Annotated in this window: 52 protein-coding genes (1 of these 52 running past the window's edge); 20 read left to right on the forward strand and 32 right to left on the reverse strand. The window is 64.0% G+C overall.

Going from position 1 to position 43,897, the window contains the following annotated elements; genetic code table 11:
- Positions 1 to 1,174, forward strand: partial view of a DNA helicase RecQ gene (gene recQ, locus B2527_RS16625; RefSeq protein WP_293716257.1) — the 3' portion only. 629 nt of this gene lie to the left of the window's left edge; 1,174 of the gene's 1,803 nt are visible here — the last part of the coding sequence; its start codon lies beyond the left edge, outside the window; it ends in the stop codon at positions 1,172 to 1,174.
- A 6-nt stretch (positions 1,175 to 1,180) separates the two neighbouring features.
- Here the strand turns inward: recQ and B2527_RS16630 are convergent, their stop codons facing one another.
- Both B2527_RS16630 and B2527_RS16635 read right to left on the reverse strand, forming a co-directional pair.
- Entirely contained in the window at positions 1,181 to 3,940 is a 2,760-nt protein-coding gene (locus tag B2527_RS16630) for a serine/threonine-protein kinase (RefSeq protein ID WP_293716260.1), read from the reverse strand.
- Positions 3,941 to 3,956: 16 nt separating this feature from the next.
- Positions 3,957 to 4,511 carry an ECF-type sigma factor gene (locus B2527_RS16635; RefSeq protein WP_293716262.1) on the reverse strand — a complete coding sequence of 185 codons (555 nt, stop codon included), beginning with the start codon at positions 4,509 to 4,511 and terminating at the stop codon, positions 3,957 to 3,959.
- 1,209 nt (positions 4,512 to 5,720) lie between these two features.
- On the opposite strand from B2527_RS16635, the gene B2527_RS16640 reads away from it, so the two are divergent.
- Positions 5,721 to 6,104: a hypothetical protein gene (locus tag B2527_RS16640; protein ID WP_293716265.1), complete on the forward strand. Its 384-nt coding sequence runs from the start codon at positions 5,721 to 5,723 to the stop codon at positions 6,102 to 6,104.
- A 9-nt stretch (positions 6,105 to 6,113) separates the two neighbouring features.
- Positions 6,114 to 7,085 carry an RES family NAD+ phosphorylase gene (locus tag B2527_RS16645; RefSeq protein WP_293716405.1) on the forward strand — a complete coding sequence of 324 codons (972 nt, stop codon included), beginning with the start codon at positions 6,114 to 6,116 and terminating at the stop codon, positions 7,083 to 7,085.
- Positions 7,086 to 7,134: 49 nt separating this feature from the next.
- Here the strand turns inward: B2527_RS16645 and B2527_RS16650 are convergent, their stop codons facing one another.
- Positions 7,135 to 8,064, reverse strand: coding sequence for an SOS response-associated peptidase family protein (locus B2527_RS16650; RefSeq protein ID WP_293716267.1), 930 nt, complete (start codon positions 8,062 to 8,064; stop codon positions 7,135 to 7,137).
- A gap of 53 nt (positions 8,065 to 8,117) precedes the next feature.
- Between B2527_RS16650 and B2527_RS16655 the strand changes: the two genes are divergently transcribed.
- Both B2527_RS16655 and B2527_RS16660 read left to right on the forward strand, forming a co-directional pair.
- Complete coding sequence (locus tag B2527_RS16655) at positions 8,118 to 8,351, forward strand: hypothetical protein (protein WP_293716270.1); 234 nt, start codon at positions 8,118 to 8,120, stop codon at positions 8,349 to 8,351.
- Positions 8,344 to 8,568 carry a hypothetical protein gene (locus tag B2527_RS16660; RefSeq protein ID WP_293716273.1) on the forward strand — a complete coding sequence of 75 codons (225 nt, stop codon included), beginning with the start codon at positions 8,344 to 8,346 and terminating at the stop codon, positions 8,566 to 8,568. The genes B2527_RS16655 and B2527_RS16660 overlap by 8 nt, the downstream gene beginning before the upstream one ends.
- 2 nt (positions 8,569 to 8,570) lie before the next feature.
- Here B2527_RS16660 and B2527_RS16665 read toward each other — a convergent pair whose 3' ends face one another.
- From B2527_RS16665 to B2527_RS19620, 28 genes are all read right to left on the reverse strand, one after another.
- Positions 8,571 to 8,963 carry a hypothetical protein gene (locus tag B2527_RS16665; RefSeq protein WP_293716276.1) on the reverse strand — a complete coding sequence of 131 codons (393 nt, stop codon included), beginning with the start codon at positions 8,961 to 8,963 and terminating at the stop codon, positions 8,571 to 8,573.
- The gene (locus B2527_RS16670; protein ID WP_293716278.1) at positions 8,960 to 9,598 is read right to left on the reverse strand and encodes a hypothetical protein; all 639 of its coding nucleotides are present in this window, start codon (positions 9,596 to 9,598) and stop codon (positions 8,960 to 8,962) included. Before B2527_RS16670 ends, B2527_RS16665 begins: the two co-directional genes overlap by 4 nt.
- Positions 9,595 to 12,084 (reverse strand): TipJ family phage tail tip protein, encoded by a 2,490-nt coding sequence (gene gpJ, locus B2527_RS16675; RefSeq protein WP_293716281.1) that lies wholly within the window; start codon positions 12,082 to 12,084, stop codon positions 9,595 to 9,597. The genes B2527_RS16670 and gpJ overlap by 4 nt, the downstream gene beginning before the upstream one ends.
- Positions 12,081 to 12,410, reverse strand: coding sequence for an NlpC/P60 family protein (locus B2527_RS16680; RefSeq protein WP_293716284.1), 330 nt, complete (start codon positions 12,408 to 12,410; stop codon positions 12,081 to 12,083). The genes gpJ and B2527_RS16680 overlap by 4 nt, the downstream gene beginning before the upstream one ends.
- Positions 12,407 to 12,877 (reverse strand): DUF1833 family protein, encoded by a 471-nt coding sequence (locus B2527_RS16685; RefSeq protein ID WP_293716286.1) that lies wholly within the window; start codon positions 12,875 to 12,877, stop codon positions 12,407 to 12,409. The genes B2527_RS16680 and B2527_RS16685 overlap by 4 nt, the downstream gene beginning before the upstream one ends.
- Complete coding sequence (locus B2527_RS16690; protein WP_293716289.1) at positions 12,877 to 14,655, reverse strand: SGNH/GDSL hydrolase family protein; 1,779 nt, start codon at positions 14,653 to 14,655, stop codon at positions 12,877 to 12,879. Before B2527_RS16690 ends, B2527_RS16685 begins: the two co-directional genes overlap by 1 nt.
- The gene (locus B2527_RS16695) at positions 14,652 to 15,092 is read right to left on the reverse strand and encodes a hypothetical protein (RefSeq protein WP_293716292.1); all 441 of its coding nucleotides are present in this window, start codon (positions 15,090 to 15,092) and stop codon (positions 14,652 to 14,654) included. Before B2527_RS16695 ends, B2527_RS16690 begins: the two co-directional genes overlap by 4 nt.
- Positions 15,085 to 17,874: a tape measure protein gene (locus B2527_RS16700; RefSeq protein ID WP_293716295.1), complete on the reverse strand. Its 2,790-nt coding sequence runs from the start codon at positions 17,872 to 17,874 to the stop codon at positions 15,085 to 15,087. Before B2527_RS16700 ends, B2527_RS16695 begins: the two co-directional genes overlap by 8 nt.
- Positions 17,875 to 18,052: 178 nt before the next feature.
- Positions 18,053 to 18,487: a hypothetical protein gene (locus B2527_RS16705; protein ID WP_293716298.1), complete on the reverse strand. Its 435-nt coding sequence runs from the start codon at positions 18,485 to 18,487 to the stop codon at positions 18,053 to 18,055.
- Complete coding sequence (locus B2527_RS16710; protein WP_293716301.1) at positions 18,484 to 19,233, reverse strand: hypothetical protein; 750 nt, start codon at positions 19,231 to 19,233, stop codon at positions 18,484 to 18,486. The genes B2527_RS16705 and B2527_RS16710 overlap by 4 nt, the downstream gene beginning before the upstream one ends.
- A 33-nt stretch (positions 19,234 to 19,266) precedes the next feature.
- Positions 19,267 to 19,713 (reverse strand): hypothetical protein, encoded by a 447-nt coding sequence (locus B2527_RS16715; RefSeq protein ID WP_293716304.1) that lies wholly within the window; start codon positions 19,711 to 19,713, stop codon positions 19,267 to 19,269.
- Positions 19,706 to 20,029 (reverse strand): head-tail joining protein, encoded by a 324-nt coding sequence (locus B2527_RS16720; RefSeq protein WP_293716307.1) that lies wholly within the window; start codon positions 20,027 to 20,029, stop codon positions 19,706 to 19,708. The genes B2527_RS16715 and B2527_RS16720 overlap by 8 nt, the downstream gene beginning before the upstream one ends.
- Entirely contained in the window at positions 20,026 to 20,793 is a 768-nt protein-coding gene (locus B2527_RS16725; protein ID WP_293716310.1) for a hypothetical protein, read from the reverse strand. The genes B2527_RS16720 and B2527_RS16725 overlap by 4 nt, the downstream gene beginning before the upstream one ends.
- Positions 20,790 to 21,284 (reverse strand): lysis system i-spanin subunit Rz, encoded by a 495-nt coding sequence (locus B2527_RS16730; protein ID WP_293716313.1) that lies wholly within the window; start codon positions 21,282 to 21,284, stop codon positions 20,790 to 20,792. The genes B2527_RS16725 and B2527_RS16730 overlap by 4 nt, the downstream gene beginning before the upstream one ends.
- Positions 21,281 to 21,889 carry a glycoside hydrolase family protein gene (locus B2527_RS16735; protein WP_293716316.1) on the reverse strand — a complete coding sequence of 203 codons (609 nt, stop codon included), beginning with the start codon at positions 21,887 to 21,889 and terminating at the stop codon, positions 21,281 to 21,283. The genes B2527_RS16730 and B2527_RS16735 overlap by 4 nt, the downstream gene beginning before the upstream one ends.
- Positions 21,882 to 22,124, reverse strand: coding sequence for a holin (locus B2527_RS16740; protein WP_293716319.1), 243 nt, complete (start codon positions 22,122 to 22,124; stop codon positions 21,882 to 21,884). Before B2527_RS16740 ends, B2527_RS16735 begins: the two co-directional genes overlap by 8 nt.
- A gap of 104 nt (positions 22,125 to 22,228) precedes the next feature.
- Positions 22,229 to 22,582, reverse strand: a complete 354-nt coding sequence (locus tag B2527_RS16745; RefSeq protein WP_293716322.1) for a DUF2190 family protein — start codon at positions 22,580 to 22,582, stop codon at positions 22,229 to 22,231.
- A gap of 71 nt (positions 22,583 to 22,653) precedes the next feature.
- Positions 22,654 to 24,888 (reverse strand): ClpP-like prohead protease/major capsid protein fusion protein, encoded by a 2,235-nt coding sequence (locus tag B2527_RS16750; protein WP_293716325.1) that lies wholly within the window; start codon positions 24,886 to 24,888, stop codon positions 22,654 to 22,656.
- Positions 24,885 to 26,477, reverse strand: coding sequence for a phage portal protein (locus B2527_RS16755; RefSeq protein WP_293716328.1), 1,593 nt, complete (start codon positions 26,475 to 26,477; stop codon positions 24,885 to 24,887). Before B2527_RS16755 ends, B2527_RS16750 begins: the two co-directional genes overlap by 4 nt.
- The gene (locus B2527_RS16760) at positions 26,470 to 26,691 is read right to left on the reverse strand and encodes a hypothetical protein (RefSeq protein ID WP_293716331.1); all 222 of its coding nucleotides are present in this window, start codon (positions 26,689 to 26,691) and stop codon (positions 26,470 to 26,472) included. The genes B2527_RS16755 and B2527_RS16760 overlap by 8 nt, the downstream gene beginning before the upstream one ends.
- 56 nt (positions 26,692 to 26,747) lie before the next feature.
- The gene (locus tag B2527_RS16765) at positions 26,748 to 27,059 is read right to left on the reverse strand and encodes a hypothetical protein (RefSeq protein WP_293716334.1); all 312 of its coding nucleotides are present in this window, start codon (positions 27,057 to 27,059) and stop codon (positions 26,748 to 26,750) included.
- A gap of 8 nt (positions 27,060 to 27,067) precedes the next feature.
- Positions 27,068 to 28,999: a phage terminase large subunit family protein gene (locus tag B2527_RS16770; protein ID WP_293716337.1), complete on the reverse strand. Its 1,932-nt coding sequence runs from the start codon at positions 28,997 to 28,999 to the stop codon at positions 27,068 to 27,070.
- On the reverse strand, positions 28,996 to 29,595 hold the full coding sequence (locus B2527_RS16775; protein WP_293716340.1) for a hypothetical protein: 600 nt from the start codon (positions 29,593 to 29,595) through the stop codon (positions 28,996 to 28,998). The genes B2527_RS16770 and B2527_RS16775 overlap by 4 nt, the downstream gene beginning before the upstream one ends.
- A 334-nt stretch (positions 29,596 to 29,929) precedes the next feature.
- Positions 29,930 to 32,350, reverse strand: a complete 2,421-nt coding sequence (locus tag B2527_RS16780) for a DUF5906 domain-containing protein (protein ID WP_293716343.1) — start codon at positions 32,348 to 32,350, stop codon at positions 29,930 to 29,932.
- A 391-nt stretch (positions 32,351 to 32,741) separates the two neighbouring features.
- Positions 32,742 to 33,191 (reverse strand): phage regulatory CII family protein, encoded by a 450-nt coding sequence (locus tag B2527_RS16785; RefSeq protein WP_293716346.1) that lies wholly within the window; start codon positions 33,189 to 33,191, stop codon positions 32,742 to 32,744.
- Positions 33,188 to 33,436: a hypothetical protein gene (locus tag B2527_RS16790; protein ID WP_293716349.1), complete on the reverse strand. Its 249-nt coding sequence runs from the start codon at positions 33,434 to 33,436 to the stop codon at positions 33,188 to 33,190. Before B2527_RS16790 ends, B2527_RS16785 begins: the two co-directional genes overlap by 4 nt.
- A 1-nt stretch (position 33,437) precedes the next feature.
- Complete coding sequence (locus B2527_RS16795) at positions 33,438 to 33,614, reverse strand: hypothetical protein (RefSeq protein WP_293716352.1); 177 nt, start codon at positions 33,612 to 33,614, stop codon at positions 33,438 to 33,440.
- The gene (locus B2527_RS19620; RefSeq protein WP_414717122.1) at positions 33,615 to 33,830 is read right to left on the reverse strand and encodes a helix-turn-helix domain-containing protein; all 216 of its coding nucleotides are present in this window, start codon (positions 33,828 to 33,830) and stop codon (positions 33,615 to 33,617) included.
- A 92-nt stretch (positions 33,831 to 33,922) separates the two neighbouring features.
- Here B2527_RS19620 and B2527_RS16800 point away from each other — a divergent pair, with 92 nt between their 5' ends.
- On the forward strand, positions 33,923 to 34,594 hold the full coding sequence (locus tag B2527_RS16800) for a LexA family protein (protein ID WP_293716354.1): 672 nt from the start codon (positions 33,923 to 33,925) through the stop codon (positions 34,592 to 34,594).
- A gap of 32 nt (positions 34,595 to 34,626) precedes the next feature.
- Here B2527_RS16800 and B2527_RS16805 read toward each other — a convergent pair whose 3' ends face one another.
- Positions 34,627 to 35,346 (reverse strand): hypothetical protein, encoded by a 720-nt coding sequence (locus B2527_RS16805; protein WP_293716357.1) that lies wholly within the window; start codon positions 35,344 to 35,346, stop codon positions 34,627 to 34,629.
- A 286-nt stretch (positions 35,347 to 35,632) separates the two neighbouring features.
- Here B2527_RS16805 and B2527_RS16810 point away from each other — a divergent pair, with 286 nt between their 5' ends.
- The 14 genes from B2527_RS16810 to B2527_RS16875 all read left to right on the forward strand — a co-directional run.
- Entirely contained in the window at positions 35,633 to 36,043 is a 411-nt protein-coding gene (locus B2527_RS16810) for a DUF1566 domain-containing protein (protein WP_293716360.1), read from the forward strand.
- Between the two features lie 32 nt (positions 36,044 to 36,075).
- A complete protein-coding gene (locus tag B2527_RS16815) occupies positions 36,076 to 36,309 on the forward strand; it encodes a hypothetical protein (RefSeq protein WP_293716363.1) in 234 nt (77 codons plus the stop codon).
- Complete coding sequence (locus B2527_RS16820) at positions 36,306 to 36,617, forward strand: hypothetical protein (RefSeq protein ID WP_293716366.1); 312 nt, start codon at positions 36,306 to 36,308, stop codon at positions 36,615 to 36,617. The genes B2527_RS16815 and B2527_RS16820 overlap by 4 nt, the downstream gene beginning before the upstream one ends.
- 920 nt (positions 36,618 to 37,537) lie before the next feature.
- Entirely contained in the window at positions 37,538 to 37,837 is a 300-nt protein-coding gene (locus B2527_RS16825) for a hypothetical protein (protein ID WP_293716369.1), read from the forward strand.
- Entirely contained in the window at positions 37,834 to 38,406 is a 573-nt protein-coding gene (locus tag B2527_RS16830; RefSeq protein ID WP_293716372.1) for a hypothetical protein, read from the forward strand. The genes B2527_RS16825 and B2527_RS16830 overlap by 4 nt, the downstream gene beginning before the upstream one ends.
- A 167-nt stretch (positions 38,407 to 38,573) precedes the next feature.
- A complete protein-coding gene (locus B2527_RS16835; RefSeq protein ID WP_293716375.1) occupies positions 38,574 to 39,413 on the forward strand; it encodes a hypothetical protein in 840 nt (279 codons plus the stop codon).
- Complete coding sequence (locus B2527_RS16840; protein ID WP_293716378.1) at positions 39,410 to 39,970, forward strand: DUF1566 domain-containing protein; 561 nt, start codon at positions 39,410 to 39,412, stop codon at positions 39,968 to 39,970. The genes B2527_RS16835 and B2527_RS16840 overlap by 4 nt, the downstream gene beginning before the upstream one ends.
- Before the next feature lie 35 nt (positions 39,971 to 40,005).
- On the forward strand, positions 40,006 to 40,431 hold the full coding sequence (locus B2527_RS16845; protein WP_293716381.1) for a DUF1566 domain-containing protein: 426 nt from the start codon (positions 40,006 to 40,008) through the stop codon (positions 40,429 to 40,431).
- 24 nt (positions 40,432 to 40,455) lie between these two features.
- Complete coding sequence (locus B2527_RS16850) at positions 40,456 to 40,896, forward strand: four helix bundle protein (RefSeq protein ID WP_293716384.1); 441 nt, start codon at positions 40,456 to 40,458, stop codon at positions 40,894 to 40,896.
- Positions 40,785 to 42,242 carry a reverse transcriptase/maturase family protein gene (locus tag B2527_RS16855; RefSeq protein ID WP_293716387.1) on the forward strand — a complete coding sequence of 486 codons (1,458 nt, stop codon included), beginning with the start codon at positions 40,785 to 40,787 and terminating at the stop codon, positions 42,240 to 42,242. Before B2527_RS16850 ends, B2527_RS16855 begins: the two co-directional genes overlap by 112 nt.
- Positions 42,239 to 43,123: a hypothetical protein gene (locus tag B2527_RS16860; protein ID WP_293716390.1), complete on the forward strand. Its 885-nt coding sequence runs from the start codon at positions 42,239 to 42,241 to the stop codon at positions 43,121 to 43,123. Before B2527_RS16855 ends, B2527_RS16860 begins: the two co-directional genes overlap by 4 nt.
- Entirely contained in the window at positions 43,120 to 43,344 is a 225-nt protein-coding gene (locus tag B2527_RS16865; RefSeq protein WP_293716393.1) for a hypothetical protein, read from the forward strand. Before B2527_RS16860 ends, B2527_RS16865 begins: the two co-directional genes overlap by 4 nt.
- A 64-nt stretch (positions 43,345 to 43,408) precedes the next feature.
- On the forward strand, positions 43,409 to 43,534 hold the full coding sequence (locus B2527_RS16870) for a hypothetical protein (RefSeq protein WP_293716396.1): 126 nt from the start codon (positions 43,409 to 43,411) through the stop codon (positions 43,532 to 43,534).
- The coding region (locus tag B2527_RS16875) for a Lar family restriction alleviation protein (protein WP_293716399.1) at positions 43,531 to 43,897 on the forward strand (367 nt) is incomplete at its 3' end. The genes B2527_RS16870 and B2527_RS16875, both read left to right, overlap by 4 nt.

Below are 43,897 nucleotides of genomic sequence, written 5' to 3' on the forward strand. Positions count from 1 at the left end.
GGTGCAGAAGGACAACGCCAAGCGCCAGCTGCTGGCCTTCCTGGGCAACCACCGCGACGAAGCCGGCATCGTCTATTGCATGTCGCGCCGCAAGGTGGAAGAGACCGCGCAGTACCTGTGCGAACAAGGCATGCGCGCCCTGCCTTACCACGCCGGCATGCCGGCCGAGGTACGTGCCGCCAACCAGCGTCGTTTCCTGCACGAAGACGGCATCGTGATGTGCGCCACCATCGCCTTCGGCATGGGCATCGACAAGCCGGACGTACGCTTCGTGGCGCATACCGACCTGCCCAAGTCGATGGAAGGCTATTACCAGGAAACCGGGCGCGCTGGCCGTGACGGCGAACCGGCCGAAGCCTGGCTGTGCTACGGCCTGGGCGACGTGGTGCTGCTCAAGCAGATGATCGAGCAATCCGAGGCCGGCGAGGAACGCAAGCAGCTGGAGCGCTCCAAGCTGGACCACCTGCTCGGCTACTGCGAATCCATGCAGTGCCGCCGCCAGGTGCTGTTGGCCGGTTTTGGCGAAACCTACCCCCAGCCCTGCGGCAACTGCGACAACTGCCTTACCCCGCCCGCCGCCTGGGATGCCACCGTGCCGGCCCAGAAAGCATTGAGCTGCGTATACCGCAGCGGCCAGCGCTTCGGCGTGGGCCACCTGATCGACATCCTGCGCGGCAGCGACAGCGAACGCATGCGCCAGCTTGGTCACGACCAGCTGAGCACCTATGGCATCGGCAAGGACCTGGATGCGCGCAGCTGGCGCGGCGTGTTCCGGCAACTGGTGGCGGCCAGCCTGCTGGAGGTCGACCCCGAAGCCCATGGCGGCCTGAAGCTGACCGATGCCAGCCGCGACGTGCTCAAGGGCCGGCGGCAGATGATGATGCGCCGCGAGAGCCCTGCCAGCCGCGAACGCGAGCGTGGCGGGCCACGCACCGGCTTGCCGGTGCAGGCCGAGGATCTGGCCCTGTTCAATGCCCTGCGCGGACTGCGCGCGGAACTGGCGCGCGAGCAGAACGTGCCGGCCTTCGTCATCTTCCATGACAGCACCCTGCGCAACATCGCCGAGCAGCGCCCGACCAGCATCGATGCATTGGGCCGCGTGGGTGGCATCGGCGGCAGCAAGCTGGCCCGCTACGGCGAACGGCTGGTGGAGATCGTGCGCGAGCAGGGTTGAAACATGCTATTTCCGCTGGGCCTGCGACCTGCGAGCCAGCAGTTCCAGGCCTTCGGCCTTGCGCAGATCCGGTGAACCGGCGACCTGTACGCGCCGCATTACCGGCAGCGCGGCCGCCAATGCCTGCAACGCGGCCGTTGGCTGATCCAGCTGCAACAAGGTTTCGGCCAAGCCCACCTGGGCCCTGGCCGTTTCCAGATGGTCATCGCCATGCAGGGCCTTCGACTGCGCCAGCACCTGCTGACGCAACGGCAGTGCTTTGTCCGGCGTGCCCCTGCGTTCCTCCAGCGCCGCTCTTGCCATCAACCACGCCGGCCGCAGCGTAGGTACCACCTGGTCGTGCAACTGGTCCAGCAATGCCTGCGCCTGCACCAGCTGGTTCTGCCGCGTGTGCCAACCAATACGGAACAGGCGCGCCTCCTGCCGGCCCGGGGCATCGGCAGGCAGTGCTGCATTCAAGCCCTGGTCGGCATGCAGCAACAACGTGCCAGCCTCTTCCATGCGTCCGGCACGCATCAACAACCACCCCAGCCCCGCCTCAGCGCGCAGCGCAGCCGGCGCTTCGTCGCCCAGCTGGCTTCGCCGTATGTCCCAGGCCCGGCGGTACATGTGCGCGGCCACATCCATCTGCCCGCGCAGTTCATGCAATGCGCCATGGTTGAACAAGCCCATCGAGTAACCGACCGAAGCCGGGCCTTCGATCGCTTCACTCAAGGCCAGACGCGCCCTGAACTCCGCCTCCGCGGCAGGGTAGTCACCCATGTCGACGTACAGATCGGCCAAGGCATCGTGCTGCACCAGAATGAAGCTGTTGTTGACACCGTACAGGTTGCGCACGTGCGTCATGCCGGCCTGCAGCAGCGGCAGCGCCTGCGCATACTTGCCCTGCTCACGCAGCAACTGCGCCAGGCGCATCTCCACTGCCAATGCCAGGCTGGTGCGGCGCCCATGCAGGCCTTCCAGTACCTTGCGGAACGCCTGTTCGGCTGCCGCATGGCGGCCCCAGCGCAGGTACAGCAGACCTTGGTTGTAGGTGATTTCATGCAGCACCGCACCGCCATCAACCGTCGGCAGCCCGGCCAGCTTTGCCTGCGCAGCCAGGTAAGCATTTTCCGCCGCCTCGAAGTGCTGCTGGTTGGTCAGCGCCAGCGCCTTGGCAGCCAGCAGCGCCACCTCGACCTCCGCTGAAGGCTGCCTGCCCAGCAGCCCGAGCCCACGTTCGGCCAACGCCTCACCCAGGGCACCATTGCCCTCACTGGTTTTCAGACGCGACAAGCTCGCCAATGCCGCCGCTGCATCCATGGGCCGGTCGACATCGGGCTGGATGAAACCTTCATAGGCACGCTGCAGCAGCTGTTCGGCCTGTTGGGCCACCCCGGAATTCTGGTAGGCCGTACCCAATACCATCTGCATGCGTGCACGCTCAACCGGCGCATCGCGCAGGTCCCGTTCCACTTGCAATGCCGCCTTGTCCAGCATCTGCCGCGAACTCAGGTCTTCCTGACCACGCTCGGTGTGCAGGAAGGGATCGGCGGTTTCGAACATGCCTACCATGAACTTGCTGATCTGCTGCGCTATCGCCGCCTCTTCCTGGGCCTGGCGACGGTTCTGCAGCAGCCCGGTCACGAACACCGCCAGCAGCGCCACCACCCCCACTACCGCAGCCACCCCCTGCCAATGCCGCTGCAGACCCTTGCCAAGCACATACAGGCGCCCGCCCTCGCGCGCCCGCACAGGCTCGTGCTGCAGATACCGTCGCAGATCGCCGATCAAGGCTTCCACCGACCGGTAGCGCTCGTTCGCATCCAGCGCACAGGCGCGTTGCGCTATCGCGTCCAGGTCCCCCGTCAGCTGCCGACGCCAGGGCAAGGCAGCCGACGCGTGTACGCTGGGCAGGGGCACTGGCGTTTCCAGGTCGTCCGTCCCGCGATCACAGCTGCATGCCGACAACAGCTCAACCAACATCACCCCCAGGCTGTAGACATCGCTTGCCGCGACTACCGGCTGGCCGCGGATGAGTTCGGGGCTGGCATAGGTTGGCGTGCAATAACCTGCTTCCTGCTTCTCGCGGCTTTCGTTGAGCAGGCGTGCCAGACCAAAATCCAGCAATACCGGCTGCTCATTGGGCAGCACCAGGACATTGCGCGGCTTCAGGTCGCAATGCAGCACCAGTTGCTCGTGCGCGGACTGCACGATGTCACAGATGGCCAGAAACAACTGCAGCCGCTGCTCCAGCCCCGGCTCGTGGTCAGCGCACCAGCTGTCCAGCGGCATGCCGTCGATGTATTCCATGACCAGGTAGGGGTGCCCATCCGGTGTGGTGCCACCGTCATACAGGCGCGCCACGTTCGGCAACTGCAGGCCAGCCAGCACCTGCCGTTCCACTCCCAGCCGCTCCACTTCGCTGGCGCCGGGCATGCCATGCAGCAACTTGATGGCCACCGTGCGCTGGTAGACACCATCAGCACGTTCGGCCTTGAATACCGTGCCCATCCCACCCTGGGCAACGCGCTCGGTCAGGCGCCACGGCCCCAGCCGCTCGCCCACGCCGAACTCGGGAGCCAGCGCACGTGCCAAGGCCGTATCAAGACGGTTGCTGACCCGGCTCAATCCCACCGTCTGCGAACGCAGCAACTGCAGGACCTCCTCGCGCACGGCCGCATCGTCGGGGCAGTGTTCGAGCAAGGCCTGCTGCCACTGCTCGCGCGGCAACTCGCATACCGCATCAAACAGATCGCGAACCTGTCGCCACGCTTCAGTCCCCATGGCCCGGCGTTCCGCCTCAGCGCAATTGGCGGTTCAACCACGCCCGCGCAAAACGCAGGTCACGGTCGACGGTAGGCGCGGACACACCCAGCACCAATGCGATCTCATCGCGATTCATGCCACCAAAATAGGTCAACTCGATGGTGCTGGCTGCGCGTGGCTCCATTTCGGCCAGCTGGTTCAATGCCTGGTGCAGGGCCAGCACGTCGTAGCCGATGTCTGCACCATCCTGCACCTGGTCGGCATGCGACAGGGTCAGTTGTTCAGCGCCCGCACCACGCTTGTCAGCCGAGCGCGCACGCAGGTGGTCCACCAGCACCGACCGCATCTTCAGCGCGGCGATGGCCACGAAATGGGTGCGATCCTTGTACTCGGCGTCACTGCCCAGCAGGCGCATCAGGGACTCGTTGACCAGGGCTGCGGGCTGCAGGGTGCCGTTGGTCTGCTGGGACAGACGGTTGCGGGCAAGCTGCATCAGGTCCGAATACATGGCTTCGAACAAGTGCTCTCGCGCCTGCATGTCGCCTTGCTGCCAGCGATGCAGGAGTTGGGTGATCTGCTGCCTGCTCAATGCTGCTCCCGCGTAACGGCCTGCGCCCGTCCAGCCAACCGCGCCGGAACCCATCACGTCAATGGTAGGACCCTGACCTCTTGCTGCCAACTGTACCTGCTGGCATGCGCCGCGTGCGTGGCGCTGGTCCCCCAGGGCGGCAACAAAAAAGGCCCCGGATCGCTCCGGAGCCTTTGCAGTATTGGTGGGCCGTGAAGGATTCGAACCTTCGACCAAAAGATTAAAAGTCAGATGGAAAACCCTTGTGGCACAAGGGCTGGCGCCGGAAATCCGCTCCGCAACCTACTCTCCACCCGACCATCTAAGCCTTTGATCCGAAAGGTTCCGTTTTTCTTTGCGGAGCGGAATCAGGCCGCGTCATCCGGCTCCCACCGGCTGGCCATGGCCAAGAACCTGGCAGCCTCCCGCCGCAGCCTGTCGGCGCCGGCACTGCTCCGGTGCCTCGATCGCCAATCGCCGGACGCTGCTGCGTCCACCTGCCGGGCTTGGTTCCACAGTGATTCCGCCCGCTTTCGTGCCCATTGGGCCTTCCTGCTTGTCGTCGTCATGGGGCCAGTACTGGGGCCGGTCAATCGCAAGGGTCGCGACGCCGGCAACGCTGGCTGAAGGGAGTGCCGAGCTAAGCTCTGCAGCGCCTGACGGCATTCGGACCGGTGCGCCTGCCCAGAGACAACAACGCCAGCTTGTCCCGTTTCCGCTGCCGCGGCCTAGTCAGCCGGGTGGCCAGCTCATCGCCGCGGGCAGCCACCCAGCGCTCGACCCAGTTCTTACCCTGGTCAAAAGACCCGGCCTTGAACCAGAACGTCCGGCCCTGCCAATGCAGGCGTCCATCGATTTTGCCGCCCTCCATCAGCCCCAGCACCGCCACAGTCTGGTAGTTGAAGCACAGAAAGCAGGTGTCGGGGCTGTCTAGCCAGCGGTATGGGTTTGGGAGCATGGCCCAGCTTGAAGCCCGGGCGTCTCAGGGGCTGGGATCGGCCCCCGTCTCCCAGCGCGCTGCAACCACTTTTTCAGCCGCGCAACGAGCGATTGCTATCCGTGCTGGAATGGTCCACGATTGATGTTAATGCCACGAAAATTTCACATGTGATTGTTTTTATTGCAAATTCACGTGGTTGACTATTGGTTGACCGCTGGTGGAGGAATGGTGCGCTAGAGCAATTGCTATGTAATACTCCGCTCACCCGCCCACCCCAAATGGTTGCTCTGATGCACACCGCCTCGCTCTTTCTTAGTGTCCCGAATCGGGACACTTTGCATTTCGGCAACGGCCCCGAGTTCGAACCGAGAAAAGTTGCCGAGTTCATGCAATTGGACCGCAACGCTGTCTCGAAGATCGCATCGGTATCCGCCGCGTCAGTTCGCTGGGACCAGAACGCACCCAAAGCCGTAGTAGAGCGCTTGGAAGAAATCGGTGCTGTAGCGAACATGGTGGCAGACATCTTTGACGGAGATGTCGCAAAGACAGCGTTGTGGTTCCGAACGAAGAATCCCATGCTCGGTGACATCGCTCCGCGTGACATGGTGAGGCTGGGCAGGTACGACCGGCTGAGAAGGTTCATTGTTTCCGCGATCCAAGAGGATAGGGTGTAAACCTTGTCTATGACCCCTCGGGCAAAGCAGCCGGTCCCTATTCACGGGATGCACAATGACTTTACTGCTGACATCAACCTATTGGAGCGCTTCACGGAGTCGGATTTAGAGACTTGGAAGCGTCGTTCGCGTGAGCTGGATCAAGTCCACGACTCGCTCTATCACGGACTGGAGCCGGAGCGAACCAGGCGACGCGAGCAACTTAGTGCGGCCCTGAATTCCAAACCAGCGGCCCCGTTTGACTTCCAGTCATGGGGCAGGATGGTGGAGTTTCGTTATAGCAATCAACCGTTGTCTGCTGCTGGCAGTGTCAGGTCGATAGGCGGCAGGTTTAATATTGGAAACGATTGCGATGAATCAGGCGCGGCGGTTGTCTTTCCGGCGCTCTACATAGGGGATTCATATGAAACAGCACATCGGGAATGCTATCAGATTTCCCCTGAGAAAATCCGCGAAACCGGACTCTCAGCCTCAGATCTGTGCCTACGGAAGAGCGACAGCTACATCAGGCTACGTGGACATATCGAGCGTGTGTTTGATATGCGGGACCTTCGGAACCTAGCGCCTGTAGCAAAGGTCCTATCAAAGTTCGCCGTGCCGCCAGAACTGGTAAAGCTTGCTCGCTCGCTCAAACTTGGGAAGCCAGAAACGCTACTTATTCGTACTCCGAGCCGCCTGCAAAAAAACCTTCAAGACACCAACTGGCGCGGGTGGCCGACACAATTTGGACTTCCTTCCCCAAGTCAACGCTTCGGCCTGATGCTTAGGTGGGCCGGCTACGAAGGCGTTCTCTATCGATCAACTAAGCAACCGGGCGCGAACTGTCTTGCTGTGTTTCCCAGTAATTTCTCAAGCGATCGAACCTACGTTGAGATGCAGGACCCAGGGCCCGATACGGTGACACACCCCAGATTAGATATCGCAACTGCGGACAGCCTATGCGGTTGGGAGTTCGTCCGAGAAAAAGACCGCGCCCCGTAAACCATAATCCGCCCACGGGCAACGCTGCCCATCCGAAGGACACACTGCGTCAGGCTGCAATCTTGTGCTCGTAGAACGGGTGCCGCTTGTCATCGAAGATGGCGTACATGTCCTGCAGGTTGTGCGGGTCCGGATTGAGCCACGCCTCGATGTGCTCGGGCTTGATGTTGATGATCGTCCGGTCGTGGCCAGCGGCTGCCACCTCCGGTTCGGGTTCATCGGTCACCGCGGCGAAGCTCAGTAGATCCGGCTCCACCCCCTTCGGGTCCTTCCAGTGCGACCACAGGCACGCGATGAGCATGTCCTCGCCGGTGCGCGGAACGAACTCCAGAATCTGGTTCTCGCCGTCGACCTCGACGTGCTCATAGAACCGGCTGGCCACGATCAGCCCATGCGTGTGCCCGAACTGCCCCTTCCAGAACCCCTCCAGGTTGTCGCGGCGGGCGTTGTAGGTGCCTGGGTACTTTGCATCGTAGGCGGCCGGCTTCCCAGCCGGCCGGCACTGGTAGCGCATCGGCTTCACGACCAGCTTGCCGTTCTCACTGACGAGAACCGGGCAGTAGTAGCCGGGGAAGATGCGTCTGTCCCGTGCCAGGAGGTTCGCCCGCTTCAGGTCCGCCACCTTCCGGTTGATCTGTTCGATCTTGTTGCCGGCGATACGCTGCTCGTTTGCCGCGGTCTTCGTTGGTTTGGTGGCCAGCTTCTGCTCGGCGGCAGCCAGACGCTCGGTCTGCTTGGTCAGCTCCGTCTCAAGCTGTGCGACTTCCTCGTTGTCCCATTCCCGAATCTCAGCGGCAATGGCGGCAACGCTGGAATCACCAGGCCGGAGGAAAGACAGGTCCAACGCCCTGGGCGTCTTGGGGCGCGGATTGTCCCCTTCCCGCAGCCAAAGCTTGGCGAAGGTCTGAAGGTCGATCACCGCACCGTAGTGCAGGACGAACTTCTTGTAGTCGGCTTCGATCTGAGCTGAATAGCACACGTATCACCTCCGTTTGACCGGAGCATAACGCCCGCCGGGCATAGGATTTGTCCATGAACGCAAAACTGACCCGCTCAGAACTGGACGACCGCTTGGACGACCTGAAGGCCCGGGCGGCGATCATCGCCAAGTCCAGCCCGGAAGGTGAACAGGCCGAGGAAGTCGCCGGAGAGGCCGAGGTGATAGAGCAATACGTGGCACCCGAGGACTGGGCTTACTTTCACGGTTGCGTGGAGAGGATCATCCGCGAGGCTGGGATGGTCGAGCCGGATAGCGACGATGAGTAACCAGCAGAAAGCCGACTATGAGCTGGCGTTCAACGAAATCGGCCATGCTCTGCTGCAGCATGGCGAGTCAGAGGCCTTCTGGGTGGCCTGTGATGAGGTCGAGGAACGCTTGATCGACGCCTACCCGGAAGACGAAACGGCCATCATCGAGCTTGTCGCCACCTGGCTGGTGAAACTCGGCGTCTCGCCAGAAGGCAGCCTGCCGGGGTTTGTTTAGGCCTACAGAACCGCCCCAGCATCCACCGGTCCGCTGATAGGCGCCGCAGCCAGCGATACCCTGATGCTGACACTGGACAGCAGCACGTCTGCCCACGGTCGGGTGACTGGCTCGCCCAGAACTGCCAGCAGGCAATCACGCGATATGACGGCAGCCGTTTCAGTGTCCACCACTGCCACCGGCGCCACATGGGAGAACTCGGTCACCACCGGGCGGCCCTCTGCGTCCAGGACCGACGCTCCCGAACTGTCGATCGCTCTGGCCTTTGCGCGGAATGCAACGCCCGTAGCCACACGCTCGCAGCTGCAGCTGCTGGCAACAAGGGCGCCGGTGTCCAGCTCCACCACCTGCTCGCCGGCGAGGCACGGCACGTCATTTCTCTTCTCGTAGGTCATACCGCTTGCTGCTCCGCTGATGGGTTCTTGGCACCGCCGCCACCGCCACCGCCACCGATACCACCGCCGCCAGTACTGGGCGGCGCGCCTACGGCGGGAAAGGTGATCTTCAGAGTGGTGATCGCAATGCGTCCATTGCCGGCCGTTGAAGTGATGTAGTCCTCGGTGACCCCGAGATCCACAGAGCCACCCTCAAGCCGGGGGTCGTCATAGAACAGGTAGATGGTCTTTTCGGTTTCAGGCGCGCCGGCGACCGACGCGCTGCTCGCACCGTAGTTGATCGTGGTTCCTCCGATCACGAGCGTGCCGGCGCTGACGCTCACGGTGGCCACGCTGTCCGTGGCGCTGTAAGTGACCGAGGTGTCCACATCCCAAACGCTGCTGATGTTGGCCACCGAGTTCACCGGAAGGGCCAGCGCCCCCTCGCGGATCGTTGAGCCTACCGTGTGTTGCAGCGTGGCTGGAGCAGACATGCGACCGGTGTGGTCCACGTTGCGTATCTCCACGTCGTAGGTGACACCGCGGCGCACCGACCGCAACTCGATGTTCTGACCTGCCGGAATGCGGTCGACGATCCATTCCGTCCCGTCAACACCGGCAACCCGGTAGCGCAGTTCCTGCGCGATGATCGTCATGCTGCAGCCCTCAATTCCGTATGCAGCTCCGACTGGCGGCCGATGCCGATGCGAACCACAGGAGCCACGATCCCGGCATCGTCCGGGTCATCCGCAATGGAGTCACTGATGACGCCCAGGATCACCGGCACCGGAACTTCAGCATAGGTCGTGCCAGTGATCTCACTGACGATCTCCGCCGGCGGGTCACTCCAGAATGGCGCCACTCGTGGGTCGTAGCGAACGGCGGTGAATTCTGTCACCTGGCCGCCATCGCTGTACCGCACCCCCGTAACCAGCAGCTTCTCCGTGATGCTCTCCGCCTCACCGATCACACAGCCGTCGCCCGGCCACACCCTTGGCTGCGGCGACGGTCCGGAGGTCATGGGGATGGATTCAAGCCAGAACGTATCCGTCTCGCCGCCGGCGCCAACGATGCCAGCGATCACCGCACTGCCATCGGCGCACCGGAACTGCGCGCTGTAGCGCTTGCCGGCCTGCGTAGTGACCATCTGGTCAAGGACCAGAGTGGGCCTGCCCGCAACGCTGCCAATGCTGACCACCCTGCCCCAGCCAGAACCCCACTCCACCAGGTCATGGGCCACGTCGATCACGTCGCCCCGGGTGGTTCCAAGGCCGGCCACGTCGCTGGTGAAACCGTAGCTTTCCGGGCGGAACTTGCCCTGGGCCAAATGGAACCGGCCCACGCGCCAGGCGTGGATTGCATCCTGCGCGAACCGCAGCTGCATGGTCTCGAACTCTGCCGGCTCGGGCAGTGATGACGGGTTACCCCGAGCATCCACGCCACGATAGCTGTACCCGTCGTCCAACACGATTATCTCGTCGTCCTGATAATCCGCTGCCGGGTTCTTGAACTGGACCCGTAATGCCTGCGGCAGCCGAATGAACGGACGCGACATCGTGAAATTGTCGATCTCCAGCGGGGTAAAGGTCATGCTCGGCAGCGTCTCGCCTGAGTCGTAAACGATGCTGTACTTTCCATCGCGCCGGCCCAGCGAACCGAGCGAGCACGACAGCAAGTCCTCGATCAGCTCGGCCGCAGTGGTTGCCGCGTCCACGACGCCCCGGGCCTCAAAGCTGTTGGTCTCGCAGAATTCGGCGTAGTCGGCGAAGGTGTCGAGATGGATGCGGCCTGCAGGCACATGCTTGCTGAAAGCGGGGCACTCGGTTAACAGCCAATACGCCACCCATGCCGGATTAAGGTTGACCGCTGGAGCGGCCCAGGTGTCTGCGTCACGGTCATAGACGCGGACATTCTGCCGGACCACCAGCGACAAGCTCTGCAGCGTGCCGTTGAGCTGGTCCGTAGCCTTGATGCGCATGGCCAACTTGTTGGTGCCGGTGGTGCTCGGCAGCCCCGGCTTGATCGAGCGCAGCGAGCTCCATGTGAAATCGGTGATGTAGGTATTTTTGGAGCTGCCCTTAGGTGTATCCGTGCGGGTCACTCGGACTTCGTACTGCGCTGCTGGCACATCCCAAGCGATGCCGGCGGCGAAAGCCTCTGCCTTCTCCATACGGACAGCGAAACGCCCGTCCCCCATGGGCGTCATGTACGACAGCCGCGGCGTCGCCGGAGTGACCCACGCATCGCTGCTGCCTGCGAGGCGGTACTCAATGCGCCAGTGCACGCCCATGCTGAACTTCTTGCCGCTGGTGCCTACGCCGTAAAGCCCGCCAGGGGCTACCAGATCCAAGGCGATGCGAGTAATCCCTGGAGCAGTCGTGCGTGTCACGACATCGGTGTCGTCCATTGATGCACCAACCGCAACCTCGGCCACGTCATTGGTGTAGATGGTTGGCGTGCGGGTGATCTCGTAGATTACCTCGTCAAACTGGCTGATCGGAGATTCGCCGATCTTGATGTCAGCCACCTCGATGTCGCCATGGCCAAGGTCAAACAGGCAGTACTGGTAACTGCTCTCGCCCACCGCTTCGCTGTACGGGATAGCAGCATGGGGCGGATAGAAGCGCGATTCGCCAATCACGAAGGGAATCACCCCGCCAGGGCTGATCTGGTTGGACGTGCCGGTGAGTGCGTTCCACTTCGCCGTCGCGTCGTTGCTACCACCTGGCGTCGGCGGCTTGGTCAGTGCACTGATCGCAAGCGAGCCGAGCATGTACACGCCAACCGCAGCCCATGTGCCATACGTGCTGGCGATGATCCCCGACGCGGCACCTGTGCCGATACCGAAAGTGAAATACGTCAGCGCGGCCATGGCCACCACTGCGAGTACTTGGCGCCCTGTGTTGCCGTGCAGGGAGCGGCGGGTAATGTGGATGGCAACTCCCGCTTTGGGTCGAAGCTGCCTCCAGTAGGCACTCGGCACCTCATGCCCTCCGACGCGAACCTGCAGCTCATCGTCGGCAAGGTTTCCGCCGCCGCATGCCTGCATGAGCATGGCACGTAGTGTCTGCCCCCCATCAACGAGCACCACGCCCACGTCCTGGGAGAACTCGTGCGGACGAAGCATCAAACTGTGCGTCATTTCTCACCCTTGTAGCGGTAGTAGCCCTCGATCCGGCTGGACCATAGGGGCGATGAAAGGAACTCGATACGGCTGCGGGAGCCTTCCTCGACGTGAAGGAACCGACCGCGCCCAATGCACACCCCGACGTGGTCGGGCGCAGCGCCGGTGTGGAAGACCACCACGGCCAGCGCCTCAGGCCTTGGCACCCGTTCCCAGTCCGTTGCCCGTTCGGGTTTGATCACCGCCGGCAGCGGCACGCCATGCGCCGCCAGGACGCGTGCGGCGAACACACGGCAGAAGTGCCGGCCCTCATAGGGGATGCCAACTAACGGTTCAAGGTTCACTGGTACAGCCCCTGCGAATTGGTCGGGCCGTAGGTTTGGGCCGGCACGCGTTGGTTGAGGAAGTCTTCCTCGTGTCCCAACTGCAGCGTGACCTGCATGATGTCCGCCTCAGCACTGAGCACTGAGAACTCGCACGGCCCGAGAATGGGCTTGTCGGGCTCACTTGCCGTCACCAGCTCCAGCGTGGCCATCGGGATTCCGGTTGCATCGCGCAGCAGCCTGGTGACGTCGCGCTCCACGTTGTCGATGCGCACTGAAACGTTGCTTCCCTTCTCGTCGCTGTCCTCGGGGAACTGAGGTTCAAACGGATATGGCTGATACACCCCGTCCGCCTTTGCCAACGGCTCGGTGTTGTTGACGATGCGGAAAGTGTCGCCGGCCACGATCTTCAGGCACGGCAGGAAAACCTCCGCCGTGTCCTGGGCGAGGATTGCTCTGGCCTGTGCCGTGGTCAGTGTACGGGGCATCAGAAGATAGCCCCGAGAAACGCGCCGACGCGATCGGCAAGACGCTGGAACCCAACGCCGGCAGCGGGATGCAGCCCGTCCGCCAGGTAAGTCGCCGCGTTGTACTGATTAATGCCAGCCGTGCGGTACAGATCCAATGCGGGCAGGTGCCGCAACGCTGCAACCTCTCTCACTGCATCAGCGAACTCAATGAGATACGTCCCGTTGGTGTTTGGGTTCGCATCCGACTCAAGGCCGTCCCCAGCACTACGCCGCGAGCGCCACATAGGGGACACGAACGCAATCTTCAAATGCGGGTATGCCGTCATTAACTTGTTGATCGTGTAGTTGATTGCACCCTTGAAGGTATCTGCAGTCGTGTCGGTATTCGCTCCCAGTACGTTGTCACCGCCCCAATCATTAGTGCCGAAGGCGATCACCACGTATTCGACAGTTGCCCAGTCCGTGGCCGCAAGTGCTGCAGCCTGGGGACGATTGTCATCACCCTCGAGCGCGTAGAGGTCTTGAGCTGCCGCGGTCAGTTCCGAGTAGTCGCCGGTCGAAACGTAGTCGGCCAGCTTCCACATGCTCATCTTCCCGTAGAGAATTCCAGCCGCTGTGCTGTTGTGGAGCCCCATCCTGCAGCCGCCAAAACCAAACTTCAGCGCCACGCAGCCAAGCCTGGTTGCCACGCGCTCCGGGTAATCGCCGTTCTCGGTGATTGAGTCACCAAAGAACGCAACCTTCTTTCCTTGGATCGGCGAAATACCTGCGGACTTTGTTGGCCCCCAAAGATAGAACACGTTCGTGTCAGTTCGTATCGTGCGCCTCCAGGCCACATCAGGACTCTGCAGGCTTGAGTACTCTTGTATCACCCACGATCCATGAACGCTGACCTCCAGAAAGCCGGAAGCGGGCGCCCCAACTGGCAGATCAGAAAGCGCTGCGGTGACTAGATATCGGCCATCGGCGAGGATCGAGTTGGCACTGCCACTGGAAAGAGAAGAGCGGTAAGCGGTTTGAACGACCCAGGGGTTGTACGTGGGCCCGTTGTTGGGACGTATCGATCGACGCCACACGGTCGTCTGACCGGTGAGCCCGAAGTATTCCTGCAGGACGTAGGTGTCGCTATTGAGCGACGTGACGACCAGCATTCCACTGGCAGGCGCTCCAGAAGGCAGATCCGAGACAGATCCCGAAACGAGGTATCGGCCCGCCGCGACCACTGCGTTCACGCTACCGCTGCTCAGGCTGCCTTTGTAGTTGTATCCACCTGCCAACTTGGACGCCGTTACCGAGGACACAGCGAGCTTCGGCCCAGTGACTGCCGCTGTGGCGAGCTTGTTTTCTGTGACAGCACCGTCTGTGAGCGGGGCCGTAACCGCCTTTAACCAGGAACCGGCGCCACTTGCGCCAAGCTTGCGGTAGGTTCCGTTGTTCGATGAACTTGCGTCATTGGTCACGACCGCCAACGATCCCGCTGGATGGGCGAGATCAGCATTCAAACTCGCAAGCGAGTCGAAACCCATCATTCCGCTGGACCGGATGGCCTCGACGTCATCAATCTTCTGACTCAGCGCCAAGTCAGCAGCAGCTGATACTGCAGAGGCTTCTGCGATCTTGCCCTGCAAAAACTCTTGACTATCTTCGACCAGCGAGGGGACGCCTGCAGGAATAGGAAGATCAACAGCTGCCGCGAGGAATGACTTGCCGCCCTTCACCACACGCACAAAGTCAGTCGCGCCAGGCGCGGTTACCGGCAGATCACGCTCTGGAATTTTCTCGTCGGTAGTGCTCACGTCGTCAAACCCTCGTCGGTATCGGTTTCAAGCTGGGCGCCCAGCTCGTCGGTAAGTGGGAACGTGCCGGTGAAGTTGCGATGGAGCACGAGCTTCAGGTCGGCGCGGTAGATGTCTGCCCACGTGCCGTGGGTTGGCCTGCCTTGGAACTGGTACTCGGCCAGGCGCGTGGTGTCGTTGGGCTTGCGGAAGTCCCACCAGTTGAAGCGAAGCACGCCGCCGGCGCAGGTGTAATCGTGGAAATCGAGCAGCACCTGCAGTTGCGCGGCGGTCGGGTAGATCGCGCAGGAGAAGATCTCCGGAACTGCTGTTACCAGGCGCCGCGTTTTCATACCGGCCGGGAACTGGCTGCGCACAACGCCATCGAAGGCAGGCGACCAGTTCAGTGAATCCCATTCCGGGCAGGGAATGCTTGATGGCATGACGAGATCAAACACGGGATACCCCCTGACGGCGCCAGCCGTAAGCCTGCTGTCCAGCCTTTGCCACCTGTCCGCCACCCGAGATATCGGCAGCTACCGTTTTCAGCACGAAGTCGGCAATCAGCCGCCCGCCGTCCTGACGCTGCCCGGTCTGCTCCAGAGTTGCTCCACCGCTTGTCTGGTTGTTGATGTTGATCTGCACATCCAGGCCGCGCGCACTGTCGTATGCCACAGTCTGCTTGCGCGATAGCACGCGCTCACCGGTTTGCAGAATCGACAGGCGCTCATCACTATCAAGACCAAATCCGCCGCCGCTATGGAAGCGCGGGGCATTGCCCAGGAGCATTGAACTGATCGGGAGCCTCACGCGCGTACCGCCGTACCCCACCTTCCCGCCGCTGTGGTATTTCTTCAGCGAAACTGACGATTTCCCCGTCGCGTTTCCTGTCGCCGTGCCGCCGAACAGGTCTCGGATCATCCGCAATGCGGCTTCCTGCGCGACCATCTTCGCGACTCCGGCTACGAAGCTCTTGACCATGTCAGCGAACGCTTCCCTAAAGCTCTTTGCGCCGGTAGTCAGGTCCCCGAGGAAGTCTCCGAAGGACGAGACGGCGATGTCCTCCATCTTCTGCTTGAACACCTGCTGGGAGGCGGTGATCGAGCCGATCTGCACGTCGATGGCACCGATACCTGCCAGAACCGCGGCGTGCTCTGGGGTGCCCTCCTTCATGTCGGCCAGCGATGCCTGCGCAGCCACCCGCAGCGCCTGCAGGTCGGTGATGGCCTTGGCACGGGCAGCGGCCACCTGCCGTTCGCCTTCGCTGTAGCCAAGCATGCCGCCGGCTACCTGCGCGCCGATGGAGGCTTCCTTGCCCTGCAGCGCGTTGGCGATATTCTCGCCGGCCTGCTTCAACTCGTCAGCTTTGGCCTTGGCAACCAGCCGGTCGATCAGGTTCTCGACCATCTTGCGGCCGGTCGCATCGCTACTGGCGTCGAGCCGCTTGAAGAGGTCCTGATACTCGGTTTCCAGCTTTGCGCGCTCGGCGGCTCCAGTGCGGCCGTCCAGCTCCATCAGCTTCAATTGCACGTCGCCCAGCGACTTGGCGAGCTCATCCTCGGCCTTCTTCTGCTCCTGCGCCCCCTTCGTCGCGATATCTGCGCGGTCGCGCTGCAGGATGGTGATCTGCTCTTCCAGCTTCTGCCGCTTGCCGGCATCCTTCGTGGCCGCCAGTTCGGCCTGTGCCTGGGCGATCTGCAGATCGATCGACTGCTGCTGCAGCTCCAGCCGTGTGGCGAAATACTCGCGCATGCCGATTTCGTTTTCGGCATAGAGCCGGTCAAGCTCGGCAAGGGCCCGGGTAACGGAATCGCGCATCAGTGCGTTGGAGGCCGCCACGGCCTTGCCGGCGCCACCGCCACCACCCGAACCATCGCCGCCGGTTTCCGATGCCTTGCCACGGACGCGGGCCGTGGTCGCGTCGATCTGCGCGAACAGACCGGTGACGCCGCGGGCCAAGTCCTTGGCGTCGCTGCGGATCATGTCGCTGGCCGCCTGGAACCCGGCCACCATGCTTTGCCGCTGCGCGGTGAGATCGTCCATGATCCCGCCCACACCGGCCGCATATGCCTTCACCGCGGCTACCGGGCCTTCGTCCTTCAACGTCTGCCAGGTGTTGGCAATGTTGCGGAACGCACCGCCGAGGTACTTCACCAGCCCTTCGGCCACCTTGAACCCCGTGGTGCCGAGTGCAGCCAGCACAAGCGTGATGATCTCCACCACGTTCTTCACGACTATGCCGGCCGCTGCCAGCACGCGGAACACGTTCGCGAGGAACTCACCTGCGCCTGCCAGCCAGCTCGTTTTCTTGCCGAGGGAATCGGCGGCGGATTCGGTGTCGCGCAGGTTGTTGGCCACCTGTTGCATCAGCTCCAGGATGGGCTTGAAGAACTGTGGCAGATCAGTGGCGATATCGCGCAGGATCGACACGAATGCCTGCGCCGAACCGGTGGCCTCGTTCTGGTCGCCGACGAAGCGCACGAAGGAGTTGCGGATCTGCGCGAAGGCGCCGCCGATGGTCTTCGGCATCTTCTCGTATTCGGCGCGCAGGTCCGCCTGATCCTTCAGCAGGGCTTGGGCCAGATCGCGATTGCTCACTTTGCCGGCGTTGACGTAGGCCTTCACTTGCCCGCTGGCAATGCCGAGGTGCTTGGCCAGCGCTTGCACGATGCGCTGGCCACCCTCGTTGATGGAATTGAACTCCTCCGCCTGCACGCGGGCGCTTCCAAGCGCCTGGCCGAACTGGCGCATGACGCCGGCAGATTCTTCGCCGGTGCTGCCGGAGATGGCCAGCGCCATCGATACCGCTTCCGTCAGCTCGAGCTGCTTCTTCTGGCTCAGCCCTACCTGGTCCGCGGACTGCGAGACCTTGTTGTAGAGCGCTACGGTTTCCTTCCAGCTGGCCTGCGTGCGCTGGGCGATATCGAAGGTCTCATCCTGCGCGGCGTTGAACTCCTCCTGGCTCTTCGTCGCCAAGCGCAGGCGGCCGGTGATGCCGGCGGCCTCATCGGAAACCTTGGCCAGCGAGCCCAGTGTGCGCAGCGAGGCGTAGGCAGCGACAAACCCGACCAGCTGTGCCCGGGCAGATTTCAGGCCGGCCACCCAGCTGGACGTGTTCGGACCGGAGCGCGCGGCATCATCCTTCAGCTTGCGCAGGTCACCACGCAGCACCGCCAGCCCCTGTTTGATATCCGCAAGGTCTGCCGAGATGCGTACACGCAGATTGGGATTGGTAGCCATCAGCCGGTGAGCCCCTTGAGGTATGCCGAAAAGTCTTTGCCGTCGTACTGCGCCGCGCGTGCGGTTACCGCGTCATCTGCCAGCTTCCTGCGCCGGCTGCGCTCGGCCGCTTCGGTGAAGGCCCGAAGCTGGCCGAGCGTGTACTGCTTGATGTCGCTGAAGCTGTGCCCTTGCTCGATCAGGAGCTGGAGGGCATCGGCCCAACTCCAGGCAACCGCTGCGCCATGCCGGCCAGGAGCGGCGCGACGCTCTGCGTAAAAAAATCCCGGTTCACCCGCAGGCAGGCTTGCGTGAGGCGCACCACGTCATCGAGGTTTGCGGCCTCCACGTCAGCGACGGACACACCGGCCGCGAGCGACAACGCATCGAAGAACTGCTCGCCGTGATCGCCCATCAGGTCGACGATCTGCATCACGTTGATGTCCAGCTCGTCGCCTTCGCCGGTGAGCACGTTGTTGTCCATCAGCGCCTGGATCACCGGCCGCGCGGTACGAATAAGCAAGGGAATCCGGCCGGCCGGGATCGGCAGGATCTCCACCAGCTGTCCGGCGAACTCCACCGACGTGCTGGCCGGAGCCAGCACGTCAACGTCCGCGGTTACGGAAGGCGTCATGCCACGTCTTCCAGCACGACGGTGAAGTACTGCGACAGGCCGGTGCCCTTGGTGGTGTCCGCCATCAGGCCGCCGGTCACTTCGCCGGCGCCGTACTCTTCGCCGATCAGGCCCATGCTGGCCAGCAGGCCGCCACTGACCTTGTGCGCATGCACACGCACGCGCTTGCCGCTCTGCGCTTCGTTCAGGCCGACGAACAGCATTTCGTACTGCTTCGCGGACTGGGTGAGCGCCTCCACCACCTTCTGCGCGGCGTTGGCGTAGGTGACCTTGATGTTTGCGGCGCCGGCCGCCGGGGCGGTGATGGTGCTGCCGGTGGGGACGAAGATGCCGCCATCGCGGAACTCGAAGTCCGTGCCGGCGGTATACGTGGTGGCGCCGCTGGCGGCCTTCACCGCGGTGATGCCGGTGGCCACCTTCGACAGCGGAGTGAAGCCGCCCTTGTAGGCAACGACCTCTTCCTCGGTGACGGTGCCGGCGGCCACGGTAGTGACGGACGAACGCAGGGTGCGAGCGAAGTTCTCGGCAGCGAAGTCGTGGAAGGTGTAGGCCGTTTCCACACCGGTGAGGCGCGCCACTTCGTTGCGGTTGCCGCCACCCGGGTTGGTGTAGTCGATCAGGTTCTTCTTCTCTTCCTGCGGCGAGAAGGTGAGCGCGGAGCAGTTGCCCACTTCCTCGAACGCGGTGGCGGCACCGTACTCGCGGATCAGGAGTTTGCCGCTGCCCAGGTAGCTGTGGTCTTTCATGTGTGTGTCTCCAGTGATGCCGCGGGGCGGCGGTTAACGGTTCAAGGTGGGAATGCTGGTGGTGTAGCGGATCAGCGCGCCGATCCAGTCGGCACCGGCCGGTGCGCGATGGGGTTCCATCGATTGATAGACGGGCTGGGTGAAGCCGGCCGGCCACGTCGCCTGGCGGCCTTCCATCGCGCGCTCGATGTCTTCGACAACCAGGTCGAGTTCTTCTTCGGCGCTGGTGCCGCCGCGGCGCTTGACGACGATGGTCACGGTGGTCTGCCGGTGGGTGCGCTGCACGGCGGGATCGGCCGGGCGCTCCTGCCGCTCGATATAGACAGCCATGCCGTCATCCACCTGTTCCGGGTCCAGCTGCCCCGGCTCCAGCGTGGCCACCGCGCCGATGGCGGTGTGGTACGGCGCCACGCCGTTGATGCGCAGCAGGTTGGCGCGGAATGCGTCCAGCAGCCGGCGGCGGGGCGTTGGGTCAGCCATTCGGCACCACCAGCCAGCGGGCGAGTGAGGCGTCGTCCTTCAGCTTGTCGGTGAGGCGGTAGGTGTCGCCATCCACGACGACGATGCCACCCTTCACCGGCTCCACTTCTGCCCGCTGGAACGCGACGCTGATTTCACCCAGCGCCACCGGCATGCCGTCCTCGCCCCACACCTGCGTGCCGCGATCGACCATGACGCTGCACGCAATGGCCACGCCGCCCGGTGCGGTGTACTGCGCAGAATCGGCCATGCCGGCGGCCATGAAGCTGCCGATGGCGGCCTGGTCGAACGCCTGCAGGAAGGCTTTCTGGCTCATGATCGCCCCCGGTACTTGGACGACTCCAGCGCCTTTTGCAGCTCGCGGTTGAAGTAAAACGGCATCAGCTTGTCCCACTCGCGCTGGGCGAGCGCAAAGATGTTGTAGCGCGGCTTGTAGTTCGCTTGACGGGTGAAAATGAAGACGCTGCGCACGGCGGAACCGAAGCCGAAATCGATACGCTCGTAGATGCCGGGCAGCAGCCGGCCGCGCTTCTGCTGCAACGCGAAGTACTCTCCACCGCGCCGGCGCTTGCCGCGGCGGCGCGCTGCGCTCACATCAGTCTGGTTCTGATACTTGTCCTGCCGTGCACCAAGCTGCGACAGAATCTTGCTCACCTGCCCAACCTTGACGTTGCCGAAGCGATCCAGCGGCGCACCCTTGCCGGCCACGGCGAACATGCCGGCCGGCATTGCGCCCTTCTGCTGCAGCAGCACTTCGAAGCCCTTCTTGCGGCGCTGGCCACCCTCAACCTGCGGCGCCAGGTACTTGGCCGGAGGAGTGCCGTTGGAGGCCTCATCTCGCAGGAATACCTCGGCATACAGCTTCTGCCGCGTCGCCTTTTTGTACTGCGCGGCGCGCTGCGTCATGGCCGTGGGCCGATCGAACACGCGCGGCGCGGTGCGCGCCCAGGTCTGGCGGATCTCGAACGCGGTGGCGTTGCAGGCCTGCATGACTGCGAAGCCAAGGTTCTGCCGCTCCAGCTCGGTGAACTGGCGCCCCAGCATGTTGTCCGCGTCAACGGCGATGCGAACAAAGCTCACTGGCCACCTCCACTGCACACGCGGGCGAAGGCCTGCAGGCCTTTCACTTGCGCGTCGCAGGCGGCGGCGGCACCAACAATTCGACCCGCACTTTCGATTCGGTCTGCGGCGGCACCATCAGCGAGGGCGCTGGCCGAGGCGGCTGCGGACAGTTCGCCGGTGGCGATGGCTGCCTGCCAGCGGACGTGCAGGCGCTGGTTGCCAGCGCGCAGGTCAGCCACAAGGCGATCAGAAGCGGCTTGCGCATCGGCTTTGTCCTTTTCGTATTGAGCGGCCACGGCGCTGGCCTTGGCCGCGTTGGCGCGCTCGGTGGTGATGACGGCCTGCGCCTGGGCAAGCTCAGCGCGGGCGCTGTCGCGCTCGCCCTCTGCAACGTCACGTGCGGCGGCGGCGTTGTCCGCAGCACGGTGCGCGATCGACACACTGCCGCGCTGCCAGACGACAACCGCGAGCAGGATCAGGATCAGCGCGGCGAGGATGCGGGTGATCATTGCGCCACCTGCTCGGCCAGGCATTTGGCATGGCGCTGTTGTTGACGGGTCCACACGCCCTTACAGCCCTTCGGGCCCCAGTTCTGCGGGAGCGAGCAATCGCGGCCGTCCTGCTTCTTCCACAGCAGCAGCGAATCGCAGGCGGCGCGGTACAGGCCCGGCAGCTGCGCGGGGGTGGCGGTGGTGGTTTCCAGCAGGCGGCGACGCATGGAGCTGCTGCGCCAGTTGCCGATGCCGAATTGGCCGGTGAAATCCACGTACAGGTCGTACTCGCCCTGGGTGAGAGCCACACCGGGGAGCGATGCGCGGAACCGCGCTTCTTCCTCGCTGTGCAGGTTGCGGGCGAGCTGCTGCGCACGGGCGCGGGTGATGGGCGCATCGGTCATGCGGACCGGCGTTCCATCTTCATAGCGGGTGGAGCCGTGGCCGATGGTGGGTACGTCGCCCTTGGTCGGGATGTACGGCTTGTGCACCACCTCCCCATCCGCACGCACGGCCGTGGGGCCGTCGCCTTCCTTGACGACCCAGCTGGCGAACGCTGCCGCACTCAGCCCCAGGCCAAGAACGGCGATGCGGACCGGGGAGACGGCGCTGCGATCAGACATGGTGATCGGTCTCCCACTTCAGCCGCGCCATTTCGGCGGCGTGCCGCTGGGCGGCGCGGCGATCCTCGCGGTGCTTGTAGAACAGGGTGATGGCGATGCCCGTCAGGCCAATGCCGACGCCGGCGAAGGCGGCGATGTCGTTCGCCGTCAGCCCGAACAACACGGCGCCGGCACTGCCGCCGTAGGTGGAAACCTTGGCGACGGTGGCTGCTACGTTGTGCGTGGTGTTTGCCATGTCGGTCAGCTCGGCCAGCCTCACGGTTGTTCCCCCTGGGATTGATTGGAAGCCCCACCACCGCACACGCCACCCGGGCATCTGCGTGCGGTGGTGGGCGTGGATCAGGCCTTGATGGCGCCGACTCCGGGCAACAGCTTGGCCACCACGGTGGTGACGCCGTTGCCGGCGGCAGCAATGGCGACGGCGCAGTTCTCGAGGTCACCGGTGGCGCTGGCTGCGACGATGAACTCGCCCGCGGAGGCATCCCAATGCAGCTTGGCGCCGGCGGTGATGACCGCGGTGCTCAGCTTTGGGAAAGTGAAGGCGCCTTCGATTTGCGCGGCGACCAGCTCGCCGGACGCGGCGCTGGTGACCGGCACGGCCAGCAGGGCGCCGAGAATGAAGGGCACGCCGCTGGTGACGGCGGCCGGCGCGGGAACCTGGATGGTGTCGCCGCTGGAATGAGCGTTGTTCATGGGGTTGACCTCAGAAGAAGGGGAAGTGGTTCCGCACTACGGGGTACAGGCATGCCTGCACCCCGCGCCGATCACGCCAGGCCGGCGTTCATGTAGAAGCCGCGGTGGTCGATGGCCTTGGCGCCGAAGACGTGGCGGCACTTGACCTGCACGCCATCGACTTCGAAGCCCTGCTTCGTTTCGGTGAACACGCCTTCGTGGCCTTCCAGGTAGGCGTACTCGATGGTGTCGATGACGCCCGGCGAGGCGGCGCCGAACCATGCGGTGGCGCTGCCGTCTTCCAGACGCGGCTCCACGATGGGGGTGAGCGTCACGCCGGTGACGTTCAGGTCCACGCCCTTGGCAGCGACGATGGCGGCGTTGGTGGCCTTGAGCGCCACTTCCTCCAGCGACGGCGGCACGATCAGGAACTGCGGGTTGACCGTGATATAGCGGCCCTCGATACCCTTCTGCAGCCGCATCGCCTTGCGCATGGCGGACAGCGGGTTGGCCTTGCTCGGGTCCAGCGCATCGGCCAGCTTGGCGGCGGTGCCCAGGTTGCCGTGGCTGGCGTGGAACAGGGCGACGCCATCGGCCATTGCCGGGTTGTTGCTGAGGATGGCGTAGACCAGATCGGATTCCAGATCCGAGGCGCTGGCGCCGAATGCGAACGGGATGCGGCTCAGTGCGTCCAGGTCGTCGTTGACGATGGTTTCCCACGTCAGCGCGACGATGCGGCCGTACTTGTGCACGCGGTACTTTTCAGCACCATCGCCGATGCTGCCCTGCTCGTACTCACCGCCTTCCACCACACGCTTCAGCGAGGGCGCGCCGCCCAGCTGCGCGCGGCTGATTTCCTTGAAGTCCGGCAAGGTGGCCTGGCGCGAGAACGGCAGGAAGGTGCGCGGGGCGGCATCGTAGCCGGCGCGCAGACTGCGGTTTACGGTGTTGCCGAGGATGGCCGGGAAATCGCTGGTGGACTGCAGCGCCTTGACCGCGATTTCCTGCTTGGACATGCCGCGGGTGCGGTGGCCGGCGCGCTCGACGGAATCGCGCGCCATGTCCATCAGGTCCATGCCACGGAACTGGGCGGCTGCGCCTTCCAGCTTGTGCGCGGACGGGTTGGCACGATGCAGCAGCGCGTTGAATGCGCCCTCACGGTAGGTGACGGTTTCGTCCTGCGTGAGCGAGCCGGTGGGCGCAGCGGCCGGGGCGCCAGCGGCGCTGGGCGTGGCCGGGGTGGCGCTGCCAAGGAAGGCGAGCAGCTTTGCGCCGGCCTGCTCGGCGGTCATGTCGGTGTCGTCTTCGCACGACTGGCGCAGGGTGGCCAGCGCGGCCTGGTCCAGATCGGTACGCGATTCGAACGTGACGAACTGCGCACGGATGGTATCGCGGCGGGCGGCCAGTGCCTGCTTCTGTTCGTTGGTGAGCGCGGTGGGCATGGTGGTGTCTCCGGTGGGATTACCGGCATCCGCCGGCGGGGTGGGCTCGGCCAAAGCGGCCGGCGGATTCGGTGCGAGCGCGGCCGCCGCCGCGGAGCTGGCAGACGGGAAGCGCGTGCGCATTGCGGCGGCGATGGCCATGCCAGCGTGCTGCGGCGAGGCGCCACGCGCGGTGACGCGCTGGGCGACGATGGCGGCGAAGGCGCGGGCCTGCTCATCGGCGGCGCCGTCTTCGGCGGCGTCTTCATCCACGGCATCGGCAAAGCCTTCGGCCACAGCCTCGGCGCCGGTGTAGTAGTGATCGGCACCGTCCTGCAGCAGGCCCAGGATGTCGGCGCGGCTCTTGCCGGACTTGACGACGTAGGCGTCAGCCATGCCCTCGGCGAAGGTATCCAGCACGTCGGCGTACTGGCGCAGCTCTTTCGCGTTGCCGGCGATGCCGCCCCACGGGGCGTGGATCATGAGGATAGAGGTGGCCGGCATGTGCACGGTGTCGCCGGCCATGGCGATCAGCGAGGCGCTGGACATGGCCACGCCGTCGACGGTTACGGCCTTGGTGGCGCCGTGGCGCTTGAGCGCGTTGTAGATGGCCAGGCCATCGGCCACACTGCCGCCGTAGCTGTTGATGCGCACGTTGATAGTGGCGACGGTGGCCGGCAGCTCGTTGAGCTGCAGCACGACGGATTGCGCGGTGACGGAATCGCCCCACCAGCTTTCGCCAATGTCGCCGTAGATCAGCAGCTCATAGGCGTCGTCGGCGCCGGCCAGCGGCTGCAGTCGCATGAGCGGCTCGATATGCGGGCGCTCGGTGGTGCCACGCGGCGAAGCCTGCGGAACCATTGCGAGCGAGGCCATTACCACAGCAGCCAACAGGGTGGGCTTCATGCGTTGTCTCCAGTGTGGGGGGCGCGGGCACGGGGGGCGCGCTGGCGCGGGGGCGTCTTTTCGTCTTCGGGATCGGGCGACGGCTCTGCAGGCGCGGCGGCGGCCGCATCGAGCGAGAAACCGAGCTCAGCAGCGAGGAACCGCTCGCGGGCGATCTCTTCGAAGACGTCCTGCATGCGGCCACCGCGCTCGGCGATGGCTTGGGTGATGGACTGCACGCGGGCTTCGGCCAGCAGCTTGATGCCGTTGGCTTCCTTCACCGGATCGATCCACGGCATCTTCGGGCCGCGGAACACGGCCTGGGCGACGGTTTCCGGGCGGATGCCGGCGGGAACGCGCAACTTGCCCGAGGCGATGGACAGCGCGACGAAGCGCTCCCAGATCGGCTGGACGAAGCGGGCGACGAACTGGCCGGTCATCATCCGGTAGCCGTCGTAGCTCTCCACCAGCTCCTGGCGCTGGGCGCTGTAGGTGCCGTCGTAGTCGCCGGAAAGGCTGGAGTAGCTCAGGCCAATGGCGCGCGACACGGCGCGCATCATGGCCATGCGGAACTGCTCCAGAATGGTGTTCGGGCGGTTCGGGTTGACCATCTCGATGGATTCGCCCGGCAGCGTCTCGGTGAAGATGGCGCCGGCTTCCAGCAGGAAATCGCGCTCTGCCGGGTTGACCGCGGTGCCGTCATCGGCCAGCGGCTGATACTCCATGTCCTTGTCGCGCTTGATGTACGCGGCGATGCGCGCAGCAATGCGGGCAGCGATGCGCTCGGACTCTTCGTAGTCCTTGATGTCGATCAGGCGATCGATGGCGCTGGCGAACAGGCTGATGCCGCGCAGGCCGGAAAGGCGCTTGCGCACGGCCAGGTGCAGGAAGCGATCTGCCGGCACGGACTTGAGGTTGTCCTCGCCCACCCAGCCGCCGTTGCCGGGGTGATTCTTGTAGACCCAGTAGTTCAGCGGCTGGCCCCAGCCGTTGCGCTCGATACCAGCGCTGATGCGCTTTTCGGCGTCATCGTAATCCAGTGGCACCACGTCCGCCTCGAGCAGCTCAATGGAGAGCGGCACGCTGCTGGCGTGCTTGATGAAGCTGCCGGTGCCTTCCACCAGCTGGGTGAACTGCTCGCCATCGCGAAGCCAGCTGCGGCAGGCCAGCTCCTGGCACTGCGCCCAGTTGAGCGTGCGGGTGACCTCCGGCGAGACGACCCACTGCCGCCACAGATCAAGCAACTGGCGGGCGAAGTCGTCATCGATGCTGTCGTAGTCGTTGCCCGGCGAACTTTTGCGCGGGGTCGGCTCGATGCTGATACCGGCCGGGCCGATGATGTTGCGCACCAGCGTGGTGATGGCGCCATCGACCAGGTCGTAGTTGCGTTCGAGGTCGCGGACGGTGGCGCGGACGGTGGCCGCATCACGCACCACCAGGCGGTCGCCGGTGGAGTTGTCGCGGCTCTTCTTGCGGCGTTTGGTGGAGCGGCCGCCCTCGTACAGGGCAAGCACAGAACGCGCGAACATGCGCTGCTGCGCGGCCTTCGGCGAGAACACGGCGATACCGCGATCCAGCAGGTTCATGCGGACGCCGGCGCGCTCAGTCATTGAACACCGCCGTGCGGTAACGCAGGCTGCTGACGCCGCTGCGCTTGCCCTGCTCTGCCGCCAGCTTGCCTTCAAGCGCAGTGATGGCCTTGCGGATTTCCGCGAGTTCGGCTTCCTGTCGCTGGCGAATGTCCAGCCGCCAGCTCAGGCCCGCCGTGAGGATTCGCACCTCGGCGGCGTAGTAAGCGTCCAGACGTTGCTGCGTAGTCGACATGGACACGCAAGATATAGATGGATTCGTCCACGGTCGTGGAAAACCGTGGACTTTCTTCAGGCGCGGCGCTGCAGCTTGCTCGGGTGATACTTGTACGCGGCCGCGCGGCTGCAACCATGGGCTCGCATGATCTCTTGCAACGGCTTGCCCCGGCGCCAGTCCTCGGTGATGGCATCGCCATCGATTGCAGCTTTAGCACGGTAGCTGACGCGCTTGCCTGCGAGGATTTCCAGCTGCACCCCAACGAGCGTATCGGCCAGCTGCAGCGCTGCGTGGGCCGGAATTCCGGGCTCTGCGATGCGGATGGAGGCGGCGTAGCTTTCGCGGATCTGGTCCACGAGTTCATCCACTTTGACGTCGTCGGCCATTCTGTTCTTCACTCCGAATCGACCCAGCCGCTGCGGCGGCGGGCGGGCTTTGGTGTTTCACGGGAATCTACGGGGCGAGCGCTGCTGCCATTTGCTGGACGTGATGTTTCACGGGAATCCACGGCCGCTGCGGCAGCGACGGATAGCCGGGCCTCCAGCGCATCCCAGTCAGCGCGGGTGTAGCGATGTAGGCGCAGCTCCGGGTGATGGGCGGCTGCGTAGGCGTAGACCCACGTATCCAGCGGCTCGTTGCGCTGCACCTTCTTCTCGAACCGGTTCTTGACCGGGTTGTAGATTTCCGAGACGAGGCCGGGGAAGAACTCTGCCGGCAGCTCATCGGAGAAGTGCACTAGCCTGGCATCCACCTGCTTCTCGGCATCGGCGCCGAGGCGGCTGTAGAGGTAGTGCTTCGCGGCAACGGTGCCGACGTGGTACACGGTGATGCCCCGCTTGTCGGTGCGGCCGCGCCAGGTGACGTCCACCAGCTTGCCCTTGGAGAGCAGCGGCGCGTTGTTTGGCACGGCACCGAAGATGCACATGGGCCGGGTGATCAGGCGGCTGCGGACGTAGTGCTTGACGGCCTCGGTGCGGTGACCGCCGGCGTCGATGGCGCTTGCCATTGGCCGCAGGAGCACGCCGTCCACTCGCTCGATGGGCCGGTTGAGCAGATCGGTGAGTGAGAGCCACACGGCTTCTTCCGCGGGATCGCCCGGCAGCTCGATGTAGTCCAGCGTCCAGGCCGCCATGCCGCGCCCCCAACCGATGATGTGCACGGCCAGACGGTTGTCCTGCGTATCGACGCCGACAGTGATGGCCAGCACGCTGATTGGCGCGGCGCGCAGCTTGTAGGGCTCCGCCCGATCGGCAACGAGGGAGTGCTTCACCGAGCGCATGGCCGGGTCTTCCCAGGTCTCGGCGAGGCGGTCGTTGATGAAGGTCTTGAGGGCGGCCGGATCGTTCTGTACGTCGCGCCACATCTCTGCCAGCTCCGCCCAGCGCGGGCCCAGGCCGAACTGGTAGTACAGGCAATTGATGGTGTAGCCGCGGATGGGTGAATCGGGGTTCTCCGGTACCCAGCGGCCGGCAGCGATCATGTCGGTCTTGTGGTGCTCATCGATCGAGGCGCCACACTCGCAGCAGGCGTACCACGCTTCCTTGCCATCCGATGACCACACCAGCCCGCCCCACTGCAGGGCCTGGTAGTGCCCGCAGTGTGGGCACGGGACGTGGTAGCGCCGGCGGTCGCTCTTTTCGTACAGCTGGTTGATCCGGCTGAGCCCGGCAATGGTGGGCGTGCTGATATAGAGCCGCTTGTACGTGCTGGGGAAAGCACTGGTTCGGCCGTCCAGCATCTTGACCGGGTCGTCGCCGGTGCTCAGCGCTTGGGCGAACTCGTCCAGCTCGTCGGCGATGACATAGCGCGCGGTGGTCGACTTCAGGCGTTGCGGGCTGCCGGCATGCTCAACGTACAGCTGACCGCCTGCGAAATCCTTGAAGGTGCGCTGGTTGGCGCTGTCGCGGCTGGCGGTGCTGCTGAGCGCTTTGCGCACCGCCGGAACCACTTCGATCATCGGATTGAGCTTCTGGGCGATCCACTTGTTCTGGCTCACCTCGCCCGGCAGCGCGTACATGATGGGCGCCGGGGCATAGTCCATCCAGTACGCGAGCGCGTTGGTGGCCAGCTGGCTTTTGCCGAACTGGATGGGAAACTGGCAGACCATGCTCTTGACCGGGCTGCGCGCGGACATGCAGTCCATCGGCTCACGCAGCGGCGGGTTGTTGGCGGTGTGCCACTTGCCGGCCTTGCTGCTGCCTTTCGACGACAGGCGCATGTGCTCATCGCACCACTGCGAGACGCTCATCGGACGCCGCGGCAGAAAGGCGCGGGCGAGCACGTTGCCGATGGATTCCGAAGAGCTAGCCAGCCCGATGTAACTCACGCCGCCACCTCACCCGCCTGGGCGACCTCGCGGAAGGCGCGACTCAGCTCTTCAAGGCTGTGGCTGACCTCGTTCCACACCAACTCGCGGCAGCGTGCTTCATCGCCAGTGGCGGCCAGCTGCGGCGCCAGGGTATCGGCCATGCGCTCCAGCTCGGCGCGCAGGGCACCGGCCGCCTGGCCTAGGACCGCTTCGACATCCCGCCGGTCCAGCAGCAGGCCCAGGCTGATATCCAGATCGCGCTGGGCGGCTTTGGCGTCCACCTCGGCTTTGTCGGCCAAGGCGCGGGCTCGGCGGACCTGAGAACCGCCAGCAGGCGGTTCTGCCGCGGGGTCGTCGCCAACATCGTCCACGTCATCGGACTGATACTGCGCCGCCTGTGCACCACTACGGGCCACGGCGTGCCGCTGGGCCACTGCCAGGTGGGCGGGGCTACGCGTCTCACGGTAGAGCGCTAGGGATGGCTCCAGCAGGTAGCCCTTGCCGCCCTCGGCCGGCACGACACGACCCTCCCGCTTGAGCTGGACGATGTAGGAAGGGCGGCAGCCAATGTGCGCCGCGAGCTCTTTTCCAGTAACCAGGGTTCCAGCACTCATGCTGCCAATCCCTCCCTCTTCATTTCTTTCGACAGGCCGTAGGCAGGAAAGAACACGCGCGCGAGCGGACGTGCGGTGTGTGCGGCCTGACGTGCGGGCAGCGAATAGCCCGAAAGCGTTGCGGCAGTAGCGACGTGCGGGACGTGCGGGACGTGCGGGAACGTATACGTGCGAGGCTGTGCAGATTCGATACATGCAAAACACACCTTTCCTGCGTCGTGCGCACGCCCGCATGAGAGGTCCTGCCCGCACGTCCCGCACACGCATACTGCTGCAAGCGTTTCAGCCCGCACATTTGCCCGCACATCGGCCCGCACGTCCCGCACATCGCCGGTCATGAGCGCGCCCCCCGGTAGTCGTTGAGCTGGGAACGAAACAGAACTACCTGCTCACCGAGGAACGCCGTCTCCGTCTGGCCGTCCTTTGGTTTGCAGTTTCCGATCAGCAGGAAGCCGTGTGGGCCTTCCGTCTCCGTCGCAAGCAAATACCGCTTGCGGGCCCGGTCCGGATGGGTGACGTCCCGCTTTCGTACCAGCGCGTTGATGAATTTGTGCGACGGAGCCGGGTTCTTGATGCCCTCTTTCGAGCACCAAAGCTTGTAGGCCTCGTACCACTCTTTACTCAATGCTGGCCGCGGCTTGAGGCCGGGGATGTCGTTGCCGAGCAGCTGGTCGAAGAAGCGCTCAGGACTGTCCACACTCAGGCCGATGAGCTCACGCTTGGCATCGGTCATCGGCGGGTGGCTGCCATTCGTGAAGTCGCCCAGGTCGAGGCTGAGCAGGTAGTGATGCAGCGCGGCCGTGCCGCCTCCTGCAATCTCCGCCATGACATCTCCGTAGAAGCTGGCGGGCAGTTTCACCGGGGTCCAGATGACGGCATGTCGCCGGTCATCCTCTTCCAGCACGACCGGCATGGCCTCGTTGCTGAGGAACACCATGTTGGCGTGGTTATCCTCTTCGTAGGCCTGGATGTTCTTCGGGTTGATGCGGATACGGTCGCCGGTGATCAGCGCCTTGAGCTTGTTCTTGAGGTGATAGACCTCGGTGCGCGCCACCACTTCGTCGGCAAGCAGGAACAGCTTGCGGCTGGCCCAGTCGTTGAACTTGTCTTCCAGAGCGCTCTGGTCCAGCACGCGGCCGTACTCGCCGTAGAGCTTCATGTACTCATCGAAGAACATGTTCTTGCCGGTGCCCTGCGGCCCGTGGATCACGATCGTCGATTTCATCTTGGCGCCCGGATACTGCAGCGGGTAAGCCAGCCAGCATAGTACCCATTCGTACAGGGCGCGCTGGTTCGATTCATTGCCGCACATGTGCCACAGAAGCTGCAGCAGCTTGTCGCAGGTTCCCTGCTTCGGCTCGGTTGGCCAGCCGCCGAACAGGTTGCAGGTGACGCCAGGCTTGGAGCGCGACGGGTCGAAGTCGACCTCCTGCACACGAACCGTCTTTCGGGCCGGGCTCTCCATCCATGCGCGGTGGAGCTCACGGCGCAGGCACAGGTCGCGCATATCGGACAGCGACAGCAGCATGTGCTCCTGCCGGTCGAACACGGTACCGCCCTGCGCATAGACCAGCGCATAGCGCTCGTGCAGGTGTTCGATAGTGCCGATGGGTTGGAGATTCGCTTTCCCCGCGCCCCCGGCGGTGGTGGTTGAAGCGCGCGGAATTTCCGCCGGTGAACGCCACGAAAGCTCCGTGATGCGGGCTTCAATCTGCGATCGCACGACGTGCAGGCCTTCGGCGGCGTGCAGGTCGTTGAAATCGGTGATCTTGTTGCCAGCGTCGACGAATCGCGAGCGACGTCCCGGCTCATCCGTAAACACTGGCAGGATGGTGGCGCCGTGTGCCGCCAGCGCCGCCGCGTCGGCCCCGAGCAGCCCCGCGTTCTTGGCCTTGTGCTCCTCGCCGCACGTCGGGCACGTGACGGGGTGATCCGACAGCACCAGGCGCTCTTTGCAACTGGTGCACTTCTGCAACGTGTCATCGTCCGCGCACACCAGCAGCTTGATGCCGCGATAGTGCTTGGCCAACGCCGATGCCACCGGCAGCAGGTTGCCAGCGTCGAATGCCACAACGACGGGATATCCGGTAGCCATATGAAGGCTTGCAGCGGTGGCATAGCCTTCGGCCAGCAGCAGGATCCACTGCGGCGTCCCGCCGATCAGGTGGAAGTGCCCCTTCTTCACCAGCCCTGGCGGGAAGAACTCTTTCGAAGGCTTGTTCGCGGCTTTTGCCTGGGCGGCGCTGCGCAGGATCTGCAGGCCGTGGACAGTGCCGTGGGTGTCCAGCAGCGGAAGCACGGCGGCGCCGGTCTTGCCATAGCGAACGCCGAAGCCCTGCACGCCTTTGCTGTGCAGATAGTCGGCTTCGCCATGCTCGCTCGCCTTGCCCCACATGCGAGTGGCCATCGCTGCGGCGCGCTCTGCTTGCCGGCGGCGCTCAGCCTCGGCACGCTTGCGATCTTCTGCCAGCCGACGCTTCAGCGCCTCGCGTTGTTCCGCGGTGAATGCCTGGTCGCGCTTCCGCAGCTCGATTTTCTGCGCGCCGTTCTCGTTGCCCTGCCACGAACCGTAGGTGCCGACGATCAGCTGGTCGCCGTTGTCGCAGTTCAGGGTGTGCAGCACGTACCAGCCGCGCTTCTCGCGCCCACCGCCTTCAGTTCGAACGCGCACCATTTTGCCTGTGGGTTCGAGCGACGTGACGAGAAGTCCGGCGGACTGCAGCTGCGACAGGGCGTCGTCATAGTTGACCGCCATATTCAGTAACTTCCCCGGCCGCTATCTACACAGGAATCGGGGTCCGAATTACCCGCAACCGGGGTACCTAGGGAGGACCCATCTACCGGCGAACCTGAACGAGCCGCGCTGCCGCCCGCGCCTACTGAACCAACCGCCCGCGCTTCAGCATCCGCTGCCACTCGGGGGGACGGGGCGCACACCAGCGACAACACGCCCTGTGCAGTACACCTTGCTTCGTCCAGCGAGCGCAGCCGCTCACGTTCTGCCAAGGCATCATCGCCGACCAAGGCAGGCACTGCATCGGTCAGTGCCAGTGCGGCCGCCTGCATTGCCAGTACCCCTGCAGCGCTCAGCGGCTTGCGCCTGCGCTTTCGTGATACCTGGGGCGAGCGGTAGATAGCCACGGCCATCACCGCTCCACCATCCCGCCCAATCGCTGCAGCAGTGCAGCGATGCGGGCCATGGCGGCCTGCCCACAGTCATGGATGGTTGCCAGCTCTGCCGGTGTCAGCTCACCGTCTGCCAGGGCGCGATGGATGGAACCGAACAGGTCGCCCTGGGATCCACCTACTGCTGCCACCAGCTCCAGCACCGCCATGTCACTTGCGTGCCGGTCATCGTCTCCGGGCGCTGCCAGCACGATATGGCCGCATTCCTGTGCGAATGCCTGCAGGATGCGCACATCGCCGGTAAGCCCGGTGATGCGCACCGCCTCCTTCAATGTCAGGTGATGCGTGCCAGCATTCGGGTTCACCTTGCTCCGCAGCACCGCAGCACCAATCCCGGCGCGTGGGCCAAGGCTCTCACTACCACCGGGGTAGTCGTGAACTACGGCATGTGCCGCGTCGTCAACGTTCATGCAGCCACCAGGCGAACGTGTTTTTTGAAGAGGGCACCGCCCAACATCGCGGCATGACCAACCGCCCAGCCCCGCTGCGCTTCACCACGCTCCGCCGGTTCCACTTGCACACCGGTCCGGGTGCCATCGTCGCGGTCTTCTTTGAGCCGGCCAATACCGCCCGCGATCAGAAGACCGATGCCAATTCCCAGCAGCAGGGTGGCCAACGCAAACCGCAGGGTCTTCGCAGTGTCTAAGCGGCGCATATCAGCGCACCTCGCACAGATGCAGCGGGCGGCCGGCGGCGGCGCGCTGCTGGATAAGGGAGGACCACTGGTCAGCCGTGAGGCACAGAACCCCTTCGGGCTCGCTCAACAGCACGGGCTCATCAACGAGCAGACCAATCTCGCCATTGGAAAGGGCACCCTCAATCGCGATCAGCATTCAGGCCACCTCATCAGTAGGTGCAGCATCGCCGTACAGGACATCCAAAACCGTCAGACCAAGCACCTTGGCAACTGTCGGCGCGATATCGGGCGGTACTGGATGCTGCCCCCGCTCCCACTTCGCAACTGTGGCCTGATCACGGCCAACCCGGGCAGCTACCTCTGCCTGAGTGAGCCCCTGTTTCTTTCGCGCTGGACGAAGGTGACTATGCATGGGGCGCCAATATGCGCCTAGAACATATTTGCCGTCAAGCCCATGATATGCGCGGGGTTCATATGCGCATGACTCAGCCCCATGATTCGGCCATGGAACACAGAAAAGCCCTCGGCAGAGCCATACGCTACTTCCGCAAGCGCCAAGGCCTCGGCCAAGAGCAACTGGCGGAGGCCACTGAAATAGATCAGGGCGCCATCTCGCGGATTGAGAATGGCCGCCAGGGTGTGACCGATGCGCAGATGATTGCCATCGCCAAGGTGCTCGACATCCATGTTTCAGAGCTATGGGCAGCCACGGAGGCCGACGACGACGCCGGCATGAGCCAGAGTGCACCTGCCATCGCAGCGAACGCGCGCATGGTGCCGCTGCTGGGTTGGGTGCAGGCAGGCTCGTGGACCGATCCCCAAGCGGGGGACGGCCACGTGGAGGCCAGTGACTTCGTAACGACCTCTACGCGGGTAAGTCGACGCAGCTTTGCCCTTTCGGTCAAGGGCGAGTCCATGCTAAATCCGCGCGGCGAACCGTCATTCCCGCCTGGCACGCGCATCATTGTGGATCCAGAACGCCCCGCCTCAAGCGGCGATTTGGTCATCGCTCAGATCGATGGAGAGGCCGAGACGACGTTCAAGCGCCTGGTTGTCGATGGCGGCCAGCAATTCCTTGTGCCGCTCAATCCGCAGTATCCAACCCTGCCGATTGACCGCACCACCCGCATCTGCGGCGTCGTTACCAGCATTGCGGAAAAGCCGCTCACTGATTGAGTGGCTTCTGCCGACAAGAAAGCGAATGAACGTCAGTCCCGGCAGAATCGCTTCCAGACTTCCCGCACGCCACCCTCCACCTGCTCGTCCAGCGCTATCACGCTACCAGCCGCAACAAAACGCTGATAGCCGCTCATTCCGCCGAAGCTGTTCCGGGAATTGACCTCGCCGCAGACCACTGGAGCGCCGCTACCGTGGTACGTCCGGGCGTTTCTGAAAACTGCCGAGTCAGGGTCTTTCAACTGCTCGCGCACACGGTCCTGCATGTGGATGGACCATTGCTCATCCTGCTCCCGCCTTTCAGCCGACTCACGCGCCAACTGTGCAGCTGCAGCGCGCACACTTGGATCTGACGACAACTCTGCATCCGTGTAATCGATACGGTTCATTGAATCGTCGCAGTAAACGAACGTCGTGATGGTTTCTCGCGTACTTCGGTCAACGCTGATTTCAGCGGTGGTTACCTTCCCGCAACCAGGCTCTTTCAGCGCAGCATGGGCAGCCGATTCACGCAAGGCCTGTAGCTCCGCCCACCTCTCGCCAACCTTCGACGCGAGCTTTGGGTACTTCCCCTTCTCATACGCCACAAACACGTCAGCAGCAATCCGCTGTCTATCATCCGCTGCCGGCGTAGCCGCAACCGATGATGGCCTCGCGTTGTCGCCATCCACTCTATCCATGGCGCGCGACACGAGAAACCAAAAAGTGGCGACCGCCACGAGCACAAAAACCCCTGCGACCACCAGCGTCATGGCGGTTCTCAAGCTGGCCTTGGATCCATTCACGGCGACGCTCCATTCCCCTGTGGCATCAGCCTAACCACAACAGAACCTGACCGGACCATCACCGGGCACATACTTACCGAAGCAATATGCGCTTGACACATATGCGGCCAGCGCATACAAATACACCTGCCGGCCCTCCAAGCCGGCGGGCGACCGGCGGGTCGCCACCCTGCCGGCCCCTCCCCTGACCGGCAGCAGGCCACTCCACAGGCCGCAATGACCCGCCGGCGCCCTCCTTCTTCCGGAGAGCGCCATGAAAGCCGAGCAGTCCCGCTACACCCAGACCCACGACGCCGCCGGCGTCCTCCTGACCGTCATCGACAGCACGACGGGGCTGGAATGGACGGCGAAGCCGCTGTCCGACAACTACATCACCCACCAAGCCGCAACTGACGCAGCGACCGGCTGCCGCGTGGGCGGCCACGAAGACTGGACCCTGCCGAGCCGTCAACAACTGCTCACGCTGGTCGATCTGGGCCGCTACAACCCTGCGATCGACACCGACGCATTCCCTGACTTTCCGTCCCGTTGGTTCTGGACGAGCGACCTGTGCGCCTGGTCCTCGGCGTCCGCGTGGCTCGTCAATGTCGACGGCGGGAGCGTCGACGGCGGCCACCGCAGCTACGACGGGTTCGCGTTGGCCGTGCGTCGTGCCGGTCAGTAATTGGCCTCTTTGATGCCCTGAAGGAGCCGGACATGCCCAACCGCCATGCCATCGACGCCAGCTCGGCACGTTTGCAACTGCCGCTGTTGGCCATCCACTGCATCCTGGGCGTTGCCGCCCGTGAACACTCACGCGCCAACCTACTGCGGCAACGCAGCGCGGGCGAACACAGCCGAAACCAGAAGCGGCGCAGCCGCCGCATGGGCGTCGCCAGCCGCATTGCTGAAGCCGTCTCACGCGAAATGGTCGCGGAGGTGCGCACGTGAGCTCCGCCCAGCGCATCACAGTCCCAGGCAATGCCGCAAACGCGAGAGTGACATTGATCTTCTCGCCACCTGCGTGCGTAACCATCACCGCAAGCAGCCGCGATGCGCACGTGGCATTTGCGACTGGAGACCTGACCGAACTGCGCGTCCGGAACAGCTTTGCATCCCCCCTGATCTGGCTGGGTTCCGCAGCTTTCAGCGTTACCCCTGGCGGTTTCACTCAGATCCAGAACTGGATCGACGGTTTGCTAGGCCAAACCACCACGCTTGTGCCTGCGCCAATCTCCGCCGAGGCGATCTGCGCATGAGCAAGTACCCCGCAGAAGAGTTCTTCCCAACCGGGAAAGGGAACGAAACCTTGGTTCTGTTGGCCTGCGCCGGCTTTCTGTGGGCGGGCCGATACGCGAACTCAACTAAAGGTCCGCCCCACCAAATCGCAGTAACCACGACTCGCAGGGTTACCACGAAGAACGGCGCCCTGCTGCTTGGCCGCAACACGTTTCACCTAGATCCGCGCGCAATGCAGCGCGCCTGCCGCTGGCTGAGTCGCCAGGGAATCACCGTTCGGGAGCATCGTGCATGAACAACTCCGTCATTGATTTCAGCTCCATTCGCCGGGGTGCAGCCCTAGTCCGCGAAGTGGCAGCAAAGCGAGGCTACAGCCGACTCACGCAGATCCAGCTGGCACGCACATTCCGCCCCGCCCCCAACACCCCGCTGCGCGTGCAGGCATCACAGCACGTGCCTTTTGGCCACGAATCAGCCACCGCCGGCGGTGCCGCATGAAGCAGCAGGATCAACCGAAGTACCGAGATCCGGAAGGGAGAGATTCACCGCTAGCCATGGTCATCGTGGTCCTGATCAATCTCATTGTGATCGGACTGGTGATTGCGCCCCTCGTCGCCGCCCATCGGGGGTGCTGAGCATGCTACAGACCTCCCGCCCACTGCCGCCGGACGTGCCCTTGTGCGCACCGGGCCACCGCCCGCAGATCGTCGAGACGCACGGCGCGCCAGTTGGCCACGCTATCGGCCAGCCTTGCCCGCCGATGTACCACATCGAATGTCACGCCTGCGGTGTAGCCACCGAACCTCACACGAACTTCGCTCTTGCCGAGGCGCGCTGGACTGACGAGCACGCGCGTAAGCGCATACCCATCTCCCTGCTGCCGCGTGCCAAGGAGCAGGCCTTTGCAGCGCTCCAGCGCTGCGCGTAAAGAGACCCGCCCATGTACCTACAGCCTCTGGCAAAACAAGCCCTTCTCGCAGCACATGCGGCGCAAGGCATGCGCCTACATAAGACCCGCGGCGGCTTCGCCGGAATCCCGGCACAGGTCAACACGAGCAGCCGCGTCAGCATGCAGGTTTTTACCATCCGCCCTATTCGCTGGCTGGATGAAGCATGCCTGGTCTCGCTGGATGACCCCCAGTTTCCGAAGGTCGCCACCCTCAATGCACGCGGTGTAGCTGCCGCCCAGGAGCTGCTTGCAAGGAAATCCCCAACCAGCACTCCGGAGGCCGCCGAGTGATTCATCTGCTTTCCACAATCCTCATCACCAAGATCGCTGGCCGCCGGCCTCCGGACTTTGTCGTCGGTGCCCACGATCCTGCTGGAGCATATCTGCTGCGCTGGTATCTGACGCCGTGGCGCGGCTGGTACCGCCACGTTGATGAAGCGCACCGCACGCGCTGGCAGCGCTTCGCCGTCTGGCTGAGCATGCGTTTGCCGAACGTGTATCTGCACAAGTTTCTGCGCAGCGACGATGATCGCGCCTTACATGATCATCCGTGGGCATGGGCCTCGCTGCTGCTGCGCGGCAGTTACGTGGAACACACAATCAACAGCGGAGGGGTTCACAAGCGCACCACGCGCGCCCCTGGCAGCCTGAAGCTGTGTGGACCCCGGGCCGCTCACCGCGTCGAGTTGGTCAGCACAACAGGCGCCGCCGCATCGCCCTGCTGGACCTTGTTCGCCACCACACCAATTCTACGCGAGTGGGGCTTCCACTGCCCGCTGCGCGGCTGGGTGCACTGGCGTGATTTCACTGCCTCAGCGGAAGGCCGCCGCGGCGAAATCGGCAAGGGCTGCGACGCATGACGGCGCTGAAACTTACCCCGGCCGACGTGCGCGGAAGCAACAACAGGTCCGCTGCAGTGCGAGCCGTTATACGTTCTAACGGGCCGAGCACTCTCAATGAGATTTGCATCGCCCTTGGCATCAGCGATAGCTACACACGGTGCGCAATCCGCTCAACGCTCCGTGCGATGAAACAGGACCAGGTTGTCGCCTGCACCGATGGGGCAAAACCTCATCGCTGGAGCGTCTTGCGTGAGCCGCAGGAGCGCAACTTCCTCAATCCGCCGAAACCCCGCGACCAGGTGTGGGCAGAGAAGGCCGCTGCGGCCTACAAGAATGCAGAAGCGGCCTATCTGCAGTGGCGCGCTGACACCGCCCACGACAAGCGACCCATTGCGCAACGTGTCCGAGAGATAGCAAAGCAACTTGGCGAAGCCACTGCAGATCAGATCTATACAGCCCTCGGTCTCACACCAGAGGTGGGCCGGGTGCGCATGTACTCGATCATCCACTGCCTGGCCCGCGATGGAATGCTGGAGCGGATCCCCGGCCGCCCCCTGCGCTATCGCTGGCTGAGGGACCCCAGCCCGAGCAGCAGGCCGCAGCGTCGCAGCGGCGGCGCCGACAGCGCCCGCAGAACCGCGAAGCTCCAGCGGGAAGCCGAGAAGGAAGCCGCGCGCCAACAACGAGCGGCAGAGCGCAAGGAGGCCATGGCGCAACGCGCTGCCATGCGGGCCCAAGAGCGGGACCAACGTGTAGCTGAGCGCACTCGTCGGGCGCGGAAAAGGGCAGAACAACTCGCCCAGAAACAAGGTGCCCACATCGCACGTCTGGCAGCTGCCACGGCTCGCCTGGCCGAAATAACAGTTCCTGCGCCAAAGCCTACTGCCATGTCCAGCGAAACCGTCGATCAATGGATCGCACGTACAGGCAAGCAGCCAGAGATTCTTCCCAACAAATTCGACGATCCCATCACCAGCTTCCCTCGCCGCCGGCCCATCTTCAATCCGAAAGGACACACCGCATGACACACCTCCATTTCAACATCGGCACCCTCAATGTCCACGGGCTGGTGCCTAGTGAATTTCGCATCGCCGAGATAACCGGGGGCATAGCTGAGCGCTCCAACGCAGATGCACCGGTGCTCGCAGGCTTTACCAAAGTCCTCGCAGACGGCACTCACCTACCGGCTGGGAGCTCCCTCACGAACCACGTGGCCGTCATCGACCACAGCACCGGTCTAATGTGGTCTGTCGAGTCGCTGGGCAGCACGGAAGACGCCAACGACGGCATGACCCAGGAAGCATGCGAAGCCCGCTGCCGAGAGCTGACCCTGCTTGGCACCAACGACTGGCGCCTTCCGACCCGTGCAGAGCTTGCCGCCCTGATCGATGACACCCGCCACGAACCGGCCATCGACACCTCGCTGTTCCCCCGCGTCAAACCCCGCTGGCACTGGACGAGCACGCCTTGCGCCTGGTCCTCGGCGTCCGCGTGGCTCGTCTATTTCGGCTACGGGGACGTCGGCGACGACCACCGCGGCTACAACGGGTTCGCGTTGGCCGTGCGTCGTGCCGGTCAGTAATTGGCTTTTTTGATCATCACCAGGAGCACTACCGAATGAGCAACATCAAGTTCATCAAGATCGGCGCCGACGGCCAGCAACTGCCCAACGATGCCACCGACTGGGTCGCCGTCGAACTGCCGGAGCATGGTCTGACCTTCACCGCCACCAGCATCGTCGAGTCGGACGTGCCGCAGGAGAAGTGCGAGGCCGCTGCCAAGGCCCTGACGCTTGCGGGCCACAGCGATTGGGATCTGCCCACCATCGACGAGCTGTCACTGCTTGTGGACCGCTCGCGCTATGAGCCCGCTATCAACACCGACTTCTTCCAGGACATCCAGAGCGATTGGTACTGGAGCAAGACTCCGGCCGCCTGGTCCTCGGCGTCCGCGTGGCTCGTCTTTTTCAACGACGGAAACGTCTACTACCTCCACCGCGACAGCGTCGGGTTCGCGTTGGCCGTGCGTCGTGCCGGTCAGTGATTTGACTCTTTGCTGAGCTGACCGATGACATCCCGCTTCCAGCCCCCGCCCATTATCAAAGCCGCAGAGCGTCTTCTGGACGAGATCGAAAAGGCCGTGCGCCAGTTCCCGCGCTACCACCGCTATGCGGTGGGCGCGGATCTGCGCCGGCAGGCCATGGCCGTCAACATCAATGCAAACCGGGCATGGCGAGACCGCGAGCATCAGGCCGCGCTGGTGGGACAGCTGGTGTGGGATGTCGATGCACTCAAGCAATACCTGCAGGCGGCAATGCGGTTGCGAGCCTTCAACAGCTTCCGCCGCTTCGAAATGCTGGCGCGCCTGGCTCACGAGCTGGGCGCCCAGGCCGGCGGGTGGAACCGCCGGTTCAGCACTCCCAATGCCCAGAATGCGCGAGCCAATGGCGTAGCGCAGCGTGGCGAGAAACTGAGTACCCGTACCGCCCTTGCGGGGGCCAACTCATGACGAAGCAGCGCTATCCGCATCCGGGCTGCGCTGCCTGGTCGCAAGTGTATGGGGAGGCGGCCGCCTGGTCCTCGGCGTCCGCGTGGAACGTCAATTTCAACAACGGAAACGTCAACAACAACCACCGCAACAACAACGGGTTCGCGTTGGCCGTGCGTCGTGCCGGTGAGTTTCAGGGAGAGGTAAGCCTGCAGGAGTTGTATCAGGCATGGCGGCGGGCACGCCGCCAGAAGGTTCCGAGCTTCAACCAGCTGCGTTTCGACTATCGCTGGGCGGATGGGCTGCTGCAGATCCAGCGTGAGCTGCAGGCTGGCACCTGGCAGCCTCGCCCGTCCACCTGCTTCATCGCGACCCGCCCGAAGGCCCGCGAGATCCATGCACCGGATTTCGCAGATCGCGTCGTGCACCACTGGCTGGTGCCGCAGCTGGAGGCGATCTGGGAGAAGATGTTCATCCACGACAGCTACGCGAACCGGAAAGGCCGTGGCAGCCATGCAGCCGTGCGCCGGGCCCAGGAGTTCACCCGGCAGGTTCACAGCGGCCAGGGTGGCGGCTGGTATCTGCAGCTGGACGTTGCCAACTTCTTCAACAGCATCCACCGCCCTACGCTGTGTCAGATGCTGCGCAAGCGCCTGGCCGCACGCAAGGTGCCAGCCCGCGTCCAGCAGGCCACCCACGCGCTGCTGCGGCGCTCTCCGCTGCATGCAGGCGTGCAGTGTCGGGCAACTGCTGCCGAAGTGGCGCAGGTTCCACCACACAAGCGGCTCGCCAACGCCCCGGCCGGGCGCGGCCTGCCGATCGGCAACCTGTCCAGCCAGTTCTTCGCCAACGTCTACCTGGACGCCCTAGACCAGTTCGTGAAGCACCAGCTCAAGGCCAAGCGCTACCTGCGCTATGTCGATGACTTCGTGCTGTTCCACCACGACCGCGAGCAGCTGGAGGCCTGGCGCGATCAGATCGAGGCGTTCCTCCACCAGAGACTGGGGCTGCGGCTGAAAGCCGAGCAAAAGCTGTGCCGGCTGACCGACGGCTTGGACTTCCTGGGCTACGTGATCTACCCAACCCACACCCTTGCTCGCCGGCGCGTCGTTGCCCACCTGCAGCAGGCCTTGGCCGAGTGGGAAGGAAAGCACGTGCAAGGCGACACCGTGCGGGCTACCCCGGCGGACCTGCGGCACATCGCCGCCCGGGTTTCCAGCTTCGGCGGCCATCTTCGCCACGCAAAGGCGCACCGCCTCATGGCTGGTGTGCACACCCGATATCCCTGGCTGCGCACCGCAGCTCAACCCCGCAAGTTCTCCGCCCGCCACGAAGGCCGGCGCGTCATGCTGAGGATCACGAAATGACCAACAAGAACGCAGAAAGCACCCAGTCGGCCGCAGCGCAGGAGGCGGTGGCGTACTGGCTGGCCGTAGACGATGACGGCTGTGTCCAGTTCGGAATGTCCGCAGACGACGGGAATGCTGGCGAGGCTTCCCGCGATCAGGTCAACGACTGGATCAATAGCGAACTCAACGTAGAAGGCCCGCTCCATCTTGTTGGCGCCTATGCAGCCGCCCCCGTCGCCGCAGCGCCGGTTGATGGGCCGAGCATTGAATCTGCGCATGCGATGGGTGCGAAAGGTGCCCCGGCCAATGATGCAGAGCGGCTTGCGTTCGAGGCATGGATGCGCGGTCACTGCTGGGCGTTGTGTGCGACGTGGGACGGCGCTGGCTACCGGAGCGATGCCGAGCAGGGTGGCGGTTACTGCCCTAACGCTGCGCGCACTCGGATGCTTTGGGCCGCTTGGCGCGACCGCGCCGCACTTGCAAGCACCCCCGCAGCGCCGGGGATCGACCTGCATGCCCCTTGCACCGAAGCTGTGTACGCGCTGGCTCGCAAGTTGCTGTGGATCGCCTACGTTTGGAACGACCACAACTTCGATCATCCGTACCAGATCGCCCGGAAGTTGGCGCAGGAGTTCGGCATCGAATCGTTCGATCAGGCCAATGCGTGGCTGACCGAGCAGGCCAAGCTGATCGACGCCAGCCCCAAGGGCGGCAGCGATTGCGGTCGCGTGCTTGCGATGGCTCGTGATGCGTGGCAAGCAAGCGATGAGGCGCGCATGCTCGCTAACGACCGAAATGGCCTGGTTGGCGGAAAGTACCTGCGCAACCGGCTTGAAGTCGCGTTCTGTGCCGGCTTCGACGCCGCAATGCAGGCCACCAGCGCCGAGGTGGGGGCGTGAGCGTCGATTTTCCAAGGGCGTGGGAGATCACCCGCAGCGTGGAGCGTGAGTATCACCACAACCGTTGCAGCTACAACACGCACGGAATGCTCTGCGATTGCGACGTCCTCAACAAGAACCCGGAAGTGACGGGGCCAGCCTTCTACGGCGAAGGTGGCCGGATCATCCGAGTTATCGACGAGCAGCCCACCAGCCACGGCGCGGGGGTGAGCGATGAGTGACACATCCCACACGAACGATCCAGTCTGCCCGTACTGTGGGGACGTAAAGCGCAATGCTTGGGAGTTGAATTTCGGCCCCGGCATCGAAGGCGACACCATCGTCACCTGCGGCTCCTGCGGAGAGGAATACCACTGCGAACGCAGCGCGATCATCTACTACACGTCAACCAAGTGCGAGGAAGCGCCATGACCGATGACCAGCAGCGCGCCAGGGAGTTGAAACCGTGCCCGTTCTGTGGGAACGCGATGGCCGAAGAAGAAGATGGTGCCTACCAGAATGACGGATTTGTCGGCCCGCAAACGCCAGTCTGGTTGGTGAGGTGTCCCAACAGCGACTGCAATGCCAGTGTGTCCAGGACCAGCAAGGAATCGGCAATTGCTGCTTGGAACCGTCGCGCCGCCCTGCGCGCCGCGCCGAAGTGGCAACCAATCGAGACTGCGCCGGAAGGCAGGCTGGTGGTCGTTGGCTGGTTGGACACCGAGGACTCGCATTACCCAGAGAACTACGAGTTCGACTATCTGGAGGGTGGACTCTGGGCGAAGCACGAAGATT

This window comes from Stenotrophomonas sp. UBA7606 (assembly GCF_002477705.1).
Lineage (GTDB): Bacteria > Pseudomonadota > Gammaproteobacteria > Xanthomonadales > Xanthomonadaceae > Stenotrophomonas.

Excerpts from the sequence above, each read along its gene's own strand:
- B2527_RS16775 (WP_293716340.1), bottom strand. The coding sequence starts at position 29,595 with ATGAGTGCTGGAACCCTGGTTACTGGAAAAGAGCTCGCGGCGCACATT.
- B2527_RS16805 (WP_293716357.1), bottom strand. The coding sequence starts at position 35,346 with ATGACGCTGGTGGTCGCAGGGGTTTTTGTGCTCGTGGCGGTCGCCACT.
- B2527_RS16685 (WP_293716286.1), bottom strand. The coding sequence starts at position 12,877 with ATGCCCCGTACACTGACCACGGCACAGGCCAGAGCAATCCTCGCCCAG.
- B2527_RS16720 (WP_293716307.1), bottom strand. The coding sequence starts at position 20,029 with ATGAGCCAGAAAGCCTTCCTGCAGGCGTTCGACCAGGCCGCCATCGGC.
- B2527_RS16665 (WP_293716276.1), bottom strand. The coding sequence starts at position 8,963 with ATGACCTACGAGAAGAGAAATGACGTGCCGTGCCTCGCCGGCGAGCAG.
- B2527_RS16845 (WP_293716381.1), top strand. The coding sequence starts at position 40,006 with ATGAGCAACATCAAGTTCATCAAGATCGGCGCCGACGGCCAGCAACTG.
- B2527_RS16765 (WP_293716334.1), bottom strand. The coding sequence starts at position 27,059 with ATGGCCGACGACGTCAAAGTGGATGAACTCGTGGACCAGATCCGCGAA.
- B2527_RS16760 (WP_293716331.1), bottom strand. The coding sequence starts at position 26,691 with ATGTCGACTACGCAGCAACGTCTGGACGCTTACTACGCCGCCGAGGTG.
- B2527_RS16730 (WP_293716313.1), bottom strand. The coding sequence starts at position 21,284 with ATGATCACCCGCATCCTCGCCGCGCTGATCCTGATCCTGCTCGCGGTT.
- B2527_RS16790 (WP_293716349.1), bottom strand. The coding sequence starts at position 33,436 with ATGCGCCGCTTAGACACTGCGAAGACCCTGCGGTTTGCGTTGGCCACC.
- B2527_RS16710 (WP_293716301.1), bottom strand. The coding sequence starts at position 19,233 with ATGAAAGACCACAGCTACCTGGGCAGCGGCAAACTCCTGATCCGCGAG.
- B2527_RS19620 (WP_414717122.1), bottom strand. The coding sequence starts at position 33,830 with ATGCATAGTCACCTTCGTCCAGCGCGAAAGAAACAGGGGCTCACTCAG.
- B2527_RS16785 (WP_293716346.1), bottom strand. The coding sequence starts at position 33,191 with ATGAACGTTGACGACGCGGCACATGCCGTAGTTCACGACTACCCCGGT.
- B2527_RS16860 (WP_293716390.1), top strand. The coding sequence starts at position 42,239 with ATGACCAACAAGAACGCAGAAAGCACCCAGTCGGCCGCAGCGCAGGAG.
- B2527_RS16850 (WP_293716384.1), top strand. The coding sequence starts at position 40,456 with ATGACATCCCGCTTCCAGCCCCCGCCCATTATCAAAGCCGCAGAGCGT.
- B2527_RS16715 (WP_293716304.1), bottom strand. The coding sequence starts at position 19,713 with ATGGCTGACCCAACGCCCCGCCGCCGGCTGCTGGACGCATTCCGCGCC.
- B2527_RS16745 (WP_293716322.1), bottom strand. The coding sequence starts at position 22,582 with ATGAACAACGCTCATTCCAGCGGCGACACCATCCAGGTTCCCGCGCCG.
- gpJ (WP_293716281.1), bottom strand. The coding sequence starts at position 12,084 with ATGACGCACAGTTTGATGCTTCGTCCGCACGAGTTCTCCCAGGACGTG.
- B2527_RS16705 (WP_293716298.1), bottom strand. The coding sequence starts at position 18,487 with ATGACGCCTTCCGTAACCGCGGACGTTGACGTGCTGGCTCCGGCCAGC.
- B2527_RS16810 (WP_293716360.1), top strand. The coding sequence starts at position 35,633 with ATGAAAGCCGAGCAGTCCCGCTACACCCAGACCCACGACGCCGCCGGC.
- B2527_RS16645 (WP_293716405.1), top strand. The coding sequence starts at position 6,114 with ATGACCCCTCGGGCAAAGCAGCCGGTCCCTATTCACGGGATGCACAAT.
- B2527_RS16670 (WP_293716278.1), bottom strand. The coding sequence starts at position 9,598 with ATGACGATCATCGCGCAGGAACTGCGCTACCGGGTTGCCGGTGTTGAC.
- B2527_RS16825 (WP_293716369.1), top strand. The coding sequence starts at position 37,538 with ATGTACCTACAGCCTCTGGCAAAACAAGCCCTTCTCGCAGCACATGCG.
- B2527_RS16660 (WP_293716273.1), top strand. The coding sequence starts at position 8,344 with ATGAGTAACCAGCAGAAAGCCGACTATGAGCTGGCGTTCAACGAAATC.
- B2527_RS16795 (WP_293716352.1), bottom strand. The coding sequence starts at position 33,614 with ATGCTGATCGCGATTGAGGGTGCCCTTTCCAATGGCGAGATTGGTCTG.
- B2527_RS16655 (WP_293716270.1), top strand. The coding sequence starts at position 8,118 with ATGAACGCAAAACTGACCCGCTCAGAACTGGACGACCGCTTGGACGAC.
- B2527_RS16630 (WP_293716260.1), bottom strand. The coding sequence starts at position 3,940 with ATGGGGACTGAAGCGTGGCGACAGGTTCGCGATCTGTTTGATGCGGTA.
- B2527_RS16740 (WP_293716319.1), bottom strand. The coding sequence starts at position 22,124 with ATGGCAAACACCACGCACAACGTAGCAGCCACCGTCGCCAAGGTTTCC.
- B2527_RS16780 (WP_293716343.1), bottom strand. The coding sequence starts at position 32,350 with ATGGCGGTCAACTATGACGACGCCCTGTCGCAGCTGCAGTCCGCCGGA.
- B2527_RS16750 (WP_293716325.1), bottom strand. The coding sequence starts at position 24,888 with ATGAAGCCCACCCTGTTGGCTGCTGTGGTAATGGCCTCGCTCGCAATG.
- B2527_RS16835 (WP_293716375.1), top strand. The coding sequence starts at position 38,574 with ATGAAACAGGACCAGGTTGTCGCCTGCACCGATGGGGCAAAACCTCAT.
- B2527_RS16800 (WP_293716354.1), top strand. The coding sequence starts at position 33,923 with ATGGAACACAGAAAAGCCCTCGGCAGAGCCATACGCTACTTCCGCAAG.
- B2527_RS16755 (WP_293716328.1), bottom strand. The coding sequence starts at position 26,477 with ATGACTGAGCGCGCCGGCGTCCGCATGAACCTGCTGGATCGCGGTATC.
- B2527_RS16840 (WP_293716378.1), top strand. The coding sequence starts at position 39,410 with ATGACACACCTCCATTTCAACATCGGCACCCTCAATGTCCACGGGCTG.
- B2527_RS16700 (WP_293716295.1), bottom strand. The coding sequence starts at position 17,874 with ATGGCTACCAATCCCAATCTGCGTGTACGCATCTCGGCAGACCTTGCG.
- B2527_RS16735 (WP_293716316.1), bottom strand. The coding sequence starts at position 21,889 with ATGTCTGATCGCAGCGCCGTCTCCCCGGTCCGCATCGCCGTTCTTGGC.
- B2527_RS16815 (WP_293716363.1), top strand. The coding sequence starts at position 36,076 with ATGCCCAACCGCCATGCCATCGACGCCAGCTCGGCACGTTTGCAACTG.
- B2527_RS16640 (WP_293716265.1), top strand. The coding sequence starts at position 5,721 with ATGCACACCGCCTCGCTCTTTCTTAGTGTCCCGAATCGGGACACTTTG.